This window comes from Rathayibacter sp. AY1A7 (genome assembly GCF_002930845.1).
Lineage (GTDB): Bacteria > Actinomycetota > Actinomycetes > Actinomycetales > Microbacteriaceae > Rathayibacter.
Genome location: NZ_PSTL01000011.1, coordinates 54,195 through 104,037, shown reverse-complemented (window position 1 = coordinate 104,037; position 49,843 = coordinate 54,195). Strand labels below are relative to the sequence as shown.

Here is a 49,843-nt window from a genome sequence, read left to right as displayed (position 1 = left end):
CGCCCGGTCTCGATCCGCCGCTCCGCGGCTACTCGACCAGCATCTACGGGCGCTCGCCCGGTCTCGATACGCCGCCGCGCGGCTACTCGACCACCAGGAGGACACCGGCGGCCGCAGGCTCGCCCTCCGATCCGCCACCCTCTCGCCCGACCCTCCGAGGCGAACCGGCGATCCGCGTGCGAGCGGATCGTCGTAGCCGTACGCACGACGCTCTTGAGAACCCGGCCACCCTCCCCCGCCGACCGCGCCGAGCCGGGCAGGGACCGGCTCGCCACAGACACCGCGAACCGGCGATCCGCGTGTCAGCGGATCGTCGTAGCCGGACGCACGACGCTCTCACCGACCCGGCCACCCTCCCCAGCCGACCGCGCCGAGCCGGTCAAGGACCGGCTCGCCACAGGCACCGCGAACCGGCGATCCGCGTGTCAGCGGATCGTCGTAGCCGTACGCAGGACGCTCTTGAGAACCCGGCCACCCTCCCCAGCCGACCGCGCCGAGCCGGGCAGGGACCGGCTCGGAATTCAATACAGACAGTTCGGCCCCAGCAGGCTCTTCAGCTCGCCGAAGAGGTCCGGGGTGATGCGCACGGGGAACGGCACCTCGAACACGCGGGCCGTGTCGCCCTTGATGAGCTTCAGGCGCACCTCGGTCTGGCCGGAGTGGCGGATGAGCACGTCGCTGAGCTGCGAGACCGTGTCGGTGGTCGCGCGCGACTCGGGCATCGAGACGGTGAGCGGTCCCGAGTCGCCGTCCTGGCTCATCTCGGGGGCGAACAGGCTGAACGCGTGCAGGTTCATCCCGTCGTCGCGCATGCTGACGCGGCCTCTGACGACGACGATGGAGTCGTTCGTGAGCGCCGGGGCGAACTCCTGGTAGGCCTTCCCCATGAACATGCAGGTGATCTCGCCGCCGAAGTCCTCGACCTGGATCATCCCGTACTGGTTGCCGGAGGCCTTGGCCATGCGGTGCTGGACGCTCGTCACCAGGCCCGCGACGACCACGGTCTCGCCGTCGGCGATCGTCTCCGAGATCAGCAGGTCGGCGATCGTGGTGCTGTAGTGCTTGGCGAGCTCGGTCTCGAGTCCGGCGAGCGGATGGTCGGACACGTAGAGCCCGAGCATGTCGCGCTCGAAGGCGAGCTTGTCGCGCTTGGCCCATTCGGGCCGCTCGGGCACCTGGATCGCGGCCTGCGGCTCGTCCCAGAGGCTGTCGAAGTCGAAGCCGACCTGGCCGTTCGCCTCGTTGCGCTTCTCCCCTACCGCCGCCTCGACGGCGTCCTCGTGCACCTCGACCAGGGCGCGGCGGGTCGAGCCGAGCGAGTCGAAGGCGCCGGCCTTGATGAGCGACTCGATGGTGCGCTTGTTGGTCACCTGCAGCGGCACCTTGCGGAGGAAGTCGTGGAACGTCTCGAAGCGCCCCTTCTCCTCGCGGGCGGCCCGGATGCCCTCGACGACGTTCATGCCGACGTTGCGGACGGCGCCGAGGCCGAAGCGGATGTCGGTGCCGACGGCGGTGAAGAAGCCGATCGACTCGTTGACGTCCGGCGGGAGCACCTTGATCCCCATCCGCCGGCACTCGTTGAGGTAGGCGGCCATCTTGTCCTTGGAGTCGCCGACGCTGGTGAGCAGCGCGGCCATGTACTCCGCGGGGTAGTGCGCCTTGAGGTACGCCGTCCAGTAGGAGACGACGCCGTACGCCGCCGAGTGCGCTTTGTTGAAGGCGTAGTCGGAGAAGGGCAGCAGGATGTCCCAGAGGGTCTTGACGGCCTCCATCGAGTAGCCGTTGGCGATCATGCCGCCCGAGAAGCCCTCGAACTGCTTGTCCAGCTCGGACTTCTTCTTCTTGCCCATCGCGCGCCGCAGCAGGTCGGCCTGCGCGAGCGTGAAGCCCGCGAGCTTCTGCGCGATCGACATGACCTGCTCCTGGTACACGATCAGGCCGTAGGTCCCTCCGAGCACCTCCGAGAGCGGCTCCTCGAGCTCCGGATGGATCGGGGTGATCTCCTGCACGCCGTTCTTCCGCAGCGCGTAGTTGGTGTGGGAGTCGGCGCCCATCGGGCCCGGCCGGTAGAGCGCGAGGACTGCGGAGATGTCCTCGAAGTTGTCGGGCTTCATCAGCCGGAGAAGCCCGCGCATCGGGCCGCCGTCGAGCTGGAAGACGCCGAGCGTGTCGCCACGCGCGAGGAGGTCGTAGGCGGCCTGGTCGTCGAGCTCGAGGTCCTCGAGCACGAGGTCCTGTCCGCGGTTGGCGCGGATGTTGTCGAGGGCGTCGTCGATGATCGTGAGGTTCCGCAGCCCCAGGAAGTCCATCTTGATCAGCCCGAGCGACTCGCACGCGGGGTAGTCGAACTGCGTGACGATCTGGCCGTCCTGCTCCCGCTTCATGATCGGGATGATGTCGAGCAGCGGATCGCTGGACATGATGACGCCGGCCGCGTGCACGCCCCACTGGCGCTTGAGGTTCTCGAGTCCGAGCGCGGTGTCGAAGACCAGCTTGGCCTGCGGGTCCTCGGCGATGACGTTGCGCACGTCGAGCGCTTCCTTGTAGCGCGCGTGGGCGGGGTCGTTGATGCCGCTGAGCGGGATGTCCTTGCCCATGATCGCGGGCGGCATGGCCTTCGTCAGCTTCTCGCCCATCCCGAACGGGAAGCCGAGGACGCGCGAGGCGTCCTTGAGAGCCTGCTTCGCCTTGATGGTGCCGTAGGTGACGATCTGCGCGACGCGCTCGTCGCCGTATTTCTCGGTGACGTAGCGGATGACCTCGCCGCGGCGACGGTCGTCGAAGTCGACGTCGAAGTCGGGCATGGAGACGCGGTCGGGGTTGAGGAAGCGCTCGAAGATCAGGCCGTGGCGCAGCGGATCGAGGTCGGTGATCTTCATCGCGTAGGCCGCCATCGAGCCGGCACCGGAGCCGCGGCCGGGACCGACGCGGATCCCGTTGCGCTTGGACCAGTTGATGAAGTCGGCGACGACGAGGAAGTAGCCGGGGAAGCCCATCTGCAGGATGACGCGGGTCTCGTAGTCCGCCCGGTCGCGCACCTCCTGGGAGATGCCGTCCGGGTAGCGCTCGCGCAGTCCGGCCTCGACCTCCTTCACGAACCAGGTGTCCTCCGTCTCGCCCTCCGGCACCGGGAAGCGGGGCATGTAGTTCGCCGAGGTGTCGAACTGGACGTCGCAGCGCTCCGCGATGAGGAGCGTGTTGTCGCAGGCCTCGGGGTGGTCGCGGAAGACCTGGCGCATCTCGCGCGGCGACTTGAGGTAGAACTCGTCCGCGTCGAACTTGAAGCGCTTGGGGTCGTCGAGGGTGGTTCCGGACTGCACGCAGAGCAGCGCCGCGTGCGAGGTCGCGTCGTGCGCGTGCGTGTAGTGCAGGTCGTTGGTGGCGACCAACGGGAGGTCGAGGTCCTTCGCGAGCCGGATGACGTCGCCGATCACCCGCCGCTCGATGTCGAGGCCGTGATCCATGATCTCGGCGAAGAAGTTCTCCTTGCCGAAGATGTCGCGGTAGTCGGCGGCCGCCTGGCGGGCCTCCTTGTACTGGCCGAGGCGCAGGCGCGTCTGGACCTCGCCGCTCGGGCAGCCCGTGGTGCCGATCAGGCCCTCGGAGTACTGCGAGAGGATCTCGCGGTCCATGCGCGGCTTGAAGTAGTAGCCCTCGATCGACGCGCGCGAGGAGAGGCGGAAGAGGTTGTGCATGCCCGTCGTGGTCGAGCTGAGCAGCGTCATGTGGGTGTACGCGCCGGAGCCGGACACGTCGTCCCCTCCGCCGTCGCCCCAGCGGATGCGGGTCTTGTCGGAGCGGTGCGTCCCCGGGGTGAGGTAGGCCTCGGTGCCGATGATCGGCTTGATCCCCGCCGCCGTCGCGGTGCGCCAGAAGTCGAAGGCGCCGAACACGTTCCCGTGGTCGGTCACGGCGATGGCCGGCATGCCCTCCTCGACCGCCGCGTCGATCAGCGGCTTCACCCGCGCTGCACCGTCGAGCATCGAGTACTCGCTGTGCACGTGGAGGTGGACGAAGGAATCGTTACTCGGCAAGGATGCGCCTCCGGCGGACTGCGGGCAGGGGAGGGATGGCCGGCGACCCGGGAGGGCCCGTGGACACGGCGGGAAGAAGTCTAACCGCGCCGGACGCGGGTCCGGCCGGGAGAGCGCGGATCACTCCCCGCGCAGCACCTCGAGGGCGTGCACCAGGTCGTCGGGGTAGGACGCCTCGAACTGCACCCACTCCCCCGAGCCCGGGTGGGTGAAGCCGAGCCGGACCGCGTCGAGCCACTGGCGGGTGAGGCCGAGCCGCTTCGAGAGGGTCGGATCGGCGCCGTACATGGCGTCGCCGACGCACGGGTGGCGCTGGGCGGCCATGTGCACGCGGATCTGGTGGGTGCGGCCGGTCTCGAGGTGGATCTCGAGGAGGGAGGCGAACGGGAAGGCCTCGATCGTCTCGTAGTGGGTCACCGAGGGCTTGCCGTCGGCGCGGACCGCGAACTTCCAGTCCGAGGACGGGTGGCGGCCGAGCGGGGCGTCGATCGTCCCGGCGAGCGGGTCGGGGTGGCCCTGCACGACCGCGTGGTAGACCTTCTCGACCGTGCGGTCGTGGAACGCCCGCTTGAGGTGCGTGTAGGCGCGCTCGGACTTCGCGACGACCATGAGGCCGCTCGTGCCGGCGTCGAGCCGGTGCACGATGCCCGCGCGCTCGGCCGCACCGGAGGTCGACACGGTGAAGCCCGCGGCGGCGAGGGCGCCGAGCACCGTCGGTCCCTCCCAGCCCACGGCGGGGTGCGCGGCCACTCCGACGGGCTTGTCGATCACCACGATGTCGTCGTCGTCGTGCACGATGCCGAGGCCGGGGACCGCCATCGGCACGATCCGCGGCTCCTCGCGCGGGCTCCACTCGACGCTCAGCCAGGTGCCGGCGTGCACGCGGTCGCTCTTGTCGAGGACCCGTCCGTCGGCGCTCACTCCGCCCGCCTCGGCGACCTCGGCCGCGAAGGTGCGCGAGAAGCCGAGCAGCTTCGCGACGGCCGCGTCCACGCGGAGGCCGTCGAGCCCGTCCGGGACCGGCAGCTCTCGGGACTGCGCCATCAGCGTCCGCCGGGGCGGTCGGCGTCGCGGGCCGCCTCCTCGACGGAGGAGGCCGCTGCGGGGGCGCCCGCTCCGGGGGCAGCGGGAGCGCCGTTCTCGGACACGACCTGGTCCTGCTCGTCGCGGCCCGCGCGCTCACGGGTGCCGTCGAGGCCGACGCCCCGCACGCTCAGGAGGACGAACAGCGCCATCGCCGTGCAGATCGCGATGTCGGCGACGTTGTAGATCGCCGGGAGCAGCCACGGCGTGAAGAGGAAGTCGACGACGTGTCCGAGCCCGAAGGAGGGCTCTCGGAACAGCCGGTCGAAGAGGTTGCCGAGGGTGCCGCCGAGCAGCAGGCCGAAGAAGACGCCCCACGCGGTGGAGCGGATCCGGCGCGAGAACCAGATCACGGCGACGACGACGCACGCCGCGATGATCGAGAAGATCCAGGTCGACCCGCTCGCGAGGGAGAAGGCGGCGCCCGGGTTCTTCACGTAGTGCAGGATCAGGACGTCGCCGAGGACGTGGACGTCCTCGCCCAGGGTCAGGTTCGTCGTGACCAGGAACTTCGCGGTCTGATCGATCGCGAAGACCGCGAGCGCGACGAGGCCGAGGGTGACGAGCACCCTCGGCCTGACGTCCGCTGCGGCGGGACTACGCCCCAAAGCCCGACAGCGAGGACTCCGTCGACGCCGGCTGGGTGTCGAGGTCGCGGAGCTGGCCCTCGATGTAGCTCTTCAGCTTCTGGCGGTACTCGCGCTCGAAGGTGCGGAGCTCGTCGATGCGGTGCTCGACCGTCGCGCGCTCCTCCTCGAGCTTCGCGACCTGCTGGCGCTGCTTGGCCTCGGCCTCGGCGACGATGCGGGCGGCCGTGGCACGGCCCTCGGCGACGAGAGCGTCGCGCTTCTCGGCACCCTCGCGCACGTGCTCCTCGTGGAGGCGGCGGGCGAGCTGCAGGAGTCCGCTGGAGCTCTCGGCCTCGTCGACCGGAGCCGACTGCGAGGAGCTGACGGGAGCGACGACCGGTGCGGGAGCCGGGGTGGGCTCGGGCTCGGGCTGCGGCTCCGGCTCGGGTGCCTCGTCGACCACCGGGGCGGGAGCAGGAGTGCTCTCGCGCGGGGCGTCGGGGACTCGGGCATCCGACGGGCGGCTGTCGCCGGAGGAGAGGCGCTGACGAAGCTCCTCGTTCTCCTGGTTCAGGCGGCGGAGCTCCACGACGACCTCGTCGAGGAAGTCGTCGACCTCGTCCTGGTCGTATCCCTCACGGAACTTGGTCGGCTGGAACCGCTTGTTGACAACGTCTTCGGGAGTGAGCGCCATGGCTTTCCACCTTCGATTTCAAGTAGGTACACGTTTAACAACGCGCGACTAAAGCTAGCAACTTCAGGCGCACGGCGCAGTGCTGACACCGCGGGGAACGTCCGGACGTGCCAACGATACAGGGACGGTCAGGCGCGCTGGAGCCACGTGGCGATGTACATGCCCACGATGACGCAGAGCATGGTGAGGCTCCAGCCGAAATCGAGGGCGATCGGACCGATCGAGACCGGCTTGATCAGGCGTCGGAAGAAGCCGATCGGCGGGTCCGTGACGGTGTAGACGCCCTCCGCGGCGACGAGGCCGGCACCGCGGGGGCGCCAGTCGCGTCGGATCACGCGGACGAGGTCGAGCACGAACCGCGCCCACATCGCGAAGAAGTAGAGCAGCAGCACGAAGTACAGGACGCTCCCGAGGAGCGAGACGACGGAGGTCACCGGGGGCCAGGGCTCCCCGGGATCAGGACTTCGCGAAGAACGACGCGTCGGCGTCGCTCTCGGCGGAGGCGGAGTCGCCGGCGACGGTGATGTGCGACGGCGAGAGCAGGAAGACCTTGCTCGTCACGCGCTCGATGCGGCCGTAGAGGCCCTGCGAAAGTCCGCTCGCGAAGTCGATGAGGCGGCGGGCGTCCGCATCGCTCATCTGCGAGAGGTTGATGATCACGGGGATGCCGTCGCGGAAGTTCTCCGCGATGACCTGCGCGTCGCGGTACTGCTTCGGGTGGACGGTGAGGATCTCGTTCATCTCGGCGGGTGCCGTCGCCTTCGGGGTCTGGGGGGTGGGCTTGCGGAGCGGGGTGACCGTCGCGCGGGGCTGCTGCACCGGCTCGACGGGAGGGACGGGCTGCACCGGGGAGACCGGTGCGCGGTGGGCCGTCGCCGGGGCCGCCTCGACGGGCTCTGCGCGCTCGTACTCGACCTCTTCGTCGGCGAGTCCGAGGTAGACCATCGTCTTCTTCAGCGGGTTGGCCATGGGGTGTCCTCCGTGTCGTGTGTGCTCCCACAGGTGGGTCACCACGAGGTTAGGTGCGGGCGGGGCGTTCTCCGGTGATTGCCGATCCGATTCGCAGGTGTGTCGCACCCTCCGCGATCGCCTCGGCGAAGTCGTTCGACATGCCCGCCGAGATCGCCGTGGCGGAGGGCTCGACGGCGCGCACGCGGTCGGAGATCGACCGGAGCCGGGCGAAAGCCGGACGGGGCTCCTCGTCCAGCGGGGCGACCGCCATCACGCCGCGCAGCGTGAGGCCGGGCGCCCCGGCGAGAGCCTCGGCGAGGGGCTCGACGTCGGCGGGCGACGCTCCCCCGCGGTCGGGATCCTCGGTGAGGTTGACCTGCAGGAACACGTCGAGCGGCTCCTCCCCCGCCTCCAGCAGCGGGACGAGCGCGAGCCGGTCGACGGAGTGGACCGCGTCGGCGTAGCGGCGCACCTGGCGCGCCTTCTTGCTCTGGAGCTGCCCGATGAAGTGCCAGCGCGCAGCGGTCCCCGCCAGCTCGGCCGACTTCTCCTGCGCCTCCTGGTGCCGGTTCTCGCCGAAGTCGACGACGCCCAGCTCGAGGAGGTCGCGGAGCAGCGACACGGGGTGGAACTTGGTCACCACGATGGTCGTGATCGAGGACGCCTCGCGACCGGCCGAGCGGGTCGCGTCGGCGACCCGCTCGGAGACCTCGGCCCAGCGCGCGGCCAGCTCCGGATCCGGCACGACTACTTGAGGAAGTCGGGGATGTCCAGGTCGCTGTCGTCGTCGTCGAAGGACGGGTCGGCGACAGGGGCCGGGGCGGCGACGGGGGTGCTCGACCAGATCGAGCCGGCCGCAGGGGCGGCTGCGGGAGCCGGGACGGGCTCGTCGGCCGACTCGCTCGCCGAGCTCTGCTGCTGGCGCGGCTGGGCGATCGCGGCCTGAGCGGTCCCGCCCGGCTCTCCGCCGTCGAACCCCGCGGCGATGACGGTGACGCGCACCTCGTCGCCGAGCGTGTCGTCGATCACGGCACCGAAGATGATGTTCGCCTCGGCGTGCACCGCCTCCTGGACGAGGCGCGCCGCGTCGTTGATCTCGAAGATGCCGAGGTTCGAGCCGCCCTGGATCGAGAGGAGCACGCCGTGCGCGCCGTCGATGCTGGCCTCGAGCAGCGGTGAGGCGACGGCCAGCTCGGCCGCCTTGATCGCGCGATCGGCGCCGCGCGACGAGCCGATGCCCATCAGCGCCGAGCCCGCGCCCTGCATGACCGACTTCACGTCGGCGAAGTCGAGGTTGATCAGGCCGGGGGTGGTGATCAGGTCGGTGATGCCCTGGACGCCGGCGAGGAGCACCTGGTCGGCGGTCGCGAAGGCCTCGAGCATCGAGATGCCGCGGTCGCTGATCTCGAGCAGGCGGTCGTTCGGGACGACGATGAGCGTGTCGACCTCGTTCTTCAGCGTCGCGACGCCGGCCTCGGCCTGCGTCTGCCGACGGCGTCCCTCGAACCCGAAGGGCTTGGTCACGACGCCGATGGTGAGGGCGCCGATCGACTTGGCGATCCGCGCGACGACGGGCGCGCCGCCGGTGCCGGTACCGCCGCCCTCGCCCGCGGTGACGAAGACCATGTCGGCCCCCGCGAGGACCTCCTCGATCTCCTCGGCGTGGTCCTCGGCGGCGCGGCGGCCGACCTCGGGGTCGGCGCCGGCGCCGAGTCCGCGGGTCAGCTCGCGGCCCACGTCGAGCTTGACGTCGGCGTCGCTGAGCAGGAGCGCCTGGGCGTCCGTGTTGATCGCGATGAATTCGACACCGCGCAGGCCGAGCTCGATCATGCGGTTGACGGCGTTGACGCCGCCACCGCCGATGCCGACGACCTTGATCACGGCGAGGTAGTTCTGGTTTGAAGTCACGTCTCCGGCCTCCGGGCTGAACCTTAAACCTGTAGTTGAGGCTTAAAGTTATGCTGAGTATGCATTTGGGGTTCGGCTCCGACGGTAGGCGGAGTCCGGTCGCGCTCCCAGCAGACACGCCCGCAACGCTCGAAAGAACCCGCGGATCCGCCGCCGGTCAGGGCCGGGGCGCCACGACGGCGGCCTGGGGCGAGGACACGTCGTAAGTGCCGACGACGGCGGGGTCGGTCGCGGCCATCAGCTTCTCGAGCACGACGGCCTTGAGCGCCGACTCGTCCGACCCGCCCCAGACGACTTCCGTGCCGTTCTGCAGGGTGAGCGAGACGTCGTCGCCGGTCGTGGCCGTGGCGGCCGTCACCTGCGGAGCGAGCGACGCGGGCAGGGAGCGCAGCACCCGCGCGGTCGCGCGGAAGCCGGCTCCCGAGGCGTCGCCGGACGCGGTGGTGAGGACCGGGTAGCCGGGCTGCGCCGAGTCCGCCGTCTCGATGACGACTCCGGCCGCGTCCACGAGCTCGAAGCGGCCCCCCGCCGCGATCACGCCGAGGGGCGTGCGCTCGACGATCGACACCACGAGGGTGCTCGGCGGCCGGGTCTGCACCGAGTAGCTCTGGATGAGCGGGGACGCGCCCAGCACGCGGCCGACCTCGTCCCGGTCCACCAGGGTGAGCGGGACGCCGAGCTGGTCGTCGAGCTCGCTCTGCAGGGCGGCGGCGTCGACGCGCTGGGTGCCCGCGATCTCGATCGTGCGCACGGCCATGAGCGGCGAGAAGGCCGCGACTCCGACGATCAGGGCGAGGGCGACGAGCGACCCTGCCACGACCAGGGCGATCAGGCGGCGCCGACGCGAGCGCTTCGTGAAGCGGCGGACCTCCCCCCGCTCGTAGCGCCTCCGCTCGCGGGCGGCCCGAGAGACGGCCCGGTTCTCGGCACCGGGCAGACGCAGGCCCGAGAGGGTGCGGCGGACCGCGCCCGCGCGCGACGGAGTGCGCTCGGCCGGCTCCGGGTCCACGCGGATCGCGGAGACGATCCGGATCGGCTCGGTGTCCGGCTCCGGCTCGCCGCCGCGCGTGGGGCCGCTCCGACCGGGCGCCGGAGGGCGTCCGCCGTCGGGCCGCTTCACGGCCGCTCCCCCGCTTCGGGCGCGAGGACCGCGGTCATCGTGCGACCGGCGCGGCCTCGCTCGAGCCGAGCGACTCGAGCACCTTCGGGATGATCCGGTAGACGTCGCCGCAGCCGAGGGTGATGACGAAGTCGCCCTCGCGCGCGATGCCGGCCGCGAGGCGGGCCGCCTCCGCCCAGTCCGGGACGAACGAGACGTGCGACGGGTCGGCGAACTTCTCGCTGACCAGCGCTCCGGTCACTCCGGGCTCCGGATCCTCGCGCGCCCCGTAGACGTCGAGGACGATCGTCTCGTCGGCGTAGCGCTCGAGCGTCTCGGCGAACTCGCGGGCGAAGAGGCGGGTGCGGCTGTAGAGGTGCGGCTGGTGCACGGCGATGATGCGGCCCTCGCCGACCACGGTGCGCGCGGCGGAGAGGGCGGCGGCCACCTCGGTGGGGTGGTGGGCGTAGTCGTCGTAGACGCTGACTCCGCGGACCGCTCCGTGCAGCTCGAAGCGGCGCTCCGTGCCTCCGAACGCCGACACGGCCTCGAGCGAGGCGGCCGGATCGAAGCCCAGGCCCACCAGCACTGCGAACGCGCCGGCCGCGTTGATCGCGTTGTGCCGGCCGGGGATGCGGAGGCGGGCCGAGTAGCGCCTGCCCTCGTACTCGACCGAGAAGCCGACGGGGCCGACGAGGTCGAGGTCGACGACGCGGACGTCCGCCCCCTCGGCCTCACCGAAGGTCAGCACCCGTCCGCCGTCCAGCCGCTCGGTGACGCGGACGGCGCCGGGGTCGTCGGAGGAGATGACGACGAGCTCGCTCGCGGAGGAGGCGAAGGTGACGAAGGCCTCCTCGAACGCCTCCAGCGATCCGTAGTGGTCGAGGTGGTCCGGGTCGACGTTCGTGATGAGGGCGACCGCGGTGTCGTAGAGGAGGAAGCTGCCGTCCGACTCGTCGGCCTCGACGACGAAGACCTCGCCGGAGCCGGCGGCGGAGGAGGTGCCGAGGCTCTCGATGATGCCGCCGTTGACGAAGCTGGGGTCGGCGTCGACGCCGAGGAGGCCGGTGACGATCATCCCGGTCGACGTGGTCTTGCCGTGCGCTCCGGCGACCGCGACCAGGCGCTTGCCGCGCACCAGCCAGGCGAGGGCCTGCGAGCGGTGCAGCACGGGCAGGCCGCGCTCCTTCGCGAGCAGGTACTCCGGATTGTCGGGCCACAGGGCGGAGGTGACGACGACCGCCTCGGCGTCCCCGAGGTTCGCCGCGTCGTGGCCGATGGCGACCGGGACGCCGAGCTCCCGCAGCTGCTCGATGGGGTGGGACTCGCGGACGTCCGACCCGGTGACGCGGTGCCCGGCGTGGTGGAACAGCCGGGCGATCCCGCTCATCCCGGAGCCGCCGATGCCGATGAAGTGGACCGAGCCGAGCTCGTCGGGGACGGTGATGCCGAGGTCGGGCTTGATCACGGGGCTCTCGCTTTCGGGTGGGTCGCGGCGGGCGGGAGGGGCCTCCCGCGGTGCGCCGGATCAGTGTAGACGGTGGGCGGGAGTGCTCTCCCGAGCCGCGCGGAGCGGGCTCAGCGCGGAGCGGAGAGGGTCGACTCGATCAGGTCGACGAGCCGCCCGGAGCCGTCGCGGACTCCCACGCGGGCGGCCCGGCGCGCCATCTCGTCGCGACGGGCGGTGTCGCCCAGGAGCGGTACGAGCTCCCGCTGGACCCAGCCGGGGAGGAAGGCGGCGTCCTCGACGAGGACCGCTCCCCCGGCGTCGACGACGCCGCGCGCGTTGTAGCGCTGCTCGCCGTTGCCGACCGGGTACGGGACGTAGACCGCAGGCAGGCCGAGGGCTGTCAGCTCGCTGACCGTCGCTGCCCCCGCGCGGGAGACGGCCACGTCCGCGGCGGACAGCGCGAGGTCCATCCGGTCGCAGTAGGCGAGGAGGTGGTAGCCGGCCACCCCCGGGTCCGTGATCTCGGCGCGGTCGCCCGTGATGTGGAGGACCTGGAAGCCGGTGGCGACGAGATCCCGGGCGGTGGCGTGCACCGTCGCGTTGATCCGTCGAGCGCCGAGGGAGCCGCCGGTGACCAGGAGGGTCTGCCGGGACGGGTCGAGGCCCAGCGCCGCCATCGCCTCGTCGCGGCGCGCGGCCCGGTCGAGCTCGGCGATCTCGCGGCGCAGCGGCATGCCGACGACCCGCGCGTGCGGCAGGGGCGTGCCCTCGAAGGCCACGCCGACCGAGCGGGTCGCGCGCGCGCCGAGACGGTTGGCGAGCCCGGGGCGCGCGTTGGCCTCGTGGACGGTGAAGGGGACGCCGGCGCGGCGCGCCGCCAGGTAGGCGGGTGCTGCCGCGTACCCGCCGAAGCCGACCACCGCGTCGATCCGCCGGTCGCGGATCGTCCGGACGATGCCGGCGATGGTCGCACGGAAGGCTCCGGGGAACCGCAGCGCCGCCGCGTTCGGGCGGCGCGGGAACGGCAGCCGCGGGATCACCGAGAGCTCGTAGCCGCGGAGGGGGACGAGGCGGGCCTCGAGCCCCTCGGCGGTGCCGAGCACGAGCACCTCGTCGTCCGGGTTCCGCCTGCGGATCTCGTCGGCCGTCGCGAGCAGCGGATTGACGTGGCCGGCGGTGCCGCCGCCGGCGAGGAGGTAGCGGGTCACTCCGCCGCCGCCTTCCTGCGGCGCAGCACGCCCGCGCCGGGCAGGGGCGCGGTCTGAGTGCGGGCGAAGGAGAGGACGACGCCGATGGCGAGGAGCGAGCTGAGCAGGGCGGTGCCTCCGGAGGAGATCAGCGGCAGCGGGACCCCCAGCACCGGGAGCACCCCCAGGACGACGCCGATGTTGACGAACGCCTGGCCGATCAGCCAGACCATGATCGCGCCGGTGCTGATCCGCACGAACGGATCGGAGGACGCGTGGATGACGCGGAAGAAGGCGACCGCGAGGACCACGAACAGCGCCAGGACGACGATCGCTCCGATCAGCCCGAGCTCCTCGCCGATGATGGCGAAGATGTAGTCGTTGTCCGCGGCGGGCAGCCAGGACCACTTGGCCTTGGAGTTGCCGAGGCCCACGCCGAAGATCCCGCCGGAGGCCATCGCCCAGGTGCCGTGCACCGGCTGCCAGCACGAGTTCTGGTACTCCTCGACGTTGGAGCAGTCGCCGAGGAAGGACATGATCCGGGTGAGGCGGTTGTCGCTGGAGACGGCGAACAGCACCGCTCCGATCGCACCGACCACCACGATCGGCACGAGGACCTTCATCTGGACGTTCGCGTAGAAGAGTGCGGCGAGGACGATGCCCGCCATGATCACGACCGTGCCCAGGTCGCCTCCGATGAGGACCAGTCCGATCGCCGCGCCGCCGACGATCAGGACGGGGATGAGCGCGTCCTTCCAGTCCTTCGGCGACCGGTAGCGGCGGGCGAGCAGGAGCCCCAGCCAGAGGGCGAGCGCGAGCTTGATGATCTCGGAGGGCTGCATGCTGAAGGCGCCGAGGCGGATCCAGTTGCGGTTCCCGCCGACGGAGTCGCCGAGCGGTGTGAAGAGCACGAGGCACTGGAGGACGCAGCCGGCGATGAGCAGGATCGGCGTCACGCGCTTCCACACGCCGAGGGGCAGCCGCGAGACCACCAGCATCATCGGGATCCCGAGGAGGGCGAACCCGCCCTGGCGCAGGAAGCCCCCGAAGGAGTCGTCGCTCGACACGTAGGAGGTGACCGACGAGGAGGAGAGCACCATCGTCAGTCCGAACAGCACCAGGAAGAGCGTGGTTCCGAAGAGGAGGTAGAAGTTCGGCGAGTGGGAGGCGAAGACCTTCGAGAGGACGATCCGCGCGGAGCGGGCCCCGCTCCGGTCCTTCCCGCGCGGCTCAGTGCGCGAGCGGCCCGCGGGGCGGCTCGTCGTCGGAGCGGTCATCGGCTCCCCCTCCCAGGTGTGTCGCCACGGCGGCCGCGAAGGAGCGGCCCCGAGCCGCGTAGTCGAGGAACTGGTCCATCGAGGCCGCGGCGGGTGCGAGCAGGACGACGTCCCCCGAGCGGGCGAGCGTCGCGGCCGCCTCGACGGCCGCCTGCATCACCGCACCAGTGTCGTCCGGCACCGCCTCGCTCACGGGGAGGGCGGGCGCGTGTCGTCGGAATGCCGCGAGCAGCGCCGAGCGGTCGGCGCCGATCACCACGGCGCCCCGCAGGCGGCCGACGTGCGCGGCCACGAGGGCGTCCACGTCGACGCCCTTGAGCAGGCCGCCGACGACCCAGACGACCGACGGGTACGCGCGCAGCGAGGCGTCGGCGGCGTGCGGGTTCGTGGCCTTGGAGTCGTTCACCCAGGTCACCCCGTCGTGCTCGGCGACGACCTGGATGCGGTGGGCGTCGAGCTCGAAGGACGCCAGCGCGGTGCGGACGGCCGTGACCTCGATCCCGCACGCTCGGGAGAGCGCTGCCGCGGCGAGCACGTTCTGGACGATGTGCGGAGCGGCGAGGTTCCGAGCGGCGAGCTCGTCCACGGTGGTGATCTCGAGGGCACTGGTGCGGCGGTCCTCGAGGAAGGCGCGGTCGCAGAGGATGCCGTCGACGATCCCGAAGTCGCTCGGGCCGGGCACGCCGAGGCCGAACCCGATCGCCCGGGCGCCCTCCACCACCTCGGCGTCGAGGACCATCTGCTCGGTCGCCGCGTCGGCGCGGTTGTACACGCAGGCGACGCGGGTGCCGGCGTAGACCTTGCCCTTGGCCGCGCGGTAGGCGTCGAACGAGCCGTGCCAGTCGAGGTGGTCGTCGGCGATGTTGAGGCACGCGCTCGCGATCGGCTCGATCGCGCCCAGGTAGTGCAGCTGGTAGCTCGAGAGCTCCACGACGAGGACGTCGAAGCCCTGCGGGTCGCGGACCGCGTCGAGCACGGGCACGCCGATGTTGCCGCAGGGGGCGGCGCGGAGGCCGCCGGCCACGAGCATCGTCGCCGTGAGCTGGACGGTCGTGGTCTTCCCGTTGGTGCCGGTGACGGCCACCCAGTCGGCCGGAGTGCCGTCGGCGCGCACGACCTTGTCGCGGACGCGCCAGGCGAGCTCGACGTCGCCCCACACGGGGATCCCGGACTCCGCCGCCCACACGAGGATCGGGTGCGTCGGCCGGAAGCCGGGCGACACCACGACCAGCTCCGGTGAGAACGCGTGCAGCTCCTCCGGAGCGGAGTCGAGGCGGTCGGCCCGGTGCAGGCGGGCGCCGATCACCTCGAGCAGGCGCTCGCGCTCCTCATCGGCGCGGTCGGCGAGGACCAGCACCTCGGAGCCGAGCTCGGTCAGGGTGTCGGCCACCGAGAACCCGGTGACGCCCAGGCCCAGCACGGCGACGCGCAGGCCGCGCCAGTCCGAGTGCCAGCTGCGGAGGGAGTCGGGACGGGCGGGATCGGTCATGCCAGCGACAGCCATTCCAGATAGAAGAGCCCGACTCCGGCGGCGACGAAGATGCCGGCGATGATCCAGAACCGGACGACGACGGTGATCTCGGCCCAGCCCTTGAGCTCGAAGTGATGGTGGAGCGGGCTCATCAGGAAGATGCGCTTGCCCCGGGTCAGCTTGAAGTAGATCCGCTGGAGGATGACCGAGCCGGTCACGATGACGAACAGGCCGCCGATGAGGATGACCAGCAGCTCGGTGCGGGTGAGGATCGCCAGGGCCGCGAGCGCGCCGCCGAGGCCGAGCGAGCCGGTGTCGCCCATGAAGATCTGCGCCGGCGAGGTGTTCCACCAGAGGAAGCCCACCAGGGCACCGGAGACGGCCGCCGCGATGATGGCCAGGTCGAACGGGTCGCTCACCTGGTAGCACTTGTCGACGACCTCGGGGTTGAGGTGCTGGTCGAAGCACCACTGGTTCGACTGCCAGAACCCGATGATGACGTAGGAGCCGATCGCGAGGATCGAGGACCCGGTGGCGAGTCCGTCGAGCCCGTCGGCGACGTTCACGCCGTTCGACGTGCTGGTGACGATGATGCAGATCCACAGCACGAACAGGCCGATGCCGATCCAGCCGAGGGAGGCGAAGTCGAACGGCAGGTCGCGGATGAACGAGATCGAGGTGGACGCGGGTGTGAGCCCGTTGGAGTCGCGGACCATGATCGCGATCACCGCGAAGGCCGCGGCGACGATGACCTGGCCGGCGATCTTCGCCCAGCCGCCGAGGCCGAGGCTGCGCTGGTTGCGGGTCTTCAGGAAGTCGTCGACGAAGCCGACGAGTCCGAGCCCGACCATCATGAAGAGCACCAGCAGGGCCGACGGCGCGATCGCCCGGTTGCCGAACAGCATCCCGAGGAAGTAGCCGACCACGGTGCCGATGATGATGACGATGCCGCCCATCGTCGCCGTGCCGTGCTTGACGTGGTGCGACTTCGGTCCGTCCTCGCGGATGAACTGGCCCCACTGCAGGCGGTGGAAGAGGCGGATGAACAGGGGCGTCATCAGGAGCGTGAAGGCTCCGGAGAACGCGCCGGACAGGAGGAGTGCCCTCATCGGTGACGCTCCCCGAGACGGTCGGCGAGGAAGCGCAGCCCCGCGGAGTTGGACGACTTGACCAGCACGGTGTCGCCGGGTCGCAGGTAGTCCTCGAGGAGGTCGAACGCCTCGTCGGAGGTCTCCGCGAAGACGGACTCGCCGCTCCACGATCCCTCGCGCTCGGCCGCGACGTGGATCCGGCGGGCGCCTCGGCCCACCACCACGATCTGGGAGATGTTGAGGCGCACGGCCAGCAGGCCCACGCGCTCGTGCTCCTCGTCGGCCCACTCGCCGAGCTCGCTCATCTCTCCCAGGACGGCGACGGTGCGCCCCCCGGGCTTCGCGATCTGGGCGAGGGTGCGCAGGGCGGCCGCGGTGGAGTCGGGACTCGCGTTGTACGCGTCGTTGATGACGCGGACGTCCTCGCCGCCCAGGACCTCCATGCGGCCGCGCTCGGCAAGGGTGACGGTCGCGAGAGCCTCGACGATCGCGGGCAGCGCCACTCCGACAGAGAGCGCGGCGGCGGTCGCCGCGAGGGCGTTCATCACGTGGTGCTCGCCGAGGACGCGCAGCAGGAGCTCGGCGCGAGCGGCCTCGCGGCCCTCCCCCGCCGAGACCTCGATGGCGAAGCGGGTGCCGTCGGCGGTCGCGTCGATGTCGACGGCGCGGACGTCCGCGCTCTCGCCGCGGCCGAACCAGAGGACCCGGGCGGCGGTGCGGCCCGCCATCGAGGCGACCCGGCCGTCGTCGGCGTTCAGCACGGCGACGTCGTCGGCGGTGAGGTCGGCGACCATCTCTGTCTTGGCCTCGAGCGTGCGCTCGATCCCGCCGAACTCGCCGGCGTGCGCGAGGCCCACGGCGAGGACGACGCCGACGTCGGGCCTGGCCATCCGGACGAGGCGGCGGATCTCGCCGACCGCGCTCGCGCCCATCTCGGCGACGAGGAAGCGCGTCGACTCGGACACCTGGAGCATCGTGATCGGCGCGCCGACCTCGTTGTTGAAGGATCCGCGCGGAGCGACCGTCTCGCCGACCCGCTCGAGGACGGTGCGGAGGAGGTTCTTGGTCGTCGTCTTGCCGTTCGAGCCGGTGACGCCGATGACGGTGAGCCCGCCCTTCGCGCGGACGCGCCGGACGACCTCGGTCGCCAGCGCGCCGAGCGCCTCGACGGAGTCGTCGACGAGGACCTGCGGCACGTCGAGGTCGAGGGGGCGCTCCACGATGAGGAGCGCGGCACCGCGCTCGAGAGCGGCGGGAGCGAAGAGGTGGCCGTCGGTGTGCTCGCCGCGCTTGGCGACGAAGATGCCGCCGGGCGCGATCTCGCGGGAGTCGGTCTCGGTCGCTCCATCGATCACGGTGGCGGCCGTTGCGGACGAGCCGGCCAGGTGGAGGCGTCCGGAGACGGCCTCGGCGATCTCGGTGAGGGTGAGGGCGATCATCTACAGCCAGCCCGCCTCGCGCAGCGCGTGACGGACGTCGTCTCTGGCCGAATACGGCATGTGCACTCCTGCGATCTCCTGGTGGTCCTCGTGGCCGGGCCCGGCGTAGAGGATCGAGTCCCCTTCGCGCGCGAGGGCGACGGCGGCGCGCACGGCGGCGCGCGGGTCGGCGATCTCGTGGATCTCCCGGTCGGGCACGGCGGCCCGGGCGCCCTGGAGGAGCGCGGCGCGGATGGCGGCCGGATCCTCCCAGCGCGGGTGGAAGTCGGTGACGACCACGACGTCGGCGAGGCGGGCGGCGATGGCGCCCATGTCGCTCCGCTTGGTCGTGTCGCGGTCCCCGTCCGCCCCGAACACCATGAACAGGCGGCCGGGCGTGATGGTCCGCAGCGCCTCGAGCGCGTTCTGGAACGCGTCGGGGGTGTGGCCGTAGTCGACGTAGACGCGCGGTCCGCGCTCCCCCGAGACGAGCTCGGCGCGGCCCGGAATGTAGACGTCGAGACGGCTGTCCTCGAGCGCGTGCGCGACGGCGTCCAGGTCGAAGCCCGACTCCACCAGCATCACGATCGCCAGCGCGGCGTTGGAGGCCATGTACCAGCCGATCAGCGAGACGGTGACGACGACGGAGCGGTTCTCGGGCCCCTCCAGGCGGAAGGTGGTGCTGTCGGGCGTCGCGTCCAGCACCGTCATCGACCAGTCGGCGGGCGTCGTCGGGGCGACTCCGACGACCGGCGAGCCGGCGAGTGTCGCGACGGGGATCCGGCTGCGCTCGGCGAGCTCGCGCCCCCAGGCGCTGTCGACCGTGACGACGCCGCGGCGTGCGCGCTCCGGCTCGAAGAGGTCGGCCTTGGCCTCGAAGTACTCGCGCAGATCGGAGTAGTCGTCGAGGTGGTCGTGGCTGAGATTCGTGAAGCCGACGACGTCGAAGACGAGGCCGTCGATCCGGTGCCGCGTGAGCGCCTGCGCCGACACCTCGATGGAGACCGCGCGGACGGCGGACTCGCGCATCCGCGCGAGCAGGCCGTGCAGCTCGCTCGCCTCGGGAGTGGTCAGCGAGCTCACCACGGCGACGTCGCCGATCCGGCGCTCGGCGGTGGAGCTGAGGCCGGAGACGACTCCGAGCCGCCGCAGCAGCGCGTCGAGGATGTAGACGACGCTCGTCTTGCCGTTGGTCCCCGTCACGCCGAAGAGCGTCGGGACGTCCTCGCGGGTGCGGTGGATCCACGCGGCGACGTCGCCGAGGGCGGCCCGCGGGTCGGGGGTCACCAGCACGGGCAGGCCGCTGTCGGCGGCGAGCTCCGCTCCGGCCGGGTCGGTCAGCACGGCGACGGCTCCGGACGCCGCGGCGGCCGACGCGAAGGCCGCGCCATGGGCACGGCGTCCTGCGACACCGACGTAGAGGTCTCCGGACTCGACCTGGTTCGAGTCCAGCGTGACTCCGCTCACCTCGACGCCCTCGAGGCCGCGGACCGGGCCGAGGGAGAACTCGGCCACGAGCTGCGAGAGGCTCCGCGGCACGGGGTGCTCGGGGCGGAGGGTGGACTGCGGGCGAGGGTCGTGCACTGCCCGCTCTTTCTCTCGTTCTGGTGCGTGGATCGTGGTCCCGGCGGGGCTCACCACGTCGTCGGGTACTCGACGGGCGGCACCGTGGACGGCTCCACCCGGTTGGTCTTGAGCACCTGGGTCATGACCTGCTGGAAGACGGGAGCCGTCGCCTGGGACGTGTTCATCTTAACCGGATCGGCGATGGTGACCGTCACGACGTACTCCGGGTCCTCCGCCGGCGCGAGCCCGGCGAGCGAGACGGTGTAGCTCTTCGAGTAGCCGCCCTTCCCGTCGGGCTGCTGCGCGGTACCGGTCTTGGTGGCGATGTTGTAGCCGTCGACATGGATGTCGTTCGCCAGCCAGCCCTCGTTGTAATGGGTCTGCAGCATGTCGACGACCTGCTTCGCGGCCGAGCTCGACACCACCGGGGTGCCCGTCGCATCGGGGACGTCCACGACGGAGCCGTCGGCCGTGGTGCAGCCGTCGATCAGCTGCGACGGGAGCCGCACTCCGCCGTTGCCGAGCGTCTGGTAGATGCTCGCGACCTGCACCGCGGTCGCCGAGACGCCCTGGCCGAACATCGTCGTGTAGTTCGTCTGGTTGTCCCAGTCCTGGTAGTCGGCGAGCAGGCCGCCCTCCTCGCCGGGGAAGCCGCTCGTGGTGGGCGTGCCGAGACCGAACTTCTGCAGGTAGTCGTAGCGGGTCTGGGCCGACAGGCGGGAGCCGAGCATCGAGATGCCGACGTTCGACGAGTCCTTGAGGATGCCGGTCAGCGTGTAGTTCGTCGGGGTGTGCGCGAAGTCGTCGCTGAACGAGGCGCCGTCCTTCTCGAAGGAGTCCGGGACGACGACCTGGGTCGTCGGGCCCGCCTGGCCCTGGTCGATCAGCATCGCGGCCGTCATCGGCTTGAAGGTCGAGCCCGGCTCGAACGGCGCGCGGAACGCGCGCGAGCTGCGGTCGGCGGAGGCGCTCGCCTCGACGTTGTTGGGGTCGACGGTCGGCGTCTCGGCCACGGCGAGCAGCTTGCCGGTCTTGACCTCCTGCACCACGACGATCCCGTAGCTGCCGCCGACCTCGGCGACGCGCTGCGAGAGGACCTGCTGGGAGTAGTACTGGAGGTCGGAGTCGATGGTGAGCTTCAGCGTCCCGCCGTCGACGGCCGGGGTCTCCGAGACGGTGCTGCCCGGGATCCGGACGTAGTCGGCGCTGCGCTCGTAGCTCTCGGACCCGTTCTGCCCCGCGAGGCAGGTGTTCTCCGCGTACTCCATGCCCTCCTGGGCCGCTCCGTCCGCCCCGACGTAGCCGACGAGGTTGCCGGCCACCGCGCCGTTGGGGTAGCTGCGTCCCTGCTGGGTCTCGAAGTAGGTCCACGGGATGTCGAGCGCGACGAGCTTCTGGTAGGCCTCGAGGTCGAGCCCCTCCGAGAGGATCAGGTAGTTGGCCTTCGCGTCCTTCGCGAGCGCGGCGTCCACCGCTCCGGTGATCTGCTCGACCGACTGCCCGGTGATCGCGCCGATCTCGGAGGCGGCCTGCTGCACGCTGACCATGACCTTCTGGTCCTCGCCCAGCTCGCGCGGGAACTCGGCCACGTTCTTCGGCGAGGTCGTCAGCCGGTAGCGCGTGGTGGTGTCCGCGAGCACCGTCCCGGAGCGGTCCACGATGGGGCCGCGCTGGCCGTAGGTGACGACGCTGTTCGACTGGTTCTGCGCGGCCGCATCGGTGAGCTCGTTCGCCCGCACGATCTGGATGTCCACCAGCTTGCCGATGAAGAGTCCGACGACGGCGACGATGATGACGAACGTGACGGCCGTGCGGCGTCTGCTCGAGCGGTGGTGTCTCACTGCGGCGGTGTCCTTCTTGCTCCGGGCGGGCGGGCCGCCGTTCGTCGGGTCCGGATGGTCGTCGTGCGCCCCGCGGGGCGGGTGCCCGCGCGGAGGCGGACCGCGACGCCGTGCGTCAGTGCGTGATGGGCGCGGGCAGCTCGCCCTGCAACGGTACGGCCGCACCGTCGACAGCCGGGGAGGACGCGCTCGCGCCGGGCTGGAGAGCCGGGACGAGGGCGTTGGGCACGAGCGGCGCGGAGGCGGTGCCCGCGACTTCGCTCGACGCGGCGGAGGAGGGGTCGCCCAGCACGGCGCCATCCGAGAGGCGGAGGTAGACCGGCGCGGTGTTGGCGACCATGCCCAGGCCCTGAGCGGCGGTGGCGAGGTTCTGCGGCGAGCTCAGCGTGTCGACGGCGTCCTGCTTCTCCGCGTTGCTGCGGGTGAGCGACTTCTGCTCGGTCTGCAGCGCCGAGATCTGGTAGGCCCCCTGCGAGAGGCCGACGCTCACCAGGAGCTGGACGACGATGATCGCGAAGAGGCCGGCGACGGCGACGATCCCGTAGACGAGCTTCGGGCGCGACTGCGCCTGACCGGCCGGGACGGCCTCGATGCGGGGGCGGGGCGCCTCCTCCTCGGGGCGTGCTCGGCGGGCGGTGTCTATGACGGCGGGGTCGATGACGGCGGTGGCGCTCATGCGGTGCTCCTGATCCTCTCGGCCGCGCGCAGACGCACGGGTGTCGCTCGGGGGTTGCGGGCCTTCTCGTCGTCGGAGGCGAGCTCGGCTCCGCGGATGACGAGTCGGAACTCGGGTCGGTGCTCCGGCAGCTCCATCGGGAGGCCGGCCGGGGCGGTGGAGGAGGACGCGGCCTGGAGCGCGCGCTTGACGATCCGGTCCTCGAGCGACTGGTACGCCTCGACGACGATCCGCCCGCCCTCGTTGATCCGGCCCAGGGCGGCGGGGATCGCCCGCTCGAGGACGGACAGCTCCTGGTTGACCTCGATCCGCAGCGCCTGGAAGACGCGCTTGGCGGGGTGGCCGTTCCGCTGGATCGCGACCGGGGTCGCCGCCTGGATGATCTCGACGAGACGGCCGGAGCGCTCCAGCGGAGCCTCGCGACGGGCCTCCACGATCTTCTTGGCGTAGCGCGCGGCGAGGCGCTCCTCGCCGTACTCGTGGAAGATGCGGCGCAGGGCGGTCTCGTCGTAGTCGGCGATGATGCTCGCCGCCGTGAGCGGGGCGGTCGAGTCCATCCGCATGTCGAGCGGCGCGTCCTTGGAGTAGGAGAACCCGCGCTCGGTCTCGTCGAGCTGGAGCGAGGAGACGCCGAGGTCGAAGAGCGCACCGTCGATCGTGTCGATGCCCAGCTCGTCGAGCACGTCGGGCAGCTCGTCGTAGACGGCGTGCACGAGGTCGATCCTGGAGGCGTGGGCGGAGAGCCGCTCCCCCGCGAGCTGCAGCGCCTCGGGGTCGCGGTCCAGGCCCACGAGGTGCAGGCCGGGGAAGCGCTCGAGCAGCGCGAGCGAGTGCCCGCCCATGCCGAGCGTCGCGTCGACGACGACCGCCCCGTCGCGCTCCAGCGCCGGAGCCAGGAGCTCGACGCAGCGCTCGAGCAGCACCGGGAGGTGCCGCTCCTCGGTCGGGCGCGGAGCGCCCTTCGGAGTGTTCTCTGCCATGGCGGTCCCGCCGTTCCCGTTCCTGTCGTCCGATCCCCATCCACCTCGCGTCCGGACACCGGGGAAGGTGCGTCCGGGCGCCGAGTGGCTGGGAGTCGCGCGACAGGACCTAGAACAGGCCGGGGATCACCTCCTCCTGGGTGTCGGAGAACACGGACTCCTGCTCCTGCAGGTAGGTCTCCCAGGCGCCCTGCGCCCAGATCTCGGCGCGGTTGCCCGCTCCGATGACGGTGAGGTCGCGGTCGAGGCCCGCGTACGCACGCAGCGGAGCCGGGAGGGTCACGCGGTTCTGCTTGTCCGGCGTCTCGGCGCTCGCGCCCGAGAGGAACACCCGGAGGAAGTCCCGCGCCTGCTTGCTGGTCACCGGCGCCTGCCGGATCTTCTCGTGCATCACCTCGAACTCGGCCTGGCTGAACACGTACAGGCACCGCTCCTGGCCGCGCGTGACGACGACTCCGGAGGAGAGCTCGTCGCGGAACTTGGCGGGGAGGATCACGCGGCCCTTCTCGTCGAGCTTGGGGGAATAGGTGCCGAGGAACACGGATTGCCCCCCACTTCTTCCGGCCAAGGATGGTGTGTCCTCCACAGTACTCCACTTCCCCCCACTCACAACCCCGGCGCGGCGCTGGGCGCGCCGGAGAGGCCCCGGTCATCCGCGTGTTTCCGAGGAATCGCGACAGTGGGGCGAAGTGGAGGGGGAAGGCCGCGGGAGGGAGGCCGCGGGCACGAAAAAAGGGCCGATCCGTGAGGATCGACCCTGTGGTGGAGCGGAGGGGGGGCTAGCCGCGCCCGTCTCCGCGGTTGTCCCATCTGTCGTTCAGTCGGTCCATGAAGCCGGACCCCTGGCGGTTGCCCGAGCGGGGCTTCGACGGACGGCCGACGTCGGGCAGGCCGGGCTCGGCGGAGCCGCCGGCGGCCGGGCGCATGGCCACGATCACGCCGCCGAGCATGAAGGCGAACCCGAGGATGCCGACGAGGGGCTGGCGCACGACCACGCCCGCGACGAGCACGGCGAGACCGAGGATGCCGAGCAGGATGCCGAGCACGAGGGCTCGGTAGTTGGTGCCGCCGCGCCCCTTGCCGACCGCCGCCACGAAATCGGCGTCGTTCTGGTAGAGGTTCCGCTCCATCTCATCGAGGAGCCGTTGCTCGTGTTCCGAAAGCGGCATCGTGACCCCTTCAGGGTGCGGCGTCGACCCTTTCGGGGATCGGCACCGGAATAGGCGGCGTCTGGGCTCGACCGGTCGGGCGGCGCTTCAGTGTAGACCGAGCCCGACGCAGGCACCAGGCACCTTCGGTGCATAGGCTGGTCGGGTGAACCACAGCTCTCGACTGGTCGATCGCGTCCAGCTCCGAATCGATGAATTCCTCACCGGGCGCACGCCAATTCTGCGCTCCATAGGAGAGGACGTCTCCGCCCTCGGCGACCTTTCGCGGGACTTTCTCAGCGGGGGCAAGCGGTTCCGCGCGCGCTTCTGCGAGGCGGGCTGGAACGCGGTGTCGAGCACCTCGAGCGAGGCCCATCCGAGCGGCTCCGATCCGATCGCGAGGGTGGGCGCCGGGCTGGAGCTGTTCCACGCCGCCGCCCTTGTCCACGACGACGTGATCGACAACTCCGACACCCGCCGCGGCGCTCCCGCGGCCCACCGGCGCTTCTCCTCCTTCCACGCCGACGGCGGCTGGACCGGCGACCGCGACGAGTTCGGCCGCTCCTCCGCGATCCTCCTCGGCGACCTCCTCCTGGTCTGGTCGGACGAGATCTTCGCCGCGGCGGAGTGGTCGCTCGGGGATCGAGTCGCAGCCGAGCGCGCGCGCGCGGAGTTCAACCTGATGCGCACCGAGGTCACGCTGGGCCAGTACCTCGACATCCTCGAGGAGAGCGCGTGGGTGCAGCACCCCGAGCACGAGCACCTGCAGCGGGCGGAGCGGGTGGTGGTCTACAAGAGCGCGAAGTACAGCATCGAGGCGCCGCTGGTGATCGGCGGCTCCCTCGCCGGCGGCGACGACGCGCAGCTGGACGCCCTGCGCCGCTTCGGGCTCCCGGTCGGGATCGCCTTCCAGCTGCGCGACGACGTCCTCGGAGTCTTCGGCGACCCGGCAGTGACGGGCAAGCCGGCCGGCGACGATCTGCGGGAGGGCAAGCGCACCGTGCTGCTCGGCCTCGCCCGCGGCGCGTGCTCGCCGGGCGAGCGGGCCGAGCTCGACGCGGTCGTGGGCCGGAGCGACGCCGACGCGGCGTCCATCGCGCGGGCGCAGGAGATCATCGCGGGCAGCGGCGCCCTCGAGCGGCTCGAGGAGCGCATCGACCAGGAGGTGGCCGTGGCGATCGCGGTCCTCCCCGACGCGCCGCTCCGCACGGAGGGCGTGGCGGAGCTGCGCGAGCTGGCCGCCCAGGTCACGGTCCGCACCTCCTAGGAGCGGACGGGCGGGATCAGGCCAGGGCCTGGGCGACCCGCCGGACCTCGGCCTTGCGGCCGGCTCGGAGGGCGACGATCGGGCTCGTGCCCAGGCTCTCCTCGACCGTCAGCATCCAGTCGACCGCCTCGTCGTCGGTGAAGCCGGAGTCGGCGAGCAGGATCGCGGTGCCGCGGATCTCGCTCATCGGCTCCCCGTCGCGGAGGAAGAGGGCGGGGACCTTCAGCACGCCGTCGCGGCGGGTGCCGAGCAGGTGGCGCTCCTCGAGGAGGCGGCGGACCCGGCCGGCGCCGAGCCCGGTCAGCTCCACGAGGTCGGGGACGGTCAGCCACTCGAGCTCGGAATCGGTCGAGGTGGCGGGGGAAGCGGACGAGTCGGTCACGCGTCAAGACTGCCACGAGCCCGGAGGGCCGCCAACTGCGGGCGTCCGGAGAAGGAGTCGGGCCCGTCCTGCGCCGCCCGGGCGTCGCTCACCGGTTCCCCCGGGGGTCTTGCCTAGACTCGTCGCGTGACCACCAGCCAGCTCGACCCTCTCCTCGGCCGTCTCGTCGACGGCCGGTACGAGGTGCGCTCGAGGATCGCCCGCGGCGGCATGGCGACGGTCTACCTCGCGCACGATCAGCGCCTCGAGCGCCGCGTGGCGATGAAGGTCATGCACGGCCACCTCTCCGACGACGCGACGTTCAAGAACCGCTTCGTCCAGGAGGCGCGCTCCGCCGCCCGTCTCGCCCACCCGAACGTGGTCAGCGTCTTCGACCAGGGCCAGGACTCGGACATGGCCTACCTGGTGATGGAGTACCTCCCCGGGATCACCCTGCGCGACCTGCTCAAGGAGCGCGGCCGGCTGACCGCCCAGCAGGTCGTCGACATCATGCACTCCGTGCTCTCGGGTCTCGCCGCCGCGCACCGCGCCGGGATCCTCCACCGCGACCTCAAGCCCGAGAACGTGCTCCTCGCCGACGACGGCCGGATCAAGATCGGCGACTTCGGCCTCGCGCGCGCCGCCTCCGCCAACACCGCCTCCGGCCAGGCCCTCCTCGGCACGATCGCCTACCTCTCCCCCGAGCTGGTCACGCGGGGCACCGCCGACACCCGCAGCGACATCTACGCCATCGGGATCATGATCTACGAGATGCTCACCGGAGAGCAGCCCTTCACGGGCGAGCAGCCGATGCAGATCGCGTACCAGCACGCGAACGACTCCGTCCCGTACCCCAGCGCGACGGTCGCCTCCGTCCCCACCTCGCTCGACGAGCTCGTCCTCTGGGCGACCGAGCGCGACCCGGACATGCGGCCCCGCGACGCCGGCGTCATGCTCGCGCAGCTGCTCGAGGCCGAGCGACTCATGGGCATCACACCGAGCGACCGCCGCGGCGACACGCAGGCGGTCACCCCGCTCCCGGCGCCCGTCGCCGATCCGGCGCCCGCGACGGCCGTCTTCGATACGGCGGAGCCCGGGCAGACCTCGGTCTTCGACCCGGCGCCGGCCCCCGGAGCGGTGCTCGTGGTCGACGAGGACGACGACACCGTCGCCCGGCTCGCGAGCAGGCGCCGCGTCCGACGGCGCCGCGGCGTCCTGCTCACGGTGGTCGTCCTCCTCCTGGCGCTCATCGGCGGCGGGACGGCCTGGTGGTTCGGCGAGGGACCCGGCGCGATCGTGTCGATCCCGGACGTCGTCAGCCAGTCGCAGCAGGACGCGACGGCCCAGCTGCAGGCGCAGGGCTTCGAGGTGCAGCCGCAGGAGACGCCCGACCTCACCGTGCCCGCGGGGACGGTGGTGAGCTCCGATCCGCCCGGCGGGCAGGGGGTGCACAAGGGCTCCGTCATCACGCTGACCGTCTCGAGCGGGCCGCGCCAGCTGCCGGTCCCGTCGCTCGCCGGCCTCTCGGAGGCCGACGCTGCCGCCGCGGTGACGGGCGGCTCCTTCACCGTCGGCGACGTCTCGAAGATCTTCGACGCCGACGTCGACGCGGGTGTGGTCGTCTCCGCCTCGCTGCCGGACGGATCGGCGCTGCCCGAGACGATGTCCGAGACCAGCACCATCGCGATGGTGGTGAGTATCGGACCGATCCCGAACGTCGTCGGCCTCTCGATCGACGACGCGACGGCGAAGGCGGAGGCGGCCGGTCTCGCGCTCGACCGCAGCGGCGAGGACTGGAGCGACACCGTGGCCGCGGGCGTCGTCCTCACGCAGGCGAACCCGGAGGCGCCCGCCGTGACCGGCGACACCGTTTCGGTCATCGTGTCGAAGGGGCCCGAGCCCGTCGCCGTGCCGAACGTCGTGGGGATGAACCGCGACGAGGCGAAGGCGGCCCTCGAGGCGGCGGACCTGTCGTGGAGCTACTCCCTGACGACGCTCGGCCCGCTGATCGACGCGGCGCCGAACGAGCTGACCAAGGTCACGAACCAGTCCAACAAGGCCGGCGATCTCGTGCAGCGCGGCACGACGATCCAGCTGTCGATCACCATCACGACCTGACGCCGCCGGTCGAGCCCTCAACGAGGACTCGACCGGCGGTCGGGGTCGGATCAGATCGCGCGGCCCCGGAGCTCCTCCGCCACGAGGAACGCGAGCTCGAGGGACTGCATGTGGTTGAGGCGCGGGTCGCAGACCGACTCGTACCGCGTGGCGAGCGTCGCCTCGTCGATGTGCTCGGAGCCGCCGAGGCACTCGGTGACGTCGTCGCCCGTGAGCTCGACGTGGATGCCGCCCGGGTGCGTCCCCGCGGCGCGGTGCGCCTCGAAGAAGCCCTTGACCTCGTCGACCACGTCGTCAAAGCGACGGGTCTTGTAGCCGGTCGGCGTCGTCAGCCCGTTGCCGTGCATCGGATCGGTCACCCACAGCGGCAGGGCGTCGCTCCGCTTGACGGCCTCGAGCAGCGGCGGGAGGGCGTCGCGGATCCTCCCGGCACCCATGCGGGTGATGAAGGTGAGGCGACCGGGCTCCCGCTCGGGGTCGAGCTTGTCGATCAGCTCGAGCATCGTCTCGGGCGTGGTCGACGGGCCGAGCTTCACGCCGATCGGGTTGCGCACCCGCGACAGGAAGTCGACGTGCGCGCCGTCGAGCTCGCGGGTGCGCTCGCCGATCCAGATGAAGTGGCTGGAGGTGTTGTACGGCGTGCCGGTCCGCGAGTCGATGCGCGTCATGGGGCGCTCGTAGTCCATCAGCAAGCCCTCGTGGCCGGTGTAGAACTCGGTGCGCTTCATGCCCTCGAAGTCGGCCCCGCACGCCACCATGAACTTGACCGCGCGGTCGATCTCGCGGGCCAGCTGCTCGTAGCGCTGGTTCTGCGGGTTCTCGGTGAAGCCCTTGTTCCAGTAGTGGACGAGGCGCAGGTCGGCGAATCCGCCCTGCGTGAAGGCGCGGATGAGGTTCAGCGTCGAGGCGGCGGTGTGGTAGCCCTGCACGATGCGGCGCGGGTCCGCGGCGCGGGACTCCGGGGTGAAGTCGTAGCCGTTGACGATGTCGCCGCGGTAGGCGGGCAGGGTCACGTCGCCGCGGGTCTCGAGATCGCTCGAGCGCGGCTTCGCGAACTGGCCGGCCATCCGGCCCATCTTGATGACGGGCATGCTCGCGCCGTAGGTCAGGACGACGGCCATCTGCAGCACGGTCTTGACGCGGTTCCGGATCTGCTCGGCGGTCGCTCCGGCGAAGGTCTCAGCGCAGTCGCCGCCCTGCAGGAGGAACGCCTCGCCGCGGGCCGCGGCTCCGAGACGCTCGCGCAGCTGGTCCACCTCGCCGGCGAACACCAGCGGAGGGAGCGCGGCCACCTCGGCGGACGCCGCTCGCACGGCCTCCGCATCGGGCCACTGCGGCTGCTGCTTGATCTCGAGCTCGCGCCAATAGTCCAGGCCGGCGACCACGGAGGGGGCGGCGAGGACGTACGGTTCGTTCGGATCGATGACCACGAGGGTGTTCCCGGTTCTGACGGGCGCCAGCGGCGCGCGGAGGGCCGCCGTCCGGACGGACGGCAGCGGTTGACGAGCTTATCGCCTGGCAGGGCGCTCGGCCGGGAGGGGGCCCCGGCATCGAGCGGGCGCTCAGCGGGTGAGGGCCGCGCGCTTCTCCTTGACCGAGGTCGCGTAGACGTCGAGGTACTCCTGGCCGCTCAGGGCGAGGAGCTCGTACATGATCTCGTCGGTGATCGAGCGGAGGATGAACCGGTCGCCCTCCATGCCCTCGAAGCGGCTGAAGTCGAGCGGCTCCCCGAAGACGATGCCGATGCGGCCCAGGTTCGGCAGGCGCTTGCCGATGGGCATGATGCGCGCGGTGTCGATCATGGCGACCGGGATGACGGGCACGCGGGCCTCGAGGACCATGCGCGCGACACCGGTGCGGCCGCGGTACATGCGGCCGTCGGGGCTGCGCGTGCCCTCGGGATAGATGCCCAGGGCGTGGCCGCCCGCGAGGACGCGGAGGCCCGTGTTGAGCGAGGCCTCCGACGCCTTGCCACCGGAGCGGTCGATGGGCAGCATCCCCGTGGCGGTGAAGAACGTCCGCGTCGCCCAGCCCTTGAGGCCCTTGCCGGTGAAGTAGTCGCTCTTGGCGAGGAAGACCATGTTCCGCTCGATCACCAGCGGGAGGATCACGGAGTCGATGAAGGAGAGGTGGTTGCTCGCGAGGATCACGCCGCCGTTCTGCGGCACCTTGTCGGCGCCGACCACCCACGGCCGGAAGATCGTCTTCAGGAGCGGGCCCGCGACGATGTGCTTCATGAACCAGTAGAACATCGGGCTCCTCGGCGGTGCGGCGGATCGGGTGCGGCGGGTGCCGCTAGAGGGAGCTCGCGTGCAGGCGCGCCAGGTCGGCGGCCCCCACGACTCCGGCGTCGTTGACGAGCTCCGCGATGCGGAACTCGGGCTCGGGGTGGTAGCCCCGGGCGGGGAGGTTGTCGAGGTAGGCCTGGCGGATGGGGTCCAGCAGGAGGTCGCCCGCCTGCGCCACTCCGCCGCCGATGACGAACATCTGCGGGTCGAGGACGGCGCTCAGGCTGGCCGCCGCCTCGCCCAGCCAGTGGCCGAGCTGGCGCAGCGCCGCGAGGGCGCCGAGGTCTCCGGCGGTGATCAGCTCGGAGATGAGGTGGCCGTTCAGCTCGCCGCCGTTGCGGGCGCGGGCGTCGGCGATGCCCTGGCCGATCCCGCCCGCGTCGGCCAGCTCGCCGGCGAAGCGCTGGAGCGCGCGGCCCGAGCCGTACTGCTCGATGCAGCCGCGGGCGCCGCAGCCGCAGGGCAGGCCTCCGGGGACGACGCGCATGTGCCCGATCTCGGCCGCGGCGCCGAAGCCGCCGCGCAGGAGCCGGTCGTTGATGACGATCGCGCCACCCACTCCGGTGCCGATGGTGAGCATCAGCATGTCGCTGACGAGGCGGCCCGAGCCGTAGCGGAACTCGGCCCAGCCGGCGGCGTTCGCATCGTTCTCGATGATGATCGGCAGGTCGATGCGGGCCGAGAGCTTCTCGCGGAAGGGCTCGTTGCGCCAGTTGATGTTCGGGGCGTAGTAGACGATCGACTGCGAGGCGTCGATGAAGCCGGCGGCGGCGACTCCGACCGCGGAGACGTCTCCCGGGAGCAGGCCGGAGCGCAGATGCTCGACCATCTCGACCACGACGTCGACGATCAGCTCGGGGTGCCCGGCGGGCGTGGGCCGACGGTCCTCGCGGAGGATCCCCCCGAACTCGTCGACCAGGGCTCCGGCGATCTTCGTGCCGCCGATGTCGATCCCGATCGCGTGCACGCGAACCGCCTTCCCGTCGCCACCGGCGCGGCAGCGTCGGCGGGCCGCCCTGAGCGGCGGCCAGGACGAGTGTAGTGACCGCGAGCGCTCCGATGCGGCTCAGCGGCGAGACCCGGCGACGCGTGTCGGCCCTCCTCGCGGAGCCACCGCTGGATCGTTACCCTGAACGGATCCACAGCTTGCGCCGCGCCGGTAGGGTGGAGACGACGTTCATTCAGGTACCGAAGGAGTTGCCGTGGACCAGTTCGATTCCCCCCTGGTGGTTCCGGCCGATCCCCAGGCCAACACGACCGCCCTCCTGCTGGACCGCGTCCGCGAGACGCCCGATCGCCCGCTCTTCGCGCTGCCCGACGGCGACGGATGGCGCGATGTGACGGCGCAGGAGTTCCTCGACCAGGTCACGGCCCTCGCGAAGGGCTTCGTCGCCGCCGGCCTCGAGCCGGGCGAGAAGGTCGGGCTGATCTGCAAGACGCGCTACGAGTGGACGCTGATCGACTTCGCCGTCTGGTTCGCCGGCGGGATCCTCGTCCCGGTGTACGAGACCTCCTCCCCCGCGCAGGTGCAGTGGAACCTCGCCGACTCCGGCGCGCACGCCGTGATCGTCGAGACCCCCGAGCACTTCGCCCGCTTCGACGAGATCCGCGCCGACCTTCCCGAGGTCCGACTCGCCTGGCAGATCGGGCTGGGCGATCTGGACAAGCTCGTCGCGCGCGGCGTCGACGTGCCGGACGCCGAGATCGAGCGCCGCCGCTCGATGGCGACCGGCACCGACATCGCGACGATCATCTACACCTCCGGCTCCACCGGCCGCCCCAAGGGCTGCATCATCCGGCACTCGAACTTCGTCGAGCTCAGCCGCAACTCGGCGGTCGCCCTGACGGAGCTGATCCACCAGCCCGGCGCGTCGACGCTGCTGTTCATCACCACCGCGCACGTGTTCGCCCGCTTCATCGCGATCCTCTGCGTGCACGGCGGGGTGAAGGTGGGGCACCAGGCCGACACCAGGCAGCTGCTCCCCTCGCTCGCGTCCTTCAAGCCGACGTTCCTCCTGGCCGTGCCGCGCGTGTTCGAGAAGGTCTACAACTCCGCCGAGCAGAAGGCCGAAGCCGGGGGGAAGGGGAAGATCTTCCGCCGCGCGGCCGACGTCGCCGTCGCCCACTCGATGGCGCTCGAGGCGGGCTCGGTGCCGCTCGCTCTGAAGCTGCAGTTCCTCCTCTTCGACCGGCTCGTCTACTCGAAGCTGCGCACCGCCATGGGCGGGAACGTCCGCTTCGCCGTGTCCGGCTCGGCGCCGCTGGGAGACCGGCTCGGGCACTTCTTCCACAGCCTCGGCATCAAGATCCTCGAGGGCTACGGCCTCACGGAGACGACGGCGCCCGCCACGGTCAACCGCACCGAGCGTTTCAAGATCGGCTCGGTGGGTCCGGCGATGCCCGGCGTCTCGATCCGGATCGCGGGCGACGGCGAGATCCAGGTGCGCGGCATCGACGTCTTCGGCGGCTACTGGAACAACGAGGCGGCGACGGCCGAGTCGTTCGACGGCGAGTGGTTCCGCACGGGCGACCTCGGAACTCTGGACGAGGACGGGTACCTGCGCGTCACCGGGCGGAAGAAGGAGATCATCGTCACCGCCGGCGGCAAGAACGTCGCTCCGGCGGCGCTGGAGGATCCGATCCGCGCGAACCCGCTGGTCGGCCAGGTCGTCGTCGTCGGCGATCAGCGCCCGTTCATCGCTGCTCTGGTCACGCTCGACTCCGAGATGCTGCCGACGTGGCTCGCGAACAACGGGCAGGACAAGGGCCTCTCACTCGAGGACGCGGCCGTGAACCCGGTCGTTCTGGCCGAGGTGCAGCGGGCCGTCGACGCGGCGAACGAGCGCGTGTCCCGCGCCGAGTCGATCCGGAAGTTCGTGATCCTCCCGACCGAGTTCACGGAGGCGAGCGGTCACCTGACTCCGAAGATGAGCATCAAGCGCAACGTCATCCTCGCCGACTTCGCCGACACCATCGCCGCCGTCTACTCCGCCGCCCCCGCCACCGAGGGCATCTCCCTCCGCTGACCCCGCGCTCTCCCCGCGTCACCAGCAGGCCGTCCCGATCGCAGCCGCCTCCGGGACAGCGCGCCCAGCTCTATCCCGTCGGCAGAACGCCCGACGCTCTCCTCGACGCGCCCCTGTCGCGGTGCCGACCGCGCCGGGCCGGGCAGGGACCAGATCCCCTCAACACAGCCGTATCCGGGAAAGCGCGTCCCAGCGCTTTCCCGTCGGCGGAACGCACGACGCTCCACAGAACGCGCCCACCTCGAAAAGCCGACCGCGCCGAGCCGGGCAAGGACCGGCTCCCCTCAACACAGCCGTATCCGGTGAAGCGCGTGCCAGCGCTTCACCGTCGGCGGAACGCACGACGCTCCATGGAACGCGCCCACCTCGAGCGGCCGACTGCGTGGAGCCGGGCAAGGACCGGCTCCCCACCAACACAGCCGTATCCGGGAAAGCGCGTCCCAGCGCTTTCCCGTCGGCGGAACGCACGACGCTCCATGGAACGCGCCCACCTCGACAAGCCGACCGCGCCGGGCCGGGCAGGGACCGGCTCGGAATCCAACTCAGAACCAGTCGGATTCCCGGACGGCCTTCATGGCGGCGCGGCGGTCGTCCTGGGAGAGGCGGTCGAGGTAGAGGCGTCCGTCGAGGTGGTCGCATTCGTGCTGGAGGGCCTGGGCCATGAGGCCGTCGCCTTCGAGGACGATCTCGTTGCCGTCGAGGTCGGTGCCGCGGACCTTCGCGTGCGGGTAGCGGATCGCGGGATACCAGAGGTTCGGGACGGAGAGGCAGCCCTCGTCGACCGGTTGCGGGTCTCCGCTGAGCTCGATGATCTCGGGGTTGAGGATGTACCCGATGACGCCGTCGACGTTGTAGCTGAAGGCGCGGAGGTTGACGCCGATCTGGGGGGCTGCGACGCCGGCGCGTCCGGGCGGTCGGACGCTGTCGACGAGGTCCTCGACGAGGCCGCGGACGCCGGCGTCGACCGTCTCGATGGTCGTGGACGGGGTCTTCAGCACCGGGTCCCCGAAGATGCGGATCTGGCGTTCGGTCATGTGGTGCGCTCCCTCAGGGCCTCCTCCGCGCTCAGGAGGGCGTTCTCGACGACTTCGCTCGCTGCGGGGTGCGGCCAGTACTGGCTGCGGGCGAGTCCGCGGATGCCGGTGCCGGCGCTGGCGGCCTGGACGAGCGGCTGAATGAGAATACTGGCCTGCGGCCCGATGATGTGCGCGCCGAGGAGGGCGCCGTCGATGCCGACGACCAGGAGGCAGGCGCTGGAGTCGTCCTCGAGCGCCCAGCCGAAGGCGGTGGAGCCGTACTCCTGGGTGACGGTGACGACGTCCAGGCCCTGGTCCCGCGCTTCGGCCGCGGTCAGCCCGAAGTGGGCGATCTGCGGGTGGGCGAAGATCGCGCCGGGCACCGGCGAGAGGGTGTTGGAGAGCAGCTCGCCCGGGTGCAGGAGGTTGTGCGCCACGAGGCGCGCCTCGTGGTTGGCGACGTGCTTGAGCTGCCAGCGCGACGACACGTCGCCGAGGGCGAAGAGGCCGGGCACGGGGCGTCCGCCGGAGAGGACGCGCTGCTCGGGGTCGACGCTGATCCGGCCGTCCTCGTGCAGATCGATCCCGACGGAGGCGGCGGCGACCGTGTCGCTGTTGGGGTCGCGGCCGAGCGCGACGAGCAGCAGGTCGGTCTCGACCGTCGTGCCGTCGCTGAGGGCGACGCGGAGCCCGTCAGGGCGGGCGTCGACGCTCTCGGCGCTCACTCCGGTGAGCACCGTGTACCGCTCGGCGGCGATCCCGGTGAACCGGCGCGAGACGTCCTCGTCGAGGGCGCGGAGGAGGCGGTCGCCGCGGACGGCGACGGTCACGGCCGTGCCGAAGGAGGAGAAGACGTGGGCGAACTCGACGGCCACGGCGCCGCCGCCGAGGATCAGCATCCGCTCGGGGAGCTCGTCGAGCCGCATGACCGAGGACGAGTCCTGGATGCGGGGGTCCGGCTCGTACGCGGCGAGGAGCGGCCTGGGCCGCGAGCCAGCGGCCACGACCACCTGCGGAGCACTGATGCGGGCACCGCTGGCGCTGACGAGGACGTGCGGGCGGTCGCCGTCTCCGAGCGACTCGAAGCCGAAGCTCTCGCGGAGGACGGTCACGTTCGGGGAGCGCTGATCGCGGTACTCGAAACCGCCCTCGCTGATCGCGTCGATCCGGCCGAACACACGGTCGCGCACCTCGGCCCACTCGGGGCGGCGGAGGCGGGAGTGGACGCCGATCGGGCCGCCCTGGTCGACGTCGGAGACCACGTCGGCGACGTGGACGAACATCTTGGTCGGGATGCAGCCGGCGTTGAGGCAGGTGCCGCCGAACCACTCCCCGTCGTCGAGGATCGCGACCCGCAGGCCGTCGAACTCCGGACCGACGACCGAGTTGCCGGAGCCGGCCCCGACGACGATCAGGTCGAAGGCGTCGGTGGACGCGTCGGGCCCGTCGGTGCGGTCCTGGTGCGCGGCGGACGCTGCCCCGGAGCCCCGGGGCTCAGACACGTCGGACCGGCATGCCCTCGACCACGAGCGCGGCGAGCAGGCGTGCGGCGTCCTTCGTGCCCTCGCGCAGCTGCTCCCACTTCACCACGGAGCCGGCGGCGAGCACCGGGTCGTAGGGGATGCGGACGATGTCGCGGACGCGGGAGCGGAAGTGCGACTCGATCTCCTCCAGCTTCACCAGGCTCGTGCCCTGCGTCGCCGTGTTGAGCGCGACGACCGCGTTGCGCACCAGGGCGCCGTAGCCGTTCGCGTCCAGCCAGGTGAGGGTCTCGGAGGCCAGGCGGGCCTCGTCGACGCTGCCGCCCGAGACGATCACCACTGTGTCGGCGCGCTGCAGCGTGGGCCGCATCACCGAGTGCACGATGCCCGTGCCGCAGTCGGTGAGCATGATCGAGTAGAAGCGCTCGACCAGATCGGCGACCACGTTGTAGTCGTCCTCGTCGAAGGCCTCGGAGAGCTGCGGGTCGGTGTCGGAGGCGAGGACGTCGAGGCGGGTCTCGTCGCGGGAGACCATCGTCGAGAACTCGGTGAATCCGGTCACGCCGGCCGCGCGGTTCACGACATCGCGGACGGTCGCCCGCGTCTGCTTGGGGACGCGCTCGGCCAGGGTGCCGCGGTCGGGGTTCGCGTCGACCGCGATGATGCGGTCCTCGCGCGCGTCGGCGAGGGCCATGCCCAGGAGCGTCGTGACCGTGGTCTTGCCGACGCCGCCCTTGCGGGTCATGACCGGGACGAAGCGGGTGCCGCCCTCGAACTGCCGACCGATCCGCTCGTCCATCGCCTTCCACGCCTTCACCTTCGCGGAGTCGCCGAGGTTGACCGTGTGGAAGGTCAGGCCGTAGAGGAAGCGGTGCCAGCCGCCCGTGGGAGCGGGACGGGTCTTGCGGTTGACCTCCAGGAGCCTGTCCGGGGTGAGCATCGACGCCGACTCGGGGACGGCGGCGCTCGGCGCGGACGGGGCGGGAGCGGCGCTCGAGGACTCGGCGCGGAGGCGGTCGCGGCGCGTGGGGACGGCGGCGGGCTCCCCCGCGGACTCGGACGCCGCGGGCTTCTCGGCGGACTCCGCTCGGGCGGGGATCCCCGCCGAGACCGGTCCGTTCGCGCCGGACGGGTGAGCGGGAGCCGGTGAGGGGGTCGGAGCAGGACTCGGCTCCGGGGGCACGAGAGCGTGCGAGCGCGAGGGCGGCAGGCCGAGGCGGCCGACGTCGATCGCGTCCTCGTCCTCGACCGGAGCGGGGGCGGTGGAGCGGCGCCGCGGGCCGGGCGGGGTGATCCGCACGCCGTCGGGCAAGAGGGTCGGAGCGGTGTCGCTCGCTCGCGGGGAGTACTGACCCGATTCCCGAGCCGCGTCCATGGCGGTCCGCGGCGTGGGACCGGTGCCGGTGTCGGGCTGTTCGTCGTTGCGCTCATCCATGCGAACGAGCCTCCTTCCGCTCAGGACGAGTGTACCGGCGGGCCCGGATCGCGCCGGGCGGCTTGGTCGGAGCGCGCTCCGACTGCTAGTGCGGCCGCTTCCGGAGGCGGCGCGGACGGCGCGTGCAGCGAACGGTTAGGTTCTGCCGCCCGGAGGAACGTAAAGTAGTCAGCCATGCATGTACTCAGCGTGAGCTCCCTCAAGGGCGGCGTCGGCAAGACCACGGTGACGCTCGGCCTTGCATCCGCGGCGTTCTCGAAGGGCCTGCGAACGCTGGTCGTCGACCTCGATCCCCAGTCCGACGTGTCGACCGGAATGGACATCAACGTCGCCGGCCACCTCAACATCGCCGACGTCCTGACGTCGCCGAAGGAGAAGATCGTCCGCTCGGCGATCGCCCCCTCCGGCTGGACCAAGGAGCACCACGGCACGATCGACGTGCTGATCGGCAGCCCCTCCGCGATCAACTTCGACGGGCCGCACCCCAGCATCCGGGACATCTGGAAGCTCGAGGAGGCCCTCGCGAGCGTCGAGGCCGACTACGACCTCGTGCTGATCGATTGCGCCCCCTCGCTCAACGCCCTGACCCGCACGGCCTGGGCCGCGAGCGACCGCGTCGCCGTCGTCACGGAGCCGGGCCTGTTCTCGGTGGCCGCCGCCGACCGGGCGCTCCGGGCGATCGAGGAGATCCGCCGCGGACTCAGCCCGCGCCTCCAGCCGCTGGGCATCATCGTCAACCGCGCCCGCGTCCAGTCGCTGGAGCACCAGTTCCGGATCAAGGAGCTGCGCGACATGTTCGGACCGCTCGTGCTCAGCCCGCAGCTCCCGGAGCGCACCTCCCTCCAGCAGGCGCAGGGCGCGGCGAAGCCCGTCCACGTCTGGCCCGGGGAGAGCGCCCAGGAGATGGCGCACAACTTCGACCTGCTGCTCGACCGCGTCATCCGCACCGGACGCATCGGCGAGCAGGTCCCCGCCGCGACCTAGGGCCGGCGGGTCCGCCGGACTTCTCCGGCTCGAGGTCTCGGGACGCGGGCGATGCTCGGTGCTCGAGGAATGCCAGGGACGGCGCCGGTGGACGCTCGGCGTCGGAGTTCAGCGCGGACTCTCGATGCGAGGGCGGAGCCCGTCGTCGGATCCGCAGGGCGGGACACGGACTGAGCCCGTCATCGGACCAGCAGGGTGAGCGGGCGTGATCGGCGGGTAGCTCGCGTCCGGCGGACGGTTCACGCGGGCGGGGCCCGCCATTCGACCAGCACGGTGAGACTCGGGTGGCGCCCGTTGCTCGCACAGCACGGCTGCAGGCGGATCCGCTCCTGACCAGTTGAGAGCGCGGAGGAGACCCGGGAGTCCCCGGAGCAGCGGCCGACCCGCGAGCGGTGGGCGGTCAGCCGACGCGGCGGGAGGCGCGGCGCTGGGCGAGCTCGTCGCCAGGGTCGACCGACTGGTGGTCGAGCTCGACGAGGCTCGACTCGACCTCGCGGAGGACCTTGCCGACGGCGATGCCGAAGACGCCCTGGCCGCGGCTGAGCAGGTCGATGACCTCGTCGTTCGAGGTGCAGAGGTAGACGCTCGCGCCGTCGCTCATCAGGGTCGTCTGCGCGAGGTCGTCGACCCCGGACTCGCGGAGCTGGTTGACCGCCGTGCGGATCTGCTGGAGCGAGATCCCGGTGTCGAGCAGGCGCTTGACCAGCTTCAGCACGAGGATGTCGCGGAAGCCGTAGAGGCGCTGCGTGCCGGAGCCGGACGCGCCGCGCACGGTGGGCTCGACGAGCTCGGTCCGCGCCCAGTAGTCGAGCTGCCGGTAGGTGATCCCCGCGGCGCGCGCCGCGACGGCCCCGCGGTAGCCCGCGTCGGCGTCGAGCTCGGGCAGTCCGTCGGTGAACAGGACGAGGTCGCGCTGGCCGCTGACGTCGCGGCTGACTTCTCTCATCCCTGTGCCTCTCGGATCCGGACGCCGGATCCTCCGAACGCGCTCCCTACCGTACCGACCGGCGCAGGCCGAGTAAACGACATCGGCCTCGGCGCCGCGGCGTGTCGCACGGGCCGCCCGACGGCCGGCGGCGCGGCCCTCACGAGCGGGCGATCCGCGAGAGGGCGCTGCGCACCATCGCCCCGCGGATCGTGCCCAGCTGGGTCGCGAGCCCCACCGCGTTCTCGGCAGCGCCGGCGGAGCCGGACGCCTCTCCGCGGCGGGCGCTGGAGGCGACGACGCTCTCGATGAGCGACATCTCGCGCTCGACGGCGACGCGGAGCGGTCGGAGATGGCGGGGCTCGATACCGGATCGGCCGAGGTCGACGAGCGCCTTGAGCGTCGTCACGGCCTCGTCCCCGAACACGTCCCCGCCCCGCACGAGCCCGGCGGCGATGGCCTCCTGGACGAGAGCGGGCGTGGCACCGGACTCGGCCGCGAGGCCCTCGCGGGTCAACCGCGTGGCGGGGCCGAGGAGCGAGGCGCTCGGACCCCCGACACCGGCCGGCAGGGCGGGCTCGCGTCCGGCGTCGATGTCGTCGAGGTATCCGCGGATGACCTTGAGGGGGAGGTAGTGGTCGCGCTGCAGAGCGAGGATCATCCGGAGCCGCTCGACGTCGGAGCCCGAGAACTTGCGGTAGCCGGAGTCGGTGCGGGCCGGCGAGACGAGCCCCTGCTCCTCGAGGAAGCGCAGCTTGGACGGGGTGACGTCCGGGAACTCACTGGTCAGCCTGGCCAGCACCTGCCCGATGCTCAGCAGAGCGGCGGAGCCGGTGGGGAGGGCGCGCGCGGAGGAGCGGCCCACGGCTCACGCGTCCGGAGCGGCGACGAGGTCGGCGCGGGACGCGTAGAAGGTGAGTCGGAACTTGCCGACCTGCACCTCGGAGCCGTCGGTGAGGATCGCGGACTCGATCCGGACCCCGTCGAAGTAGGTGCCGTTCAGGGAGCCGAGGTCGTGGACCTCGAACGCCGTGCCGCGGCGGACGAACTCGGCGTGCCGGCGCGAGACCGTGACGTCGTCGAGGAAGATGCCCGCGTCGGGGTGACGGCCGACCGTCGTGGAGTCGGTGTCGAGGAGAAAGCGGGCGCCGGTGTTCGGTCCGCGGCGCACGACCAGCAGCGCGGATCCCGAGGGCAGAGCCCCGACGGCCTCGGCCTCCTCGCGGGACGCGCGGTTGTCGAGAGCGGCGAGCTGGGCACCGATGTCGTCGGTGAACGTCAGAGTCGTCTCCGTCGACGGCTCACCGGGAACGGAATTGTGCTGGGCGGATGATGCTCCACCGACGGGCTCGACCAAGACGTACCTCCTATCAGGTCAGCGTATCCGAATCGTGACCCTCGTCGGACCCCTGAGCACCTGTGCGGACCCCCAGGACGAGGTCCCGCGTCTGGACGGCGTAGACGATCCCGGCCCACCAGTAGAGGAACGCGCCCCACAGCGCGAAGGCCCAGGCGATGGGGAGCGAGGCGGGCGCGAGGGCCGGGAACGCCTGCCCCAGCATGATCAGCGGGAGCGCGTAGAAGAGGCAGAAGGTCGCGAATTTCCCCAGGTGGTGCACGGGAAGCGGTCCGTAGCCGTTGTTCGCCAGGACGACCGCCAGGACCACGAGCATCAGGTCGCGGGCGAGCAGCACGGCGACCAGCCACCAGGGCACCAGTCCGCGGGCCGCGAGGCCCAGGACGGTGGCGAAGATGTAGAGGCGGTCGGCGGCCGGATCAAGGACGCGGCCGAGGCGCGTCATCTGGTCGAAGCGGCGCGCGATCCAGCCGTCGAGGTAGTCGGTGAGGCTCGAGACCACGAGGGTCAGGAGCGCGAGCGCGTCCTCGCCGAGGACCACGAGCACGAGGAACACCGGCACCAGGGCGAGGCGCACCATGCTGAGGACGTTCGGGACCGTCCAGATCCGGTCCTCACCGGTGCGCGCCATGCGCCCAGCCTAGGCGGGGCGCACGGCGGCGTGGTCAGCGCTTGTCGCGCCAGACCCGCTCGAACGGCAGGCGCCAGGCGTGCGGCGCGATCAGCTGGTGGATGGCGTTCGGCCCCCAGGAGCCGGGCGCGTAGAGACGGACGGGCGGCGGATCCTGCAGGAGCGGCGCGGAGACCTCCCAGAGCCGCTCGATGCCCTCCGCGGTGGTGAACAGCGTGTGGTCTCCGCGCATCGCGTCGAGGATCAGGCGCTCGTAGGCCTCGAGCGCGTCGCCCGCGCGGTCGGTCTCCTGGAGCGCGAACTGCATGCTCAGCTTGTCGAGCCGCATGCCGGGACCGGGGCGCTTCCCGTAGAACGAGAGCGAGACCTTCGAGGCGTCCGCCAGGTCGAAGGTGAGGTGGTCCGGGCCGTGGGCACCGACTCCGGAGCCCTGCGGGAACATGCTCTTCGGGGGCTCGCGGAACGCGATCGAGATGATGCGCTGACCCTCGGCCATCCGCTTGCCGGTGCGGAGGTAGAACGGCACTCCCGCCCAGCGCCAGTTGTCGATCTCGCACTTCAGCGCGACGAAGGTGTCGGTCTCGGAGTCGGCGGCGACGCCCGGCTCGTCGCGGTAGCCGATGTACTGGCCGCGCACCACGTTCTCGGGGTTGAGCGGACGCATCGAGCGGAAGACCTTGTTCTTCTCCTCGCTGATGGCCTGGGGCTCCAGCGCGGTCGGCGGCTCCATCGCCATGAACGCCAGCACCTGGAAGAGGTGGGTGACGACCATGTCCTTGTAGGCGCCGGTGGACTCGTAGAACTCGGCGCGGCGGTCGAGAGTCAGGCGCTCGGGGATGTCGATCTGGACGTGATCGATGAAGTTGCGGTTCCAGATCGGCTCGAAGAGGCCGTTGGCGAAGCGGAAGGCGAGGATGTTCTGCGCCGGCTCCTTGCCGAGGAAGTGGTCGATCCGGAAGATCTGCTCCTCGCTGAAGGTCTCGTGGAGCTCCGCGTTGAGGACGACCGCGCTCTCGAGGTCGACGCCGAACGGCTTCTCCATGATGATCCGCGAGCGCTCGACCAGCCCGGCCTCGGCGAGCATCCGCACGACGGAGAGAGCTGCCCTGGGCGGGACGCTGAGGTAGTGCAGCCGGCTCACGTCCGGGCCGAGGACCGCCTCGGCGTCGGTCACGGCGGCGGCCAGCGCGGCCGGACCGGCGGACTGCGGGACGTAGCGGAGCTTGGACGCGAACTCGTCCCACTGCGCCGGCGTCAGGGAGCGGCTCCCGAACTCGTCGTAGGCCAGCTTCGCGAAGGCGCGGAACGAGGCGTCGTCGTGCTCCTCGAGCGAGGTGCCGACGATCTGCAGGTCCGGCGCGAGGGAGGAGAGCGCGAGGTGGGCCATCCCCGGGATGAGCTTGCGCCGGGCCAGGTCGCCGACGGCGCCGAACAGCACGACGACATGGGGTGCCGCCTGCTCGGTCTGGACGGCGGGAGCGGGGGGTGCGGTTGTCACGGTCACCCCTCGATCATTCCAGTTCGGATCGTGACGCAGGCGTCATGTGCTCGATACGCACCGCCGCTAAGGTCTCTCCCGTGCATCCGTTCTCCGACGCGTCCGCCGCGACCGCAGCACCCGCCTCCGCCACCGCCCCCTCCTCCGCCGACGGGACGACCGCGCCTCCGCTCGACGAGAGGATCCGCGCCGACGTCCACCTGCTGGGCGAGCTGCTCGGCCAGGTGCTCCGCGAGTCGGGCGAGCCCTCCCTCTACGAGGACGTGGAGCGCCTGCGCGCGCTCACGATCAGCGCCTACGACAGCGGCGACGCCGCGGGGACCGCGGAGGCGGAGGAGTTCGTCGCCTCGCTCACGCTCGAGCGCGCCGAGGAGGTCGCCCGGGCGTTCACCTGCTACTTCCACCTCGTCAACGTGGCGGAGGAGTTCCACCGCGTCCGCGTGCTGCGCCGGCGCGAGGCCGACGCCGGTGCGCAGTCGCCCGAGGACTCGATCCTCGCCTCGATGCGCCGGCTGACCGGCGAGCTCGGGGAGGCCGAGGCGTTCGCGCGCCTGTCCCGACTGGAGTTCCGCCCGGTCCTCACGGCGCACCCGACCGAGGCGCGCCGCCGCGCTGTGGCCTCGACCATCCGCCGCATCAGCGACCTGCTCGAGCAGCGAGACGACCCGCGCATGGGCGGCGTCGTGCTGGTGGAGATCCGCCGCAAGCTGCTGGCCGAGGTCGACACGCTGTGGCGCACCGCTCCGCTGCGCGAGTCCAAGCCCACTCCTCTCGACGAGGTGCGCACCGCGATGAGCGTCTTCGACGAGTCGCTGTTCTCGGTGCTCCCCCGGGTCTACCGCCGCCTCGACGACGCCCTGCTCGGCGAGGGCTCGGGCACCCGGGCACCGGTCGCGCCGGCCTTCGTCCGCCTGGGCACCTGGATCGGCGGCGACCGCGACGGCAATCCCTTCGTCACCGCCGAGACGACCCTCGCTGCCGTGGACATCGCCTCCGAGCACGTCCTCATGGGCCTCGAGCGGGTCGCCCGCCGCGTGGGCCGCGCGCTGACCCTCGACGCGTCGACCACTCCCCCGTCGGCCGCCGTCGAGGCGCTCTGGGCCTCCTGCGTCGAGCGGGCTCCCGAGCTCGCCGCCGACATCGCCGAGCGCTCGCCCAACGAGGCGCACCGCCGCGTCCTGCTCTTCGCGGCCGAGCGCCTGGCGGCGACCCGCTCCGAGGGGCCGCTGGCCTACTCCGCCGCCGCCGAGCTGCTGGCCGAGCTGCGCACCCTCCAGGAGTCCCTGGTCGAGGCCGAGGACGTCCGCGCCGCCTACGGCGACCTCCAGGACTTCGTCTGGCAGCTCGAGACCTTCGGCTTCCACCTGGCCGAGATCGAGGTGCGCCAGCACTCGAAGGTGCACCGCGAGACGATCGCCGCGATCCGCGCCGGCGAGGAGCTCGACGAGCGCGGCCTCGAGGTCCTGTCGGTGTTCCGGGCGATCGCGAAGGTCCAGGAGCGCTTCGGCACCGACGCGGCGAGGCGGTACATCGTCTCCTTCACGCAGTCGGCCGACGACCTGCGGACGGTCTTCGAACTGGCCGAGGCGGCGACCGACGGCAAGCCGCCGATCATCGACGCGGTCCCGCTCTTCGAGACCTTCGCCGACCTCGACGCCTCGACCGACATCCTCGCCGAGATGATCCGCCTCCCCCAGGTGCAGGCGCGCCTCGCGGCCACCGGCAACCGGCTCGAGGTGATGCTCGGCTACTCCGACTCGTCGAAGGACGTCGGACCGGTCTCGGCGACGCTCGCGCTCTACGACGCGCAGGCGCGCATCGCGCAGTGGGCGGCCGACGAGGGCATCGTGCTCACGCTGTTCCACGGGCGCGGCGGAGCGCTCGGCCGCGGCGGCGGGCCGGCCAACCGGGCCGTCCTCGCGCAGCCGCCCGGATCGGTGGACGGCCGCTTCAAGCTGACGGAGCAGGGCGAGGTCATCTTCGCCCGCTACGGCAACCCGGACATCGCCACCCGGCACATCGAGCAGGTGGCGGGAGCGACGCTGCTCGCCTCCTCCCCCGCGGTCGGCGAGCGCAACGCGGGCGCCGCGGAGCGCTTCGCCGAGGTGGCGGCGACGATGGACCGCGAGTCGCGCCGCCGCTTCTTCGAGCTCGTGAAGGCCGACGGCTTCGCGCCGTGGTTCGCCCGGGTCACCCCGCAGGAGGAGGTGGGCCTGCTCGCCCTCGGCTCGCGTCCGGCCCGCCGCGGCCTCTCCGTCGAGTCGCTCGAGGACCTGCGAGCGATCCCGTGGGTCTTCGCCTGGACCCAGGCCCGCGTCAACCTGACCGGCTGGTTCGGGCTGGGCAGCGCGCTCGAGGCCGTCGGCGACCTCGACCTGCTCCGCGAGGCCTACGCCTCCTGGCCGCTGTTCACTACGATGGTCGACAACGTCGAGATGTCGCTCGCGAAGACCGACGAGGGCATCGCCCGCCGCTACCTCGCCCTCGACTCCCGCGACGACCTCGCCGGGCTCGTGCTCGACGAGATGGCGCTCACCCGCCGGTGGGTGCTCTCGATCACCGGCGAGGAGAGCCTGCTCACGGGCCACCGCGTGCTCGGCCGTGCCGTGCGCCTGCGCACCCCGTACGTCAACGCGCTCTCGCTCCTGCAGCTGCGCGCACTGAAGGCGCTCCGCACCGACCCGGGCGGATCCGGGACGGAGCAGAACCAGCGGCTGCTCCTGCTCGCGGTCAACGGAGTCGCGGCGGGTCTGCAGAACACCGGCTGATCCCGGCTCGGAACGACGGAACCCCCGGCGGCCTCACGGCTGCCGGGGGTTCTCGTGCGTCTGCGGGCGCCTCCCGCCTGCGGAGCGGGTCGAGGCGCCGCGCGGATCAGGCCTGCGGGGCGGCGCCGGCCTCCTGAGCGGCCTTCGCCTCCTCGTACTGACGGCGCACCTCGACCATGTCGAGGCCGCGGACCTGCTCGATCAGGTTGTCGAGCGCGGGGGCGGGCAGGGCGCCGGGCTGAGCCATCAGCGGGATCCCGTCGCGGTACACCACGAGGGTGGGGATGGAGGAGATGCCGTAGCTCGCGGCGAGCTGCTGCTGGTCCTCCGTGTCGACCTTCGCGAAGGTGATGTCGGCGTTCTTCTCGCTCGTGGCCTCGAAGACCGGAGCGAACTGCTTGCACGGGCCGCACCAGTCGGCCCAGAAGTCGATGAGGACGATGCCGTCGGCGATCGTCTGGTCGTGGGAGTCGAGGGTCATCGCAGTCGTAGCCATGGGGGATGCAACCGGGTGCCCCCGCGGCCTATTCCCGGGCGGGATCGAGGAGGTCGAGCAGCGACCTCGGACCGACCACGGCGGCCCCGAGCGCCTCGACGCGGGCGGCCAGTCCACGGTCGGCCGTCACGACGACCGCGGTCTCGAGCGCGCCGACCAGCTCGACGATCGCGTCGTCGCCCGAGCCGTCGGCCGCGTGGACCGTCAGCCGCTCCGTGAGAGCGCCCGCCTCCGGACGGGCGGCGCGCGCCACTCCCTCGAGCACCACGGCGATGCGCGGCCAGACCGTGTCGGCGTCGATCCCCAGGAGACGGCCGGGGACGCCGGCCTCCGCGAGGCGGGCCAGGGAGGCGAGGAGGCGCTCCGCGGCGCCGGCGCGGTCGCGCCACCAGCCGTCGGGGCGTGAGCCGACCACGTTGGCGGCGTCCACGACGAGCACCGGGATCGAGGAGCCGAGCGCGCGCAGACCCGGCCAGGCCGCTCCGAAGCCCGGGTGCAGCGGCAGGGAGTCGACCTCGTCGGGGGCGACCCAGCGCAGCTCGGTGCTCTCGGCGTCGCTGATGCGGGGAGTGAAGTGCTCGCGGGACTCGGCCAGGACGGTGGAGTAGCTCCACGGTCCGATCACGACGACGCTGGAGAGCACGGGCAGGATCAGGTCGGCGGGGACGCCCGCCTCCTCCTCCGACTCCCGGAGGGCCGCCTCGAAGGCCGTCTCCTCGGGGTGACGGGCGCCGCCGGGCAGCCCCCAGGTGTCGCCGAAGTGGCTCCAGCTGACGCGGTGCTGGAGCAGGACGCGTCCCGACGGATCGCGCAGGAGGAGGCCGGCGGCGCCGAAGCGTCCCCAGAAGCGGCGTCCGTCGCCGATCTCGACCCAGCCGTCGCCGAGCGACGCGTCGAAGGGGTGGCGCGGGAGCACGGCGTCCGCGCCGGGGTCCTCGCTGGTCATGCCCTCCAGCCTCCCACACCGCGCCCGCCGTGCCCGACCCCGACGGGCTGGCAGAATCGGACGATGCGCCGCTCGAGACCTCTCCGCCTCGCGACGCTCGCCTGGCTCGCGCTGATCGCCCTGATCACGCTGACGCCCGCGCCCTACCCGGCCGGGGAGCCCAACGCGCTGATCCGCGGGATCATCGCGTTCCTCGCCTCCACGCCGCTCACCGGCTGGTTCGACTTCGACGTGGCGGAGTTCACCGCGAACGTGCTGCTCTTCGTGCCGCTCGGTGCGCTGATCGCCGCGCAACTGCCGGCGGGGCGCCGCCTGTGGGCCGCCGTCATCGGGCTCGGGGTGTCGGCGGCCGTCGAGACCGCGCAGCTGCTGTGGCTGCCGACCCGCGTCTCCGACGTGCAGGACCTGGTCTCGAACGGCAGCGGATCCCTGATCGGCGCCCTGCTGACGATCGCGCTGCTCCGCTTCTCCCCCCGCCGCCGCTCCCGGAAGGACCGCACCGCCCATGCCCGCTGAGACCCTCGTCGTCCTCGACCGACCCTCCCTCGACGCCGAGGCGCACTCGCCGGGAGGACCCGCGCACCGCATCGATCCGAGCGGGCGCGGCGATCTGGACGTCACCGACCTCGGCTTCACCCGCGGCGACGGCGTGTTCGAGACGATCAACCTGGTCGACGGACGGCTGCAGGCGCTCGACGCGCACCTGGACCGCTTCGAGCGCTCGGCCCGGATGCTCGACCTGCCCCGGCCGGACCGGCCCGCCTGGCTCGAGGCGATCGGAGCGGCGGTGGCCGCGCACCCGCCCGTCGCCGAGGCGATGGTGAAGACGATCCTGACCCGCGGCGTCGAGGGCGGCGGGCGGCCCACCGGCGTCGTCTTCGTCCAGACCAGCCCGGACTTCGGCCCGGCCCGCCGCGACGGCGTGCGCGTGGTGCTCCTGGACCGCGGGCTGCGCTCGGACGTGCAGTCGACGTCCCCCTGGCTGCTCGCCGGCGCGAAGACGCTCTCGTACGCGGTGAACCGTGCGGCCGCGCGGGAGGCCGCCCGGCGCGGTGCCGACGACGCCCTGTTCGTGTCGAGCGACGGCTACCTGCTCGAGGGGCCGACCTCGAACCTCGTGCTGCTGACGGGCGGGGAGCTCGTGACTCCTCCGCCGAGCCTCGGGCTGCTGCCCGGCACCACGCAGGCCGACCTGTTCGCGCTCGCGCCGGGCCTCGGCCTCGGGACGGCGGTGCGTCCGCTGCGCTCGGGCGATCTGGAGGCGGCGGACGCGGCGTGGCTGGTCTCGAGCGCGCGCAACGCCGCTCCCGTCCGCGCCGTCGACGGGACCGACCGCCGCGTCGACGCCGACCTCTCGGCCCGGATCAACGCCGCGCTGCTCGCCCGCTGAGCGTCCGACCCTCCTCCGTGGGACGCCCCGCGCCGAGCGCGGACGGCGTCCCGGAGGAGAGAGGGCTCAGGAGAGGCCGTCGACGTCCGCGGGGCCGCGGCTGATCAGTCCGCCGCGGACGTGCTCGACGGTGGGGTCGAGCTGGACCGGATCGCGCTCGTCCGCCGCCTCGTCGTTGATCACGGCCGACACGATGCCGCGCCAGTCGGTGCCCTCGGCCACGGCGTCCTCGGAGCCGACGCGGCGCGTGACGAACACGGCCTCCGACTCCTCGCCCGCGTGCGAGATGACGGCGAGGACGCCGACGGTGCGACCGCCCGGGTGCTCGATCCGCCACTCCTCGTGCCCGGACGGCACGAGCGAGAACTCCAGGCCCGCGTGCGGGAAGCCGGTGGGGCGCAGCTCGGACGGGGATCCGCTCTGCGGAGGCGCGCCGCGGGTGGGGACCCCGGTGCCCTCGCCGCTCGTCGTGCTCATGCCGACGTCGCCGCGGGTTCCGCCGGCTCCGGAGCTGTCGTTCGCCGCGACCATGCGGTCGTCGCCGCTCCGCAGCGCGTCGTCCGCTCCGGTGTAGATGCTGTCGTCTCGGTTCATGGGAACCTCCTTGTCGGCGGCCAGTGTAGGACCGCGGGGTGGGTGGCGAGCGGGCGCCGTTCGTAGACTGGGGGGATGCAGATCCCGGTGACCGGTGCCGTGCGGGTGGACGCGTGGCTCTGGGCGGTGCGCATCTACAAGACGCGCTCCGCCGCGACGACCGCGGCCCGGGCCGGCCACATCCGCGTCAACGGCGAGCGGGCCAAGGCAGCGCAGACCGTGCGGGTCGGCGACGAGGTCCGCGCCCGGATCGGCGGCTTCGACCGGGAGCTGATCGTCCGCGGACTCGTGGTCAAGCGGGTCGGTGCGCCGGTGGCCGCCGAGTGCATGGAGGACCGGACGCCCCCGCCGCCACCCCGGGAGTCCGCGCCGGGCGTGATCGTCCGTGACCGCGGAGCGGGCCGCCCGACGAAGCGCGACCGGCGCGACATCGAGCGCCTCCGCGGATTCTGACCGCGCGACCCGCCGGCGGCCTCAGGGGGCGAGTGCGCGCAGGCGCTCCAGGAGCCCCTCCGCCGCCTCGTCGAGGAACCGCTGCTGCAGCTCGTCGCCGACCTGGACGAGGGCGATGTCGGTGAAGCCCGCCTCGATGTAGGGCACGAAGCTCTGGGCGAGCTCGTCGAGGTCGGGGCCGCAGGCGATCTGCTCGGCGACGTCCTCCGGGCGAACGAACTGGCTCGCTCCGGCGAAGCCGGCGGGGGTCGGCAGATCGGAGTTGACCGCCCAGCCGCCGGCGAACCAGCGGAACTGCTCGTGGGCCAGCGCCACTCCCTGCTCCTTGTCCGGCGCCCAGCAGATCGGGATCTGGCCGATCGTGCG

45 protein-coding genes (1 of these 45 running past the window's edge) are annotated in these 49,843 nt (G+C 71.8%); 8 read left to right on the top strand and 37 right to left on the bottom strand.

Going from position 1 to position 49,843, the window contains the following annotated elements:
* Positions 1–521 precede the first annotated feature (521 nt).
* The 21 genes from dnaE to C5B95_RS10395 all read right to left on the bottom strand — a co-directional run bounded on the left by dnaE (position 522) and on the right by C5B95_RS10395 (position 24,464).
* A complete protein-coding gene (gene dnaE / locus C5B95_RS10490) occupies positions 522–3,983 on the bottom strand; it encodes a DNA polymerase III subunit alpha (protein ID WP_244229655.1) in 3,462 nt (1,153 codons plus the stop codon).
* Positions 3,984–4,154: 171 nt separating this feature from the next.
* On the bottom strand, positions 4,155–5,078 hold the full coding sequence (locus tag C5B95_RS10485; protein ID WP_104233341.1) for an RluA family pseudouridine synthase: 924 nt from the start codon (positions 5,076–5,078) through the stop codon (positions 4,155–4,157).
* On the bottom strand, positions 5,078–5,686 hold the full coding sequence (gene lspA, locus C5B95_RS10480) for a signal peptidase II (protein WP_104273469.1): 609 nt from the start codon (positions 5,684–5,686) through the stop codon (positions 5,078–5,080). The genes C5B95_RS10485 and lspA overlap by 1 nt, the downstream gene beginning before the upstream one ends.
* A gap of 28 nt (positions 5,687–5,714) precedes the next feature.
* Positions 5,715–6,380 (bottom strand): DivIVA domain-containing protein, encoded by a 666-nt coding sequence (locus tag C5B95_RS10475; protein ID WP_104267391.1) that lies wholly within the window; start codon positions 6,378–6,380, stop codon positions 5,715–5,717.
* Positions 6,381–6,508: 128 nt separating this feature from the next.
* Positions 6,509–6,814, bottom strand: coding sequence for a YggT family protein (locus C5B95_RS10470; protein WP_258059242.1), 306 nt, complete (start codon positions 6,812–6,814; stop codon positions 6,509–6,511).
* A 22-nt stretch (positions 6,815–6,836) separates the two neighbouring features.
* Entirely contained in the window at positions 6,837–7,349 is a 513-nt protein-coding gene (locus C5B95_RS10465) for a cell division protein SepF (RefSeq protein ID WP_104222599.1), read from the bottom strand.
* A gap of 49 nt (positions 7,350–7,398) precedes the next feature.
* A complete protein-coding gene (locus tag C5B95_RS10460) occupies positions 7,399–8,076 on the bottom strand; it encodes a YggS family pyridoxal phosphate-dependent enzyme (RefSeq protein ID WP_104250761.1) in 678 nt (225 codons plus the stop codon).
* A gap of 2 nt (positions 8,077–8,078) precedes the next feature.
* Positions 8,079–9,239, bottom strand: a complete 1,161-nt coding sequence (gene ftsZ / locus C5B95_RS10455; RefSeq protein ID WP_104349106.1) for a cell division protein FtsZ — start codon at positions 9,237–9,239, stop codon at positions 8,079–8,081.
* Between the two features lie 157 nt (positions 9,240–9,396).
* Entirely contained in the window at positions 9,397–10,359 is a 963-nt protein-coding gene (locus C5B95_RS10450) for a cell division protein FtsQ/DivIB (RefSeq protein WP_104349105.1), read from the bottom strand.
* A 34-nt stretch (positions 10,360–10,393) separates the two neighbouring features.
* Entirely contained in the window at positions 10,394–11,806 is a 1,413-nt protein-coding gene (gene murC / locus C5B95_RS10445; protein ID WP_104349104.1) for a UDP-N-acetylmuramate--L-alanine ligase, read from the bottom strand.
* A 110-nt stretch (positions 11,807–11,916) separates the two neighbouring features.
* Positions 11,917–12,996 carry an undecaprenyldiphospho-muramoylpentapeptide beta-N-acetylglucosaminyltransferase gene (gene murG / locus C5B95_RS10440; protein WP_104349103.1) on the bottom strand — a complete coding sequence of 360 codons (1,080 nt, stop codon included), beginning with the start codon at positions 12,994–12,996 and terminating at the stop codon, positions 11,917–11,919.
* Positions 12,993–14,252 (bottom strand): putative lipid II flippase FtsW, encoded by a 1,260-nt coding sequence (gene ftsW / locus C5B95_RS10435; protein WP_104222593.1) that lies wholly within the window; start codon positions 14,250–14,252, stop codon positions 12,993–12,995. Before ftsW ends, murG begins: the two co-directional genes overlap by 4 nt.
* The gene (murD, locus tag C5B95_RS10430) at positions 14,206–15,741 is read right to left on the bottom strand and encodes a UDP-N-acetylmuramoyl-L-alanine--D-glutamate ligase (RefSeq protein WP_104347100.1); all 1,536 of its coding nucleotides are present in this window, start codon (positions 15,739–15,741) and stop codon (positions 14,206–14,208) included. Before murD ends, ftsW begins: the two co-directional genes overlap by 47 nt.
* Positions 15,738–16,832, bottom strand: a complete 1,095-nt coding sequence (gene mraY, locus C5B95_RS10425) for a phospho-N-acetylmuramoyl-pentapeptide-transferase (RefSeq protein WP_104222591.1) — start codon at positions 16,830–16,832, stop codon at positions 15,738–15,740. The genes murD and mraY overlap by 4 nt, the downstream gene beginning before the upstream one ends.
* Positions 16,829–18,253 carry a UDP-N-acetylmuramoyl-tripeptide--D-alanyl-D-alanine ligase gene (murF, locus tag C5B95_RS10420; RefSeq protein ID WP_104222590.1) on the bottom strand — a complete coding sequence of 475 codons (1,425 nt, stop codon included), beginning with the start codon at positions 18,251–18,253 and terminating at the stop codon, positions 16,829–16,831. Before murF ends, mraY begins: the two co-directional genes overlap by 4 nt.
* Positions 18,254–19,816, bottom strand: coding sequence for a Mur ligase family protein (locus tag C5B95_RS10415; protein ID WP_104349102.1), 1,563 nt, complete (start codon positions 19,814–19,816; stop codon positions 18,254–18,256).
* Between the two features lie 50 nt (positions 19,817–19,866).
* Positions 19,867–21,639, bottom strand: a complete 1,773-nt coding sequence (locus C5B95_RS10410; RefSeq protein ID WP_258059941.1) for a penicillin-binding protein 2 — start codon at positions 21,637–21,639, stop codon at positions 19,867–19,869.
* A gap of 115 nt (positions 21,640–21,754) precedes the next feature.
* Positions 21,755–22,315, bottom strand: coding sequence for a hypothetical protein (locus C5B95_RS17910; protein ID WP_104222588.1), 561 nt, complete (start codon positions 22,313–22,315; stop codon positions 21,755–21,757).
* Positions 22,312–23,295 (bottom strand): 16S rRNA (cytosine(1402)-N(4))-methyltransferase RsmH, encoded by a 984-nt coding sequence (gene rsmH, locus C5B95_RS10405; protein WP_104247146.1) that lies wholly within the window; start codon positions 23,293–23,295, stop codon positions 22,312–22,314. The genes C5B95_RS17910 and rsmH overlap by 4 nt, the downstream gene beginning before the upstream one ends.
* A gap of 109 nt (positions 23,296–23,404) precedes the next feature.
* Entirely contained in the window at positions 23,405–23,836 is a 432-nt protein-coding gene (gene mraZ / locus C5B95_RS10400; protein WP_104222586.1) for a division/cell wall cluster transcriptional repressor MraZ, read from the bottom strand.
* 238 nt (positions 23,837–24,074) lie between these two features.
* On the bottom strand, positions 24,075–24,464 hold the full coding sequence (locus C5B95_RS10395; protein ID WP_104222585.1) for a DUF3040 domain-containing protein: 390 nt from the start codon (positions 24,462–24,464) through the stop codon (positions 24,075–24,077).
* 145 nt (positions 24,465–24,609) lie between these two features.
* On the opposite strand from C5B95_RS10395, the gene C5B95_RS10390 reads away from it, so the two are divergent.
* Positions 24,610–25,710 carry a polyprenyl synthetase family protein gene (locus tag C5B95_RS10390; RefSeq protein ID WP_104349100.1) on the top strand — a complete coding sequence of 367 codons (1,101 nt, stop codon included), beginning with the start codon at positions 24,610–24,612 and terminating at the stop codon, positions 25,708–25,710.
* A 16-nt stretch (positions 25,711–25,726) separates the two neighbouring features.
* Here C5B95_RS10390 and C5B95_RS10385 read toward each other — a convergent pair whose 3' ends face one another.
* Positions 25,727–26,092: an Rv2175c family DNA-binding protein gene (locus tag C5B95_RS10385; protein ID WP_104222583.1), complete on the bottom strand. Its 366-nt coding sequence runs from the start codon at positions 26,090–26,092 to the stop codon at positions 25,727–25,729.
* Between the two features lie 126 nt (positions 26,093–26,218).
* On the opposite strand from C5B95_RS10385, the gene pknB reads away from it, so the two are divergent.
* Positions 26,219–28,189, top strand: a complete 1,971-nt coding sequence (pknB, locus tag C5B95_RS10380) for a Stk1 family PASTA domain-containing Ser/Thr kinase (protein WP_104349099.1) — start codon at positions 26,219–26,221, stop codon at positions 28,187–28,189.
* 50 nt (positions 28,190–28,239) lie between these two features.
* Here pknB and C5B95_RS10375 read toward each other — a convergent pair whose 3' ends face one another.
* From C5B95_RS10375 to C5B95_RS10365, 3 genes are all read right to left on the bottom strand, one after another.
* Positions 28,240–29,574: a class II 3-deoxy-7-phosphoheptulonate synthase gene (locus C5B95_RS10375; protein ID WP_104222617.1), complete on the bottom strand. Its 1,335-nt coding sequence runs from the start codon at positions 29,572–29,574 to the stop codon at positions 28,240–28,242.
* A 177-nt stretch (positions 29,575–29,751) separates the two neighbouring features.
* Positions 29,752–30,441 carry a 1-acyl-sn-glycerol-3-phosphate acyltransferase gene (locus C5B95_RS10370; RefSeq protein ID WP_104349098.1) on the bottom strand — a complete coding sequence of 230 codons (690 nt, stop codon included), beginning with the start codon at positions 30,439–30,441 and terminating at the stop codon, positions 29,752–29,754.
* A 43-nt stretch (positions 30,442–30,484) separates the two neighbouring features.
* Entirely contained in the window at positions 30,485–31,444 is a 960-nt protein-coding gene (locus C5B95_RS10365; protein WP_104222580.1) for an ROK family glucokinase, read from the bottom strand.
* Between the two features lie 235 nt (positions 31,445–31,679).
* Between C5B95_RS10365 and C5B95_RS10360 the strand changes: the two genes are divergently transcribed.
* Positions 31,680–33,503: a long-chain fatty acid--CoA ligase gene (locus C5B95_RS10360; RefSeq protein ID WP_104349097.1), complete on the top strand. Its 1,824-nt coding sequence runs from the start codon at positions 31,680–31,682 to the stop codon at positions 33,501–33,503.
* A 542-nt stretch (positions 33,504–34,045) separates the two neighbouring features.
* Here the strand turns inward: C5B95_RS10360 and def are convergent.
* From def to C5B95_RS10345, 3 genes are read right to left on the bottom strand one after another with little or no spacing between them, the layout of a single operon-like run.
* Entirely contained in the window at positions 34,046–34,537 is a 492-nt protein-coding gene (gene def, locus C5B95_RS10355) for a peptide deformylase (protein WP_104222578.1), read from the bottom strand.
* On the bottom strand, positions 34,534–36,021 hold the full coding sequence (locus C5B95_RS10350; RefSeq protein WP_104349096.1) for a mycothione reductase: 1,488 nt from the start codon (positions 36,019–36,021) through the stop codon (positions 34,534–34,536). The genes def and C5B95_RS10350 overlap by 4 nt, the downstream gene beginning before the upstream one ends.
* Positions 36,014–37,435 carry a MinD/ParA family protein gene (locus C5B95_RS10345; protein ID WP_258059940.1) on the bottom strand — a complete coding sequence of 474 codons (1,422 nt, stop codon included), beginning with the start codon at positions 37,433–37,435 and terminating at the stop codon, positions 36,014–36,016. The genes C5B95_RS10350 and C5B95_RS10345 overlap by 8 nt, the downstream gene beginning before the upstream one ends.
* A 174-nt stretch (positions 37,436–37,609) precedes the next feature.
* On the opposite strand from C5B95_RS10345, the gene C5B95_RS10340 reads away from it, so the two are divergent.
* Positions 37,610–38,419, top strand: a complete 810-nt coding sequence (locus C5B95_RS10340) for a ParA family protein (protein ID WP_104222576.1) — start codon at positions 37,610–37,612, stop codon at positions 38,417–38,419.
* Positions 38,420–38,819: 400 nt separating this feature from the next.
* Here C5B95_RS10340 and C5B95_RS10335 read toward each other — a convergent pair whose 3' ends face one another.
* The 5 genes from C5B95_RS10335 to zwf form a co-directional block, all read right to left on the bottom strand.
* Entirely contained in the window at positions 38,820–39,365 is a 546-nt protein-coding gene (locus C5B95_RS10335; RefSeq protein WP_104222575.1) for a MerR family transcriptional regulator, read from the bottom strand.
* Positions 39,366–39,504: 139 nt separating this feature from the next.
* Positions 39,505–40,209, bottom strand: a complete 705-nt coding sequence (locus C5B95_RS10330) for a MerR family transcriptional regulator (protein ID WP_104222574.1) — start codon at positions 40,207–40,209, stop codon at positions 39,505–39,507.
* A 3-nt stretch (positions 40,210–40,212) separates the two neighbouring features.
* Positions 40,213–40,701, bottom strand: coding sequence for an FHA domain-containing protein (locus C5B95_RS10325; RefSeq protein WP_104222573.1), 489 nt, complete (start codon positions 40,699–40,701; stop codon positions 40,213–40,215).
* Between the two features lie 13 nt (positions 40,702–40,714).
* Positions 40,715–41,332 (bottom strand): CDP-alcohol phosphatidyltransferase family protein, encoded by a 618-nt coding sequence (locus C5B95_RS10320; protein WP_104222572.1) that lies wholly within the window; start codon positions 41,330–41,332, stop codon positions 40,715–40,717.
* A gap of 34 nt (positions 41,333–41,366) precedes the next feature.
* Positions 41,367–42,830 carry a glucose-6-phosphate dehydrogenase gene (zwf, locus tag C5B95_RS10315; RefSeq protein WP_104225448.1) on the bottom strand — a complete coding sequence of 488 codons (1,464 nt, stop codon included), beginning with the start codon at positions 42,828–42,830 and terminating at the stop codon, positions 41,367–41,369.
* A 44-nt stretch (positions 42,831–42,874) separates the two neighbouring features.
* Here zwf and C5B95_RS10310 point away from each other — a divergent pair, with 44 nt between their 5' ends.
* Entirely contained in the window at positions 42,875–45,598 is a 2,724-nt protein-coding gene (locus C5B95_RS10310) for a phosphoenolpyruvate carboxylase (protein ID WP_104349095.1), read from the top strand.
* Between the two features lie 106 nt (positions 45,599–45,704).
* On the opposite strand, the gene trxA is transcribed toward C5B95_RS10310, so the two are convergent.
* Together trxA and C5B95_RS10300 are read right to left on the bottom strand one after the other, a co-directional pair.
* Positions 45,705–46,094 carry a thioredoxin gene (trxA, locus tag C5B95_RS10305; protein ID WP_104225382.1) on the bottom strand — a complete coding sequence of 130 codons (390 nt, stop codon included), beginning with the start codon at positions 46,092–46,094 and terminating at the stop codon, positions 45,705–45,707.
* Positions 46,095–46,122: 28 nt separating this feature from the next.
* Positions 46,123–47,040 carry an NUDIX domain-containing protein gene (locus tag C5B95_RS10300; RefSeq protein ID WP_104225383.1) on the bottom strand — a complete coding sequence of 306 codons (918 nt, stop codon included), beginning with the start codon at positions 47,038–47,040 and terminating at the stop codon, positions 46,123–46,125.
* A gap of 63 nt (positions 47,041–47,103) precedes the next feature.
* Between C5B95_RS10300 and C5B95_RS10295 the strand changes: the two genes are divergently transcribed.
* The gene (locus tag C5B95_RS10295; protein ID WP_104349094.1) at positions 47,104–47,556 is read left to right on the top strand and encodes a VanZ family protein; all 453 of its coding nucleotides are present in this window, start codon (positions 47,104–47,106) and stop codon (positions 47,554–47,556) included.
* Entirely contained in the window at positions 47,546–48,430 is an 885-nt protein-coding gene (locus C5B95_RS10290; protein WP_104247151.1) for an aminotransferase class IV, read from the top strand. The genes C5B95_RS10295 and C5B95_RS10290 overlap by 11 nt, the downstream gene beginning before the upstream one ends.
* A 66-nt stretch (positions 48,431–48,496) precedes the next feature.
* On the opposite strand, the gene C5B95_RS10285 is transcribed toward C5B95_RS10290, so the two are convergent.
* A complete protein-coding gene (locus C5B95_RS10285; protein WP_104225386.1) occupies positions 48,497–49,024 on the bottom strand; it encodes a hypothetical protein in 528 nt (175 codons plus the stop codon).
* A gap of 75 nt (positions 49,025–49,099) precedes the next feature.
* Here C5B95_RS10285 and C5B95_RS10280 point away from each other — a divergent pair, with 75 nt between their 5' ends.
* On the top strand, positions 49,100–49,477 hold the full coding sequence (locus C5B95_RS10280) for an RNA-binding S4 domain-containing protein (RefSeq protein ID WP_181027140.1): 378 nt from the start codon (positions 49,100–49,102) through the stop codon (positions 49,475–49,477).
* A gap of 21 nt (positions 49,478–49,498) precedes the next feature.
* Here the strand turns inward: C5B95_RS10280 and C5B95_RS10275 are convergent, their stop codons facing one another.
* Positions 49,499–49,843, bottom strand: the 3' portion of a protein-coding gene (locus tag C5B95_RS10275; RefSeq protein WP_104222565.1) for a TIGR03557 family F420-dependent LLM class oxidoreductase. It continues 636 nt past the right edge of the window; the window shows 345 of its 981 coding nt (coding positions 637–981); the start codon falls outside the window, past its right edge — the gene reads right to left on this strand; it ends in the stop codon at positions 49,499–49,501.

What these genes read in the sequence shown, in the direction of transcription:
- dnaE (WP_244229655.1), bottom strand. Translation starts at nt 3,983, where the DNA reads ATGCTCGACGGTGCAGCGCGGGTGAAGCCGCTGATCGACGCGGCGGTC.
- C5B95_RS10485 (WP_104233341.1), bottom strand. Translation starts at nt 5,078, where the DNA reads ATGGCGCAGTCCCGAGAGCTGCCGGTCCCGGACGGGCTCGACGGCCTC.
- C5B95_RS10475 (WP_104267391.1), bottom strand. Translation starts at nt 6,380, where the DNA reads ATGGCGCTCACTCCCGAAGACGTTGTCAACAAGCGGTTCCAGCCGACC.
- C5B95_RS10465 (WP_104222599.1), bottom strand. Translation starts at nt 7,349, where the DNA reads ATGGCCAACCCGCTGAAGAAGACGATGGTCTACCTCGGACTCGCCGAC.
- ftsW (WP_104222593.1), bottom strand. Translation starts at nt 14,252, where the DNA reads ATGACCGCTCCGACGACGAGCCGCCCCGCGGGCCGCTCGCGCACTGAG.
- murD (WP_104347100.1), bottom strand. Translation starts at nt 15,741, where the DNA reads ATGACCGATCCCGCCCGTCCCGACTCCCTCCGCAGCTGGCACTCGGAC.
- mraY (WP_104222591.1), bottom strand. Translation starts at nt 16,832, where the DNA reads ATGAGGGCACTCCTCCTGTCCGGCGCGTTCTCCGGAGCCTTCACGCTC.
- murF (WP_104222590.1), bottom strand. Translation starts at nt 18,253, where the DNA reads ATGATCGCCCTCACCCTCACCGAGATCGCCGAGGCCGTCTCCGGACGC.
- C5B95_RS17910 (WP_104222588.1), bottom strand. Translation starts at nt 22,315, where the DNA reads ATGAGCGCCACCGCCGTCATCGACCCCGCCGTCATAGACACCGCCCGC.
- rsmH (WP_104247146.1), bottom strand. Translation starts at nt 23,295, where the DNA reads ATGGCAGAGAACACTCCGAAGGGCGCTCCGCGCCCGACCGAGGAGCGG.
- C5B95_RS10395 (WP_104222585.1), bottom strand. Translation starts at nt 24,464, where the DNA reads ATGCCGCTTTCGGAACACGAGCAACGGCTCCTCGATGAGATGGAGCGG.
- C5B95_RS10370 (WP_104349098.1), bottom strand. Translation starts at nt 30,441, where the DNA reads ATGTTCTACTGGTTCATGAAGCACATCGTCGCGGGCCCGCTCCTGAAG.
- def (WP_104222578.1), bottom strand. Translation starts at nt 34,537, where the DNA reads ATGACCGAACGCCAGATCCGCATCTTCGGGGACCCGGTGCTGAAGACC.
- C5B95_RS10345 (WP_258059940.1), bottom strand. Translation starts at nt 37,435, where the DNA reads ATGGATGAGCGCAACGACGAACAGCCCGACACCGGCACCGGTCCCACG.
- C5B95_RS10340 (WP_104222576.1), top strand. Translation starts at nt 37,610, where the DNA reads ATGCATGTACTCAGCGTGAGCTCCCTCAAGGGCGGCGTCGGCAAGACC.
- C5B95_RS10335 (WP_104222575.1), bottom strand. Translation starts at nt 39,365, where the DNA reads ATGAGAGAAGTCAGCCGCGACGTCAGCGGCCAGCGCGACCTCGTCCTG.
- C5B95_RS10320 (WP_104222572.1), bottom strand. Translation starts at nt 41,332, where the DNA reads ATGGCGCGCACCGGTGAGGACCGGATCTGGACGGTCCCGAACGTCCTC.
- C5B95_RS10310 (WP_104349095.1), top strand. Translation starts at nt 42,875, where the DNA reads ATGTGCTCGATACGCACCGCCGCTAAGGTCTCTCCCGTGCATCCGTTC.
- trxA (WP_104225382.1), bottom strand. Translation starts at nt 46,094, where the DNA reads ATGGCTACGACTGCGATGACCCTCGACTCCCACGACCAGACGATCGCC.
- C5B95_RS10300 (WP_104225383.1), bottom strand. Translation starts at nt 47,040, where the DNA reads ATGACCAGCGAGGACCCCGGCGCGGACGCCGTGCTCCCGCGCCACCCC.
- C5B95_RS10295 (WP_104349094.1), top strand. Translation starts at nt 47,104, where the DNA reads ATGCGCCGCTCGAGACCTCTCCGCCTCGCGACGCTCGCCTGGCTCGCG.
- C5B95_RS10290 (WP_104247151.1), top strand. Translation starts at nt 47,546, where the DNA reads ATGCCCGCTGAGACCCTCGTCGTCCTCGACCGACCCTCCCTCGACGCC.
- C5B95_RS10285 (WP_104225386.1), bottom strand. Translation starts at nt 49,024, where the DNA reads ATGAACCGAGACGACAGCATCTACACCGGAGCGGACGACGCGCTGCGG.
- C5B95_RS10280 (WP_181027140.1), top strand. Translation starts at nt 49,100, where the DNA reads ATGCAGATCCCGGTGACCGGTGCCGTGCGGGTGGACGCGTGGCTCTGG.